Genomic DNA, 57,671 nt, shown 5'->3' on the forward strand with positions numbered 1-57,671 from the left:
CAAAAACAACCCAGTAACACAACTACTCCCGGCCCCCCCCCCACCCCCCACAATAACACAGCCCCCCCCCCCGGGGGGGGGGCGCGCCCCCCCCCCCCCCCCCCCCGCCGCGGGGTGGAAAGGGGGGCAGGCGCGTCACGCCGCCCGGGCCTCGGGGGCCGGGCGGCGCGTCGGGAACGGTCGGCCGCGGACGACCGTCCGTGGACGGACGGCCGCTGCCATCGGCCGCTGCCATCGGCCGGGGCCATCGGCCGGGCGGTCAGCCGCGGTAGAGCTCGGCGACGCGGAAGGCGAGGTCGAGGGACTGGCCGCGGTTGAGGCGCGGGTCGCAGGCCGTCTCGTAGCGGGTGGCGAGGTCGGCCTCGTTGATCTCGTGGCCGCCGCCCACGCACTCGGTCACGTCGTCGCCGGTGAACTCGATGTGGATGCCGCCCGGGTGGGTGCCGAGCGAGCGGTGCACCTCGAAGAAGCCGGCCACCTCGTCGAGCACGTCGTCGACGCGCCGCGTCTTGTGACCGCTCGGCGCCTCGAAGGTGTTGCCGTGCATCGGGTCGCAGATCCACGCCACCCGCGCACCGGACGCGGTGACCTCCTTGACCAGCGCGGGCAGGTGCTCGCGGATCTTGGAGGCGCCCATCCGGGTGATGAACGTCAGCCGCCCCGCCTCGTTGGCCGGGTTGAGCTTGTCGACCAGCGCGAGCGCCTCGTCGGGCGTGGTGGTGGGCCCGAGCTTCACGCCGATCGGGTTGCGGATCTTGGAGAAGAAGTCGACATGGGCGCCGTCGAGCTGGCGGGTGCGCTCGCCGATCCAGACCATGTGGGCCGACACGTCGTACGGCAGCCCCGTACGCGAGTCGATGCGGGTGAGCGCACGGTCGTAGTCGAGGATCAGCGCCTCGTGCGAGGAGTAGAACTCGACGGTGTGGAACTCCTCGGGCTCGGCCCGGCAGGCCCGCATGAAGGCCAGCGCCTGGTCGATCTCGCGGGCGAGCTGCTCGTAGCGGCGCCCGGCCGGCGACTCGGCCACGAAGTCCTGGTTCCAGGCGTGCACCTGGCGCAGGTCGGCGTAGCCGCCCTTGGTGAAGGCGCGGGCGAGGTTGAGCGTCACGGCGGAGGAGTGGTAGGCCTTGAGCAGCCGCCACGGGTCGGGCATGCGGGCCTCGGGCGTGAAGTCGAAGCCGTTGACCATGTCGCCCCGGTAGGCCGGCAGCTCCACGCCGTTGCGGACCTCGGTGGGCTTGGACCGCGGCTTGGCGAACTGCCCCGCGACCCGGCCGATCTTCACCACCGGCACCCGGCCGGCATAGGTCAGCACGATCGCCATCTGCAGCAACGTCTTCAGCTTCTGACGCACGTTGTCGGCGGTCGCGCCGGCGAACGTCTCGGCGCAGTCGCCGCCTTGCAGGACGAACGCCTCACCACGGGCGACGGCCGCCAGCTGCTCCTTGAGCTGGTCGCACTCGCCGGCGAAGACCAACGGGGGCAGGCCGCCGAGTTCGGCGACAACCTTGTCGAGCTCGCCGCGGTCTGGCCAGTCAGGCTGCTGCGCCGCGGGGAGGGCTCGCCAGGAATCGAGATCCACTAGATTGCTGCTCACGAGATACGAGGGTATTCCACTGGCTCGGCACCACCGACCCCCTTGTCCACGTTGTGAGAATGCGGTTATACGGGTGCGAACCCAGAGGAAGTCAAACTTGCTTTGCCATGAGATGCTCGGGCCGTACGCCGAGGCCGATCACCCGGGCCACCAGCGCGTTGAGCACCGGAATCGCCGTCAGGTCGCGCGGCAGCCGCCGTGTCGGGTCGGCGTCGCCGCTGAGCGTGGGGCTGATGAAGCGGTTCTGGATCACCCGCTGCAGCGCCTGGGTGATCCGGGTGGGCGGCATGCGCCGCCGCTGCACCAGGTGCAGCGCCCGCTCCGGGATCGGCCCGCCGTGCCTGAGCGGGCCGGCCAGCAGGTTGGCGGTCGCGACGGCGTCCTGGACGGCCATGTTGATGCCGACGCCGAACACCGGTGACATGGCGTGCGCGGCGTCGCCGATGCACAGCAGCCCGGGCCGGTGCCAGCGGCGCAGCCGGTCGAGGCGGACGGTCAGCACGCTGACGTCGTCGTAGCTCTCGATCTGCTCCGCCCGGCCCGCCAGCCAGGGCAGCAGCTCGGTGATCGGCCGGCGCAGCGCGTCGATGCCCTCGTGCGTCAGCCGCTCGTGGCCGCCCTTGAGTATCACGTACGCGAGCTGCCAGTAGTCGCCCCGGTTGATGGCGACCATCAGGCGGCCGCGCGAGACTCGCAGGAACGGATCCTCGCGGTCGCCCGGGTCGCGCGGCAGCCGGAACCACAGCACGTCCATGGGCGCGCCGAGGTCCTGCGGCGTCAGGTCTGCCTTCGCGCGCAGCGCCGAGGTGCGGCCGTCGGCGGCGACCGTGAGATCGGCCCTGATCTCGTGCTCGCCCGACGGGTCGCGGTAGCGCACCCCGCGGACCGCGCCGCCCTCGCGGATCAGGTCCACCGCCTCGGCGTTCATCAGCAGCCGGAAGTTCGGATAGCGGGCCGCCGCGCGCGTGATGAGCGTGAGGAAGTCCCACTGCGGCACGAACGTGATGTAGTTGTACCTCGTCCGCAGGTTCCGCACGTTCGCCAGGCGGATGTCGCCGGCGTCGGACACGACGGTCAGGCTGTACGCCTTGCGGTGCGGCAGCTTCAGCAGCTCCTCGGCCAGGCCCAGCTCGTCGAGCACCTGCATGGTCGAGGGGTGGATCGTGTCGCCCCTGAAGTCCCGCAGGAAGTCGCCGTGTTTCTCGAGCAGCGTCACCTCGGCGCCGGATCGCGCCAGAAGGAGGGCGAGCATCGCACCGGCGGGGCCGCCCCCCGCGATCACACATCCCATAATTCATCCTCCAATGAGATTGTCGCACCTTCGCCGAAATGCACAAGGGCGGGGGCCATCCGGCGTGCCGGGCGCGCCGAAGTACAGGGGTGAGCCGCCTCTCACGACCTGGGAGTGGACGATGAACGACGAGCTCCACACCCTCTCGGGCGCCTACGCCGTGCACGCGCTGCCGTACGCCGAGTGGGTGCTGTTCGAGGAGCACCTGCACGTGTGCGACGGCTGCGCGGCCGAGGTCCGCCGGCTGCGCGAGACCGCGGCCCGCCTGGCGGAGACGGTCGCCGAACCCCCGCCCGCCCGCCTCCGCCACCGCCTTCTCACCGCCGCCCACCGAACCCGCCCCCCGGGGATCCCCGACGACGCGCCCACGGTGGCGCATCGACTGCCCGTGCCGCCTGTGCCGCCCGGGGACGGCGATGGCGGGCGGGTGGTGCCGTTGCGGCGAAGGCGGCGGCGCGTGGAGGTGGTGGCCGGGGTGTCGGTCGCCGTGTCGGCGGCGGCGGCCGTGGCGCTCGGCGTGCTCGCCTTCGACGCCCGCCGCGACCTCGCCGACCTCACCGCCAGGAACGGCGAGCTGGCCGTTGTGCTGGCCGCGCCCGACGCCGAGACCGTGCGGCGGCCGGTCAGCACCGGCGGCACCGGCACGGTCGTCGTCTCGCGCGAGCGGGGGCGGATGCTGTTCACCTCGTCGGGCCTGGCCGAGCTGCCGCGGGCGAAGGCGTACGCGCTGTGGCTGATGGGCCCGGAGGGCCCGCGCCCGGCCGGCCTGCTCGAGCCGGGTCCCGGCGGGGCGAGCGCCCCGGTGGTGCTGACCCCGCTGCGCCGCGACGACCGCGTGGCGCTCACCGTAGAGCCGGCCGAGGGCTCCCGGCAGCCCACCACCGACCCCGTCATGCTCGCCGACCTCCCCAAGGCGTGACCCCTCCCCGGCCCTGCCCGTGCCTCGTGCGGCCGAGGCGTGATCGAATCGGGATGGACTATCGGGGCCTGTCACCCGATAGTGCGATCATGCGTATCTTCGCGGCCCTGACACTGGCCGCCACTGTGTCATCCACCGTGTTATCCGCTCCGGCGGCGCCCGCGAACGCCGCCGAGCCCGGCTCGGCCACCGTCGTGCCCGTGCAGGTCACCGGAGCACCGGCCAAGCGGTTCAACCTGATCGTCATGGGCGACGGTTACACCGAGGCAGAGCAGGACGAGTTCAGGGCGGACGTGGACCGGCACCTCAACGTGATGTGGTCCATCGAGCCGTTCAAGTCGTACCGGAACTACATCAACGTCTACCGGATCGACATCGTCTCCGGCGAGTCCGGCATCAGCTGCGACCCCGGCCTGGACGCGCCGCGCAGGGCCACCCCGCTCAGCATGGGCTTCTGGGGCCGCTGCAACCCCGCCAGCGTGCAGCGCCTCATCACCATGGACAACTCCGCCGCCACCCGCTACGCCGACCTGGTCACCGGCACGACCTCGGGCAACCGGCAGATCCTCGCGCTGGCCAACAGCGGCACGTACGGCGGCGCCGGCGGCTCGTACGCCACCGCGTCGGGCAGCAACAGCATGTCGGCCCTGATCAGCCCGCACGAGCTGGGCCACTCGCTGGGCGGCCTGCAGGACGAGTACGACTATTACCAGCGCGGCGTCCCCGGCGGCGCCTACACCGGGCCGGAGCCGTCGTCCGCGCACCACACGCTGCTGACCGAGCAGCAGATGCGCGACCAGCGCAGGAAGTGGTGGCGCTGGCTGGGCGAGGAGAGCGAGTCGGGCGGCACGATCGGCCGCTACGAGGGCGGCCTGTACGCCACGACGGGCGTGTGGCGCCCGAGCGCCCACTCCATGATGAAGACCCTCGGCTACGCCTACGACCAGGTCGGCCGCGAGGTCATGGTGCAGCGCATCACCGCGAAGACCGCGGTCGTGCAGGACGCGACGCCGACCGGCGCGCCGGTCGGCGCGGACCGGGTGCTGTGGGTGGAGCCGATGCGGCCGGTCGGCCACTCCCTGGTCACCACCTGGACGGTGGACGGCGAGCAGGTCGCGGGCGACCGCGACGCGCTCGACCTGCGCACGCTTGACCTGTCGCCCGGCAGGCACACGGTCACCGCGACGGTCGCCGACCCGACGGACTTCGTCAGGGACCCGGAGATCAAGGCGGCCATCAGCGCCACCCGCACCTGGACGGTGGACACCGCGCTCACCACCCCGCCGGACGGCGTCGAGCCCGCGTTCGTCTCCGCCACGCCGACCGACCGGCCGGTGGGCCGCGACGACGTCGTGTACGTGGAGACCACCCACCCGGCGGTGACCGCCCCCGAGGTCACCTGGACGCTGAACGGCAGGAGCCACCAGGGCACCGACCTGGATCTGGGCGAGCTGGACCTGCCCGAGGGCACGCACACGCTGACCGCGACCCTCGCGGGCGAGACGCTCACGTGGACGGTGGACGCCACCGCGCCGCGCACGGCGTACGAGCTGTCGGAGCCGCTGGCCAGGTCGGGCGACACCTACGTCTACAACGGCCCGTTCACGATGCGGCTGACCGGCGACGACGACCACGACGGCTACGTGGTCTCGGAGTCGCGGGTGGACGGCGACGGCTGGTTCACCTATTTCGGCTGGCCCACGTCGTCGGAGCTGCCGTGGACGTTCTCCGAGGAGGGCACGGAGATCGACTCGCTGGTCTACGGCAAGCTGCCGCGCGGCCGGCACACGATCGAGTACCGCTCGATGGACGCGGCCGGCAACTACGGCAGGCCGAAGAGCTTCACCGTCACCACGATCGCGCCGCCGCCCGCCTGCACCCGCACGATCAAGGGCGCGCACCGGGGCCCGCTCACCGTCACCGGCGGCGTCACCTGCCTCGACGGCGCCGAGGTCACCGGCACGGTCACGGTCGGGAAGGGCGCGTCGCTGGTGGCGTCGGGCGGCCGGATCACCGGCGCGGTCAGCGCCGACCGGCCCGCCGAGGTGCACCTGCTCGGCACCCGGGTCAGCGGCGCGCTCGCGGTGCACGGCGCGGCGAACCTGGCCGTCGTCGGCGCCGACCTGCGCGGCGCGGCGCTGCTCACCGGGCTCAAGGGCGGCGCCGCCGTCCTGTCGGGCAGCACGGTCAAGGGGGCGCTCGCCTGCTCCGGCGGCACGCCGGCCGACCTCGGCGTGCCGAACACGGTCAAGGGCGGCAGCAGCTGCGGCGACCTACTCGACGGGCCGAGCGGCCGCGCGTACGAGGCGGTCCAGCACGTCCGTCAGTGACGCGGTCGCGCCGGCGCGGATCCTGGCGTACTCGTCCGGCGGGTACTGCCGGGGTCCGTTCTCGATGAGCAGGATCAGGTAGAGGTAGGCGCGGTAGAGGTCGAGCCTGGTGCGGGCGGCCGGGGTGAGCTCCAGCGGCGTCACCTCGCGGTAGCCGGCCAGCAGCGGGTCGTCGTCGGCCAGCTCACCGAAGATCGTCGGCGTGACGAACTCGGCCAGCGGGTCGCCCCAGAAGGCCCGCTCGTGGTCGATGATCGCCTGGATGCGGGGCGGCCCGCTCACGTCGAGGAAGACGTTGCCCGCCCACACGTCGAAGTGCACCAGCCGCGGCGTCGTCACCTCGTCCAGCACCGGCGCCGCGGCCTCGGCGATCGCCATGATCTCCGCGGCGGGCAGCGGCAGCGGCGTCGGGTAACGCTCGGTGTCGCCCAGCAGCGCCGCCACCATCGCGAGGAACGCCGAGCGCCACGTGGGGCCGGTGATGCCCGCGTGCGGATAGCCGAACACCTCGCCGGTCACCGTGTTGAACCTGGCCAGGTGGCGGCCCAGCTCCCTGCGCAGCCCGGCCTCGCCGTCCGGCTTGACGTCGTTCCACGACACGCCGTCGAGCGCGGCCAGCAGCAGGTAGTCGCCGCCCAGCACCGGGTCGTCGAACCCGGCGCGCAGCAGCGCCGCCACCGGCACGCCCGCCTGCGCCGCCAGGCCGATCGCGGCGGCCTCCATGCGCAGCAGGTTGCGCTCGTAGCTGAGCTGGTCGAGGTCGGGCGGCGGGCTCAGCTTGAGCACCGCGTCGCGGCCGTCGGCCAGCCGCAGCCGCCACACGGCGTTGGCGTAGCCGTCGGTCAGCTCGGTGGCGGACTCGACGCCCACGCCCACCGCGCGGCGGGCCAGGGCGTCGAGCTCGGCCGCCGCTAAACGCCGCTTGGTCCTGCTGTCCATGGTCCTCGCATCCTGCTGCTCATGCGGACTCCCGGCGTACGAGGTGGGTGTCCAGGATCACCACGGGCTGGCGCAGCTCCTCGCCGTTGATGCGGGCCACCAGGAGCTGGGCCATCTGCCGCCCCATCGCCTCGGTCGGCTGGTGCACGGTCGTCAGCGGCGGGTCGGCGTGCAGCGCGGCCTTGGAGTCGTCGAACCCGATCACCGCGACGTCGTCGGGGATCGAGCGGCCCTCGGCCTTCAGCACGCGCATCGCGCCGAGCGCCATCGGGTCGGAGGCGGCGAACACCGCGTCGAGCTCGGGGTGGGCGCGCAGCAGCTCGGTCATCGCCGCGGCGCCGCTGTGCTCGGAGAAGTCACCGTAGGCCACGAGCTCGGGAAGACCCGAGGGCAGCAGCGCGTCTCGGTAGCCCGAGAGCCGGTCGACGCCCACGCCCATGTCCTGGGAGCCGGCGATCGTGGCGATCGCGGTGCGGCCGAGGCCCAGCAGGTGTTTGACCGCCTGCCGGGCCCCTGCCCTGTTGTCCATGTCCACATAGCTGTAAGGGTCGAGGCCGACGGGGCGGCCGCCCAGCACGGTCGGCACCCCCATCGCCTCCAGCCTGCCCGGCAGCGGGTCGGCCCCGTGCAGGGACAGCAGCAGCACGCCGTCGACGTGCTGACCCGTCAGGTAGTGCTCGAGCCGCGCGTGCTCCTCCGGGGTGCGCGCCATCGCGAGGATGAGCTGCAACCCGGTCTCGGCCAGCGCCGAGCCGATGCCGCGGATCGTGCCCGCGAAGTACGGCTCGTCGAAGACCCGGAACTGGGACTCGGACACCACCAGCGCCACCGTGTCCGTGCGGCGCGTCACCAAGGCGCGCGCCGCACGGTTGGGCACGTAGCCCAGCTCGCGGATCGCCAGCTCGACGGCCTCGCGGGCCTTCGCGCTGACGTTGGGCGAGCCGTTGATGACTCTCGACACCGTGCCCCGGCCCACCCCGGCCCGAGCAGCGACTGCCTCAAGAGTCGGTCGGTTCATGGCGCCTATTCTGCCGGATGATCTCCGAGTACCAGAGCGCGCTGTCCTTCAGAACGCGCTCCTGGGTCTCGAAGTCCACCCGCACAAGGCCGAATCGCTTGCCGTAACCCCAGGCCCACTCGAAGTTGTCCATCAGCGACCAGGCGAAATAGCCCTCCAGGGGCACGCCCGCGTCGATGGCCTCCTTGCAGGCGCCGAGGTGCGCCTCCACGTACGCCTGCCGCTCGCCGTCGTGGATGCGGCCGTCGTCCAGCACGTCGTCGAAGGCCGCGCCGTTCTCGGAGACCACCATCGGGATCGGCGGGTAGTCCCGCGCCACCCTGGTGAGGATCTCCACCAGGCCGCCCTCGTCGATCTCCCAGCCCATCGCCGTCACCGGGCGGCCGCCGTTGACGAACGAGACGTGCTCGCTGCCGACCCACGGAGACCCCGAGTCCGTGGGGGCCGCGGCGGCCGACTGCTTGCCGCCGGGCGCGCCCGAGACGGTGAAGCGGCTGTAGTAGTTGACCAGCAGCACGTCGAGCGGCGCGTTGATGGTCTTCATGTCGCCCGGCTGGATGAAGTCGGGCTCGACCGGCAGGTCCGCCAGCACGTCCTCCGGGTAGCGGCCGAGCAGCATGGCGTCCAGGAAGAAGCGGTTCTGCAGGCCGTCGATGCGGCGGGCCGCGTCCAGGTCGCGCTCGCTGTCGGTCTCCGGCGTGACCGCGTACAGGTTGACGCAGCCGCCGACCCGGCGGGCGTTCATCGCCTGCACGGACAGACCGTGGGCCAGGTTGAGGTGGTGCGCGCCCCTGATCGCGTTCTCCGGCTCACGACGGCCGGGGGCGTGCTCCCCCGAGGCGTAGCCGAGGAACGCGGCGCACCATGGCTCGTTGACCGTGCTCCACGTGTGGACGTAGTCCTTCAGCGCGTCGTGGACCGCGGCGGCGTACTCGGCGAAGCGGTAGGCGGTGTCGCGGTTGGGCCAGCCGCCCTCGTCCTCCAGCGCCTGGGGCAGGTCCCAGTGGTAGAGGGTCAGCCACGGGTCGATGGCGTGCTCGCGCAGTTCGTCGCAGAGCCGCCGGTAGAAGTCGAGACCCTTCTGGTTGATCCGGCCGGAGCCGTCCGGCTGGATCCGGGGCCAGGAGACCGAGAACCGGTAGGCCGACAGGCCCAGCTCCGCCATGATGGCGACGTCTTCCCGGTAGCGGTGGTAGTGGTCGATGGCCACGTCCGCGTGGTGCCCGTTCAGCACCTTTCCCGGCGTCTTGGTGAAGGTGTCCCAGATGGACGTGCCGCGCCCGTCCTCCGCGACGGCCCCTTCGATCTGGTACGCCGAGGTCGCGGCCCCCCACGCGAAGCCCGCAGGGAAGCGCAGCCCGGAACGCGTCTGTTCCTCTTGTGTCGTCACGCTTTGACCGCACCTTCCATGAGGCCGCCGACGATCTGGCGGCCGAATGCGATGAATACTGCGATGAGCGGAATGATGGACAACGCGGTGCCCGCGAAGATCAACGAGTACTCCGTGGAGTACCTCGCGTTGAGCCCGTTGATCGCGATCTGCACGGTCGGGTTGTCCTGGTTGAGCACGATCAGTGGCCACATGTAGTCGTTCCACATGAGCATGAACGTGTTGATGCCGAGCACGGCCATGCCGGGCCGCACGGCGGGCAGCACGACGTTCCACCAGATGCGCAGCGTGGCGGCGCCGTCCACCCGGGCGGCCTCGACCAGCTCCATCGGCACCGACTGCCGCGTGTACTGCGTCATCAGGAAGACGCCGAACCCGTTGAGCAGGTACGGCAGGATGACCGCCTTGAGGGTGCCCGTCCACTCCAGGCTCACCATGAGCCGGTAGAGCGGCACCACGCCCATCTGCTGCAGCGGCACCGCCATCGTCAGCAGCACCAGCAGCAGCAGCGCGTTACGGCCACGGAAGTTCAGGTTGGCGAACGCGAAGCCGGCCAGCGTCGAGATGAGGATCACCGAGATCGTCACGACGCTCGCCACGATGAACGAGTTCGTCAGGCCGACCACGAACTTCGCCTCGGGGTGCTGGAGCACCGCGATGATGTTCTGCCCCAGGTTGCCGCCCGGCAGGAACTTCGGCGGCGACGAGACCGCGTCGGAGTTCGTGCGCGAGGCGATGACCAGCATCCAGTACAGCGGGAACGCCGACAGGAAGATGGCCAGCCCGAGCAGCACCCGCGTCAGGACGGTCGGTTTCCAGATGGTCATTTCGTGCCCCCGATCCTGCGCACGAACGCGAAGTTGATCGCCGCTCCGATGAGGATCAGCAGGAACAGCAGCCAGGCCGCGGCCGAGGCGTAGCCGTAGTCGAACTCACGGAACGCCTCCTTGTAGACGAACATGGCCACCGTCTGGAACTGGCCCTGCGAGCCGCCGTCGGGGTTGCCGTTGTAGAACGTCATCGGCTCGGAGAACAGCGTCAGGCCGCCGATCGTGGAGTTCAGCACCACGAAGATCATCGTGGGGCGCAGCATCGGCAGCGTGATCTGCCAGAACTGCCGGCGCTGCGAGGCCCCGTCGATCGAGGCGGCCTCGTACAGGTCACGCGGGATCGTCTGCATGCCGGCCAGGAAGATGATCGCGTTGTAGCCGGTCCAGCGCCAGTCGACCATGGTCGCGATCGCGATCCACGACGGCACGCGCTCGGCCCGCCAGTTCGTGTTGTCCACCCCGACCATGCCGAGCAGCCAGTTCACCAGGCCCCAGTCGCGGGCGAACAGCTGAGTGAACACCACCGCCACCGCGACCACCGAGGTGACCAGCGGCAGCAGCACGCTCATGCGCAGCGCCAGCCGGAAGCGCATGCGCTTGTTCAGCGCGTTGGCCAGGAACAGCGCCAGCAGCATCTGGGGGACGGTGGCGATGATGAACATGGCCAGGGTGTTGACCGTGGCCCGCCAGAAGTCGTCGTCGCCCAGCAGCGCGGTGTAGTTGCCCAGACCAGCCCACTCGACGGTGCCGGTCAGGTCGTAGTCGTACAGCGAGTAGTAGAGCGTGAACGCCAGCGGGAAGAGCCCGAAGGCGGCGAACAGCAGGAAGTACGGGGACACCAGGAAGTACGGCATCGCCTTGACGTCCAGGCGGGAACGCCAGCGGCGGCCGGGCGGGCGGGCGCGGTGGTTGCTCCGCGCCGCCCGCGGAAGGGTGTCGAGGCTCATGACAGACCTTTCGGCGGCAACAAGCCCGGCCCTCCGCGAGGCGGGCCGGGCGGGAGATCAGCCCGCGGCCTTCACCGCGTCGTCGACCAGCTGCTGCCAGGCCTTGTCGTACGGCACCGAGCCGTCGTCCATGCCCTGCACGACCGACTCGATCGCGCTCTTGACCTGCGCGTGCTTCACGCCGAGGAAGACCGGCTGGAGGCTGGCGGCGGACTTGGCGAAGATCTCACCGACGGGCGCGTCGTTGAAGTACTCGTTCTTCGCGCCCTGCACCGCCGGGTCCTGCTGCGCTTTCGTGTTGCTCGGCATGTTGCCGAAGTCGGTGAAGATGCTCGCCTGCGTCGTCGCCTGCGTCAGGTAGTCGGCGACCATCGCCGCCTCCTTCGGGTGCTTCGACTGCTTCGGCACGGCCAGCCAGGAGCCGCCCCAGTTGCCGCCGCCGCCGGGCACCGCCGCGACGTCCCACTTGCCCTTGCCCTCGTCACCGGCGTTGCCGCTGATCGCGCCGAGCATCCAGGACGGGCAGCCGAGCGTGGCGAACGCGCCCTTCTGGGTGCCCGTCGCCCACTCGTCGGTGAAGTTGCGCAGCTTGGCGGTAAGGCCCTGCTGGCTCAGCTTCTGGACGAAGTCGAAGGCCGTCTTGACCGCCGGGTTCTTGTCGACGATCAGGTTGTTGTCCTTGTCGAAGTAGGAGACGTTGCCGTTCTTGGCCGCCTCCTGGTACAGCACCACCTGGTACAGCGTGTTCGTGCCGTCGGCCCACTTGGTGTCCTTGACCTTCGACTGGAACTTCTCGCCGGCCTTCAGGAACTCGTCCCAGGTCGGCCACAGCGCCGCGACCTCCTCGCGGTCGGTCGGCAGGCCGGCCTTCTCGAACAGGTCCTTGCGGTAGCACAGGCTCATGCCGCCGATGTCGGTGCCCAGGGCGAACAGCTTGCCGTCGGCGGCGACGCCGTTCTCCCACTTCCAGGCGGGGAAGTCGGCCTTGCGCGACTCGAGGCCGTGCTCCTTCAGGTCCGCCCACCACTCGGTGCGCGCCTTGGCCAGACCCATGCCGCCCTCGTCGATGCCGACGACGTCACCCGCGCCGCTGCCGGCCTGCAGCCACTGGATCATCTGCGGCCAGTACTGCTGCTCGAACTGGTCGGTCAGGTTCTCGTGCTGGATCTGGATGTCCTTGTGCTCGGCGTTCCACTTGTCGACGGCGTTCTTGTAGCCGAAGTTGGTGCCGCCGCCGAACGTCTGCACGCGGATGGTGATCGGCCCCGCCGCGGCGGAGGAGGCCGGGGCGCCGCTCTGCTCCGCGGTGCCACCGGAGCCGCACGACGCGACGGCGAGCGCCGCCGCGGCCAGGGCCGAGGCCGCGGCGAGGGTGCCGCGACGCTTCCTGATCATCATGGTGGAGCCCTTCTGGGGGTGAATGTTGGGAGGGCACCGCGACACGCGCTCTGCCGCGGTGGAATCTTTGGGAGCGCTCCCACAAAGGGTGCACTTACCCGGTTCGCCCGTCAATCCCGCGAAACGCAACCGTTACCAATGGGGCGGTTTAACACTCAAAAACCGGATGTTCGGGTCTATACTTCTCAAAGAGCTGATTGGGAGCGCTCCCATCACAAGAGGCATCTTTCGTGTCGCTTCGGGGCATGTCTCCCCACCTGAACGGGCCTGAGCCTGCGGGTGCCATCATGGGGCGGCACAGCGCAGGATCAGGAAAGCGGGGATCCGCCGGCTGAGCGGCCGATCACTCGGCGGGCGCGCAGGCGGCGGCGCGTTCCTCCAGGAGGGCGCGTTCGCGGGCGTTGCGGGTCATGGCGGCGGCGCGGACGAACTCGGCACGGGCCTCGTCTTTGCGGCCCAGCTTGGCCAGCAGGTCGCCGCGCACGCTCGGCAGCAGGTGATAACCCTTGAGCGCGGGCTGGCCGGCGATCTGATCGAGCAGCGCGAGCCCGGCCGCGGGGCCGTACGCCATCGACAGCGCCACCGCCCTGTTCAGCTCGACGACGGGGGAGCGGGACAGCTTGGCCAGCTCCTCGTACAGGCTCGCGATCCGCGCCCAGTCGGTCTCCTCGGGTGCGAGCGCACGAGCGTGACAGGCGGCGATGGCGGCCTGCAGCGTGTACGACCCCGGCGAGCCGGACAGGGCCTCGGCGCGTTCCAGGGCGGCCAATCCGCGGCGGATGAGCAGGCGGTCCCAGCGGCCGCGGTCCTGCTCCAGCAGCAGGATCGGCTCGCCGGACGGCCCCACCCTGGCCGCCGACCGGGACGCCTGGATCTCCACCAGCGCCACCAGCCCGTGCACCTCGGCCTCCTTGGGCATGAGCCCGGCGAGGACACGGCCGAGGCGGAGCGCGTCGTCGCACAGGGCGGGCCGCATCAAGTCGTCGCCCGCCGTCGCCGAGTAACCCTCGTTGAAGATGAGGTAGACGACCTCCAGCACGGACGCCAGCCGCGCCGCCAGCTCCGCCCCCTGCGGCACCTCGAACGGGATCTTCTTCTCGGCGAGCGTGCGCTTGGCGCGGACGATGCGCTGCGCCGCCGTCGGCTCCGGCACCAGGAACGCCCGCGCGATCTCATCGGTGGTCAGGCCGCCGAGCACGCGCAGCGTCAGTGCCACCCGCGCCTCCGTCGACAGCACCGGATGGCAGGCCGTGAACACCAGCCGCAGCAGGTCGTCCTCGATCTCGTCCGGCTCCGGCGCCTCCTCGGCGAGGTCGATGCGACGGCCCAGCTCGGCGAGGTTGCGCTGGAGGCGTTCGTTCCTGCGGATGAGGTCGATGGCGCGGCGCTTGGACACCGTCATCAGCCACGCGCCCGGGTTTCGCGGCACCCCCGACTCCGGCCACTGCTCCAGCGCCGCCACCAGGGCGTCCTGGGCCAGCTCCTCGGCCAGCCCGACGTCACGGACGAGCCCGGCGAGCCCGGCGATGAGCCGCGCCGCCTCGATCCGCCAGACCGCCTCGATCGTCCGCTGGACGTCAGAACCTGCCACCGGCCCATGAGACCAGTCGGCCCCACGGCCTCGCAACCGAGATCAGGGGCGCGGCTCGTCTCCCAGCAGGCGCTCGCGCAGGGCCTGGTCGTATGCGTGCTGCTCCGGCGACATCGTCCCCTCCGGCGTGTCGGAGCCGTCGAAGACCTGCCACACCTCCAGGCCGACCCCGTCGTTCCCCGGCGGCACCGGGACGCGCAGCGCCCACTCGACGGCCTCCTCACGCGACTTGACCTGGATCAGCCAAAAGCCCGCGATCAGCTCCTTGGCCTCGGTGAACGGCCCGTCGATGACGGTCGCCTTGCCGTCGCTGTAGGAGATCTGGGCGCCGTGCGAGCTGGGATAGAGGCCCTCGGCCGCCAGCAGCACGCCCGCCTTGGCCAGCGATTCGTTGTAGGCGTGCATGGCGTCCACGAGTTCCTGGCTGGGCACCGCCCCCGCCTCGGTCTCGGCGCTCGCCTTACCTACGATCATGAACTTCATCGGTTCTCCTCGGGTCTCTTTCGAACGTTCTCGGCAAGCGTTCTCGGCAAGGCGTCGAACGGCTGCGTCCCGGATCGACACGCCCCGCGACTTTTCTTCGCGGCGCCAGACGTCAGGTCTGTGGCCAGGGCGGTGGGGTGGTGAGGGCGTGGAGGGCTTCTCGGGCATTGCGGCCGGCGCCGGCCGAGACCTCTTTGCCTTCCCGGTCACGGGCGACGGCCAGGACGAGGCCCTCGGCCGGGTTGTGGGCCAGCGTGATCGTGTGGCCGCCGACCAGCAGGGCGTCGGCGGTGGCCGAGCGGTCCTGCTGGGCGTCCTTGCCGAGCAGGACGTGCGCGCCGACCAGGCCGGCGACCGGCTTGCGGTGCCGGCCGAGCAGCACCGGCTCGCCGTACGGGTCGGCGACCTGGCGTACGAGGTCGCCCAGCTTGGACCGCGCGGTCGACAGCCCCACGAGCGGCAGGCCGGTGAGCACTCCGCCCACCCTGGAGAGCGGCACGAGGGCCGCCCACTCCCAGCGCTCGCGGGTGATCATGATGGTCCTGCCGTCCTTGGCCTCCTCCACGAGCTTGCCCCAGCGGGCGCGGGCGTCCTCGACCGCGAAGGGCACTCCCAGCATCGACACCAGCTCGTCGTACGACGGCCGCTCACCGTGGATCATCGCCAAATGGTAAGGCGCCTTACAAATTTCCGCAATTGACCGGCTGGCCGGAACCGGGTTACCGTCCCGGGTGTGGCAAACCGATGTGATTACATTGGATTAACCGGGCTGCTGCGCCTGGCCGGGTCGCGGCGCCTCGGGGCGTACGCGCCGGCCGCCACGGGCGCGGCCGTCCTCGGGCCGGCCGGCACGTTCCCGCTCGACCGGCTGGTCACCCACGGCGGCGCAGGCCCGCTCGTCACCCTGCTGCTGATGCTGCTCGCCCAGGAGCTCTGCACGTCGCTGCTGGAGCCCGCAGGCGCCGCCGTAGCGCGGCGCATCGACGGCGTGCTGCGTCACCGGGTACGCGCCGCCGCCGCGGCCATGCCACTCGCCCGGCTCGAGACCGCCCACGTGCAGGGCGACCTGCGGCTCGCCCTGCACGGCCACCGGGGCGCCACCCCCGGCACGGCGGCGGTGGCCGTGGCCGGCGAGGCGGGCCGGCTCGTCTCGGCCCTGCTCGGGGCCGCCGTCCTGGCCGTGCACATCGGCTGGCCGGCCGCCGCCGTCCTCGCGCTCGCCCTCGCCCAGAACCGGCGCATCGCGGCCATGCTCGTCGGGCCCGGGGGAGTGGAGTCCCTGACGGGCGGCCCCGCGCAGGCGCTCCTGCGGCGCCGCGCCGACTACCTGGCCGACGTCGCGGGCGGGCTCGGCGCGGCCAAGGAGGTGCGCGTGTTCGGGCTGCAGGCGTTCTTCACCGGACGCTACTCGGCCGCCATGCGCGCCTACCTCGCACCGCAGGCTCGGGTGCGGCGGGCCGTCGTCCGCGGCTACGCGTCGGTGCTGGGCCTGCAACTGCTGTCGGCCTCCGGCACGTTCGCCGTCCTCGCCTGGCACACCGCCGCAGGGCGGCTCGAGGCGGGAGCGCCGGCGCAGTGCGTGCTGGCGGCGCTGCTGGTCTTCGCGTACGGGGCGGGCAGCCACCAGATGTTCGCGATCAGCCACGGCACCACGCCCTTCCAGGCCACCCTCCGCCTCCTCGCACCGTCGTCCAGCGACGACCCGGCCGAGGGCGGGGACAAGGCGCTCGCGCTGGACGGCGTCACCTTCGCCTACCCCGACCGCCCGAGCCCGCTCCTGCGGAACCTGACCCTGCACGTCCGCCCGGGGGAGCGGCTGGCGATCGTCGGGCTCAACGGCGCCGGCAAGACCACCCTGGTCAAGCTCCTCACCGGCCTCTACACCCCGTCCTCCGGCACCGTCACCACCGGCCCCGCCGCCGTCGTCTTCCAGGACTTCGCGCGTTACCCGCTGCCGCTGCGCGACAACGTCCGCCTCGGCGACGCCGCCCGCGACGGCACCGATGCCGACGTGCTCGCCGCCCTGGAGGCGGTGGACGCGCTGGACCTCGTGGCCGCGCTCCCCGCCGGCCTCGACACACCCCTGTCGCGCGCCTTCACCGGCGGCCGCGACCTGTCCGGCGGCCAGTGGCAGAAGGTGGCGCTCGCCCGAGCCGTGTACGCCCTGCGCTCGGGACGCCGCGTCCTCATCGTGGACGAGCCCACCGCCCACCTCGACGCCCGCGCCGAACGCGACGTCTTCGACCGGCTCCTCGACCACACCAGGGGCCGCACGCTGGTGCTCGTCTCCCACCGCTTCGCCACCGTCCGCCGCGCCGACCGCATCGTGGTCCTGGACGGAGGCGTCATCGCGGAGGAGGGCGACCACGACCAGCTGATGGCCCTGGGCGGCCGGTACGCCCGCTGGTACACCCTCCAGTCCACCCTCACCACCGGAGGCGCCTCGTGACCGCAGCCGCGTTGGGGGCGTTGGTGCGGGTGGCGTGGCGGATCGATCGGCGCGCGGTGGTCATGCTGGCCGGGTTCCTGCTCGCGGGCGCCGTCAGCCACGGCCTGGTCGGGGTGTTCCTGCGGGAACTGACCGACGCCGCCACGCGGGGCCTTCTCGGGCCGGCCGCCGTCCAGGCCGTGGCGGCGGGGGCGGCGCTGGCGGCAGGGGTGGCGCTGGGGCGGGCCGAGCTGGCGCTGATGCAGGAGCTGGCCGAGCGGATGGGGCTGGCCGTGCAGGAGGAGATCCTCGGGCTCACGGCGAGCCTGCCCACGATCGAGCATCTGGAGCGGCCCGCGTACCTGGACAGGCTGCGCACGCTCCGCGAGGAGAGCAGGGAGCTGTACTTCGCGGTGTGGGCGCTGGCGCTGGTGGCCGAGCAGGTCCTGCAGATCGGGCTCGGTGTGGCGCTGCTCGCCGCCGTGCATCCGCTGCTCCCGCTCCTGCTGGGCGCCACCGTGCTGCCCTCACTCCTGCTGCGCGGCCGCGCCGCCGCCCGCATCGACGCCGCCACGACCCGCACCGCCGAGACCGCCCGCCTGGAGCTGAGCCTGTCGGAGACGGCCACGTCCGCAGGGGACGCCAAGGACCTGCGGCTCGGCGGCGCGGGAGACGTCCTGGACGCGATGGCGGGACGGCACTGGGACGCGGTGTCGGCCGCGCTCGGGCGGGCGCGGCTGCGGGCGGGCCTGCTGACGTTCGCAGGCTCGGCCACGTTCCTCGCGGGATACGTCGCCGCGCTCGCCCACGCCGCCTGGCTGGCCGGCCGGGGTCAGGCGACGGCGGGTGACGTGGTGCTGGTGGCCACGGTCGGCGTGCAGTTCGTCACCCAGGCCGCCCGCCTCGCCTTCCACCTCGGCTCCGCCGCCGCGGGCCGGCACGCCGCCACCCGCCTCGCCTGGCTCCGCGCCTACGCGGCCGCCCGTCATCAGGATCGAGGCGCCGCAGCGCCGCCGCCGGTGCTGCGCAGCGGCATCACGCTGGCCGGGCTCTCCTTCACCTACCCGGGGACGTCCCGCGAGGTGCTCCACGACCTCGACCTGCACCTGCCCGCGGGGGCCACGGTCGCGCTCGTCGGCACGCACGGGTCGGGCAAGACGACGCTGGTGAAGCTGCTGTGCGGGCTGCATCGGCCGTCGCGCGGCACGATCCTGGTGGACGGCCGTCCGCTCGGCGACCTCGCGCAGGACGCGTGGCAGGCCAGGGTCGGCGCGGTCTTCCAGGATCACGCTCGCTTCGAGCTGGCGGCCGGCGAGACGGTCGGCGTGGGGGATCTGCCGAAGCTGCACGACCCCGCGGCCGTGGCGGGGGCGCTGGAACGAGCCGACGCAGGCCAGGTGGTCGCCGGGCTGCCTCAGGGGCTGGAGACAGAGCTGGGGGAGACGTTCGAGCACGGCGTACGGCTCTCCGGCGGGCAGTGGCAGCGGCTGGCCCTGGCCCGCGGGTCGATGCGGACGGAGCCGTTGCTGCTGGTGCTGGACGAGCCGACCGCCGCGCTGGACGCACCGGCCGAGAGCGCGGTCTTCGCCCGCTACGCCGAGGCGGCCAAGAGCCATCCGGGAGCCGTCACGTTGCTGATCACCCACCGCTTCCCCACAGTGCGGATGGCGGATCTGATCGTCGTGCTCGACCGAGGCCGGATCGTGCAGTGCGGCAGCCACGACCAGCTCAGCGAGACACCGGGGCCGTACGCCGACCTCCTGACATGACGAACGCGCGCCCCCGGGAAGGGGCGCGCGTTCCGCTGTCACGAAGAGAGACGCGACGGGGGAGGGTCAGCCGGCGTACTCGGGGTAGCCGTAGCCGACGACCTGCGACTTCGGCCGGACCCGCTCTTCGACCTTGCCGTTGCCGGTGTTGCCCTCGATGGTGGAGATGGTGCCGTCGTGGTTGTCCTTGACGACGAAGCCCACATGCTGGATGTCGCTCAGGGACTTGCCGCCCTTCCAGGAGAAGAACACCACGGCACCCGGCTTGGCCTCGTGGCCGAAGCGCTTGTTGGCGGCGAACCACTTGGCGTGGGCGACGGTCCAGGCGTCCCAGCCGACCTGCGGGCGGGCGCCGGTGTGCTCACCGACCCAGGAGACGAACATCGAGCACCAGGCGGCGTTCAGGTAAGCAGCGCGGCTGCCGCCGTCACGGGCGACGGTCTCGGCGGCACGCTGGGAGTTGGCGTACCACTGCTGGAACTTGGTCCCGCCGCCGCTGGCGTTCTCGGAGACGCCCACCTGCGCTCTGGCGACGGCCAGGACCTGGTCGGCGGTGGCGGTGATCTTGGTTTCGTCACGCTCGCTCGCCTTGTGGGCGGCGAGCGCGGTGGCCGGGTGCTTCGCGGCGGTGGCCGCGGCGACGGCGGTGGAGGTGTCGGCGTGGGCCGCGGCGGGGACGCCGAAGGCCGAGGCCAGGACGCCGGCGCCGAGGACGGCGCGGGCGATGGTGCTCTTCGAGACAGCGGTAAGACGATGCTTGGCCATCGAGGGGGTTACTCCTTGCTTCCATGCCGCTTACCGGGTTAGCTGACGGGTTCGGGCGTGGAAGCTGCCCTACGGCACCGAAGTGCCGATTCACCCCAAAGGACATGGGTCCCCGGTTCCGCACGTGGCGGATTCAGCGGTCACAGGACGATCCTGTGATGTGTCGTGCGATGGTCTGACATAGCCGGACAAACCGGACGTATGCCTCAAGATGCCCCATAAGGTAATACATGAGGCAAGAGGATTACAAATCCATAAAAGTAAAGTCAGCCGAGCTGACTGCGCGCCTTGGCCAGAAGCCCCATCATGGCAAGGGATTCGTCAAGCGGCATGATCGAGGATTCGGTCCTGCCTTCGGCCGTGGCGGCGCGGACTTCGCGGAGCTCTCCGGCGTAACCGTTGTCGGCCGGGTCGAGCACGTGCTCTTCCGGCTCCATCGCCGGCCCGGAGAGGACGATCCGCTGCGGTGCCCAGAACGGCGCCTGGATGTCCGCCCGCATCTGAGTACCTACAACACTGGCCCCGTTCGGGTAATTCCCGAGCAATGAGGTGGCCACGAGAGCGTGCCGCCCGCCGGGGTAACGCAAGACGCCGGCCGCCTCCGCGTCAACGCCGTTCGGGGCCAGGGAGCCGGTGATGTGCAGGTCGGTGGGCATGCCCAGGATGAGCTGGGCCAGCCCGAACGGGTAGATCCCGAGGTCCAGCAGCGCCCCGCCGCCCAGCTCTGGCGCCCACAGGCGGTGCGCCGGGTCGTACGGATGGGCGAAGCCGAAGCTCGCCTGCACCGACCGGATCTCCCCGAAGCGGGGATCCTCCTTGATGCGCCTGATGAGCGGGTTGAACCGCATCCACATGGCCTCCATCAGGAAGACCCCGGCCTCGCGGGCCAGCCGCACCATCTTCTCGGCGTCGTCCACGGTCGCGGCCAGCGGCTTCTCGCACAGCACCGCCTTGCCCGCCGCGATGGCGGCCTCGGCGACCTGAAGGTGCTGGGCGTGCGGGGTGGCCACGTAGATCGCGTCCACCGCCGGGTCGGCGCACAGCTCCTCGTAGGACCCGTACGCCGACTCGGCGCCCAAAGCCGACGCCAGGGCCTGCGCCCTGGCCGGGTTCCTGCTTCCTACGGCGGCCACCCGCATGCCCGGCTCCGCCACGATCGCCGCACCCACGGTACGGGCGATGCCGCCGGTGGCGGCTATTCCCCAAGTGAAATCTCGCACGCCGGCGATCGTATACGGAAGGCAAATATGGGCTTATGTCGGTGGTGCCGGAAATATCAGGAATGTCGTTTTGTCACATCCGTCACTCGAACGAGTCGGGGTCGGGCCCGAGCCGCTGCCCCCGGCTGAGCGCCCCGATGGCCGCGAGGTCCTCGGCGTCGAGGATGAAGTCGAAGACGTCGATGTTCTCGGCGATCCGCGCCGGCGTCACCGACTTCGGGATCACCACGTTCCCGAGCTGCAGGTGCCAGCGCAGCACGATCTGCGCCGGCGTCTTGCAGTGCTTGTCGGCCAGCACCCGCAGCGCCGGGTCGTCGAGCAGCCCCCTGCCCTGCCCCAGCGGGCTCCACGCCTCGGTGAGGATGCCGTTGGCCTCGTGGAACTCGCGCATCTGCCGCTGCTGGAAATAGGGGTGGAGCTCGATCTGGTTGATGGCGGGGACGAGGTCGGCCTCGTCCATGAGCCTGGTGAGCGTCTGGACGGTGAAGTTGGAGACGCCGATGGCCTTGGCCCTGCCGTCCCGGTAGATCTTCTCCATGGCCTTCCACGCCTGCACGTACTTGTCCTGCCCCGGCATCGGCCAGTGGATGAGATAGAGATCGACGTAGTCGAGGCCGAGCCGGGCCAGCGACTCATCGAAGGCGGCCTCGGCGCGGGCGTGCTCGCCGTTGGCCAGCTTGGTCGTGACGAACACCTTCTCCCTGGGCAGCCCGCTGTTGCGCACCGCGCGGCCCACGCCCTCCTCGTTGCCGTAGGCGGCGGCCGTGTCGATGTGCCGGTAGCCGGCCTTGAACGCGGTCGTGACCGCCTGCTCGGCCTCCTCGGCAGGGACCTGCCAGACGCCATAACCGAGCTGCGGGATCTGCACGCCGTCCGTGTTGAGCATGAGCGAGTTCATACCCTCCATTGTTCACGCCGCGTTCCTGGCGGCTTAAGCCGGGCGGGCTAGCTTGAAGCGGTCGTGAACGGCCCATCACCCGGGAGGGCAGGAGTGGTCGAACAGGCGTCGGCCTGGGTGGAGTCACCGCTCCAGATGCTGTGCGCCGTCGAGGCACACCACGCCGGGCTCCTCGGCCCGGCCACGGCCGTCGTGCCGCGCGCCGGCCTGCGCCCGCTCAAGGCCACCCGGCGCGAGCTGCGCTCGATGGCGCTGCCCGGCGGGCTGGAGCTGGCCGAGCCGCGCGAGCGCATGCCGCGCCGCGCGCTGGCGGTGGGTGACGCCTTCTCGGGACGGGTGCAGCTGCGCTGGCTGCTGTCCAGGCCGGGACGCGTCGTCGTGGTGGACGACGGGCTGGCCACGCTGCGGCTGCTCGAACTGCTGGCAGCCGGGCCGTACCGGCCGCTGCTGCGGGCCCGCGCCGAAGGGGGACGGCTGCGTGCCGCCCTGGGCCTGGCCGCCGCGCTGCGGCTGCGCCTGAGCGAGGTGTCGGTCTTCACCGCCCTGCCCGTGGACGACCGGCTTGCCGAAGCCGTACGGGAAGCCGGCGTGCATCTCGTCCGCCACGACTTCGCCTGGCTGCGCGCGCAGCCGCCCAGCTCCGAAGGCCCCGCCGAGCGTACGGTCGTGCTCGGCACCTCGCTCGTCCGCAACGGCCTCGTGCGCCGCGACCACTACCTGCGCTGGCTGACCGACCTGGCCGCGCGCGAGCCGCTCGCCTACTACCCGCACCGCCGCGAGGACCCCGTGGACGTCGCGCTGATCCGGGAGCGTCCCGGCATCACCGTCCACGACGGCGGCGTGCCGGCCGAGCTGACGCTGCGCGGCCTCGACGCGGGCCAGCGCGTGCTCAGCCTGCCCTCGACCGCGATCACGTCGCTGCGCGTGCTGCTCGGCTCGCGCGGCGTCGCCGTCGAGCCCGTGGACGTACCCGATGACTGGTGGACCAGCAGGGCGGCGCCCGCCCTGCGCTCGCATTTGACAGGAGTTCCCGGGTGAGAGTGCTGGCCGTCGCCGACTCCGACTCGTATCTGAAATGGGCGGCCTGCCTGCTCGGCGACCTGCCTTCGGGGTGCGTGACCGACCTGGTCGTGGTGCGCACGCCGATCGCGCCCTCGCCCGAGCAGATCGCCGCCGCCGTGGGGGAGCGGGCCGTGCCACCGGTGCTGTCGGCGCGGTCGCTGCGGCGGCTGGCCGAGCGCACCAGGCCCGACGCGATCCTGGTGGCCTGTACGGGCCCGGTGGTGGACGTGCTGGTCGCCGAGGTGCTCGACGGCCTGCGGCCCCGGCCCGTCTTCGTCTCCGGGCTGCCCGGCATCTCCGTGCCCGCCACGGAGAAGGCGTGGACGTTCCGCAGCGGCTGCGACCTGTTCGTGGTGCACAGCGAGCGCGAGGTGGCCGAGTTCACCGCGATCGCCGGCCGGCTCGGCGGCGGTGGCGCGGTGGGCCTGGCCAGGCTGCCGTTCCTGCGGCCCCAGCGGGGCGCCGGCGGCGGCGACCGGGTGGTGTTCGCCACCCAGGCCAAGGTGCCGCGCGAGCGGCGGCAGCGCGAGCAGATCCTGCTGTCGCTGGCCGCGCTCGCGGCCGACCGGCCTGATCTGGAGGTCGTGGTCAAGCTGCGCGCCCTCGACGGCGAGCGGCAGACGCACAACGAGCGGCTGCCGTACCAGCGGCTCTGGCGCGAGATGGGGGAGCCTGGGCGGCTGACGTTCGTGGCCGGGTCGATGCGGGAGCAGCTGGAGCGGGCGGCCGGGTTCGTCACGGTCAGCTCGACGGCCGCGCTTGAGGCCATCGCGATGGGGGTGCCGTCGCTGGTGCTGCGGGACTTCGGGGTGAGCGCCGAGATGATCAACCTGGTGTTCGAAGGCAGCGACCTGCTGGGCACGCTGGACGAGCTGGCCGAAGGCGGCTTCCGTACGGCCTCGCCCGCGTGGTGCGCGGCCAACTACTTCCACCCCGCCGAGCGCGACGACTGGGCCGGGCGGCTGGCCGCTCTCGTGGAGGCGGGGCCTGGCACGCCCGCGCGGTCGCTGCTCGACGGGCCCGAGCACGCGGCGGCGCGGCGCCGGGCGAGGCTCCGCGTGGAGGTGCCGCCCAAGATGCTGCGGGTGGGATACCGCGCCAAGCGCCGCGTGCGCCGCTACCTCAGAGCGCTGACCTGATCTTCCTGCGGATGCGGGTGAGCGTGCCGGGCCGGGCCGCCGCGGGCGGCGGTTCGGCCAGGCCGAGGGCCTCCAGGCGGCGGCGCTTGAAGTAGCGCGGGTCGAACGCGACGCCCTCCGGACGCAGCCCGGGGTAGGCGTCGGCCTGCATGCAGTAGCCCACCGCACGCACCAGCGCCGGCAGGTCCGTCTCCGGCGGCTGCTCGACGCCGCCGTCCGCCGACAGGCGCGGCAGCAGCGCGTCCACGATGGTGGCGGGCACGCGGTTGCTGTTCTCGTACGGGGTCAGCCGCTCCAGGACCAGCTCCGTGCCGTACGAGGCCACCGGCAGCCCGTAATAGCGCCACGCGGTCACCAGGGCCGTGGAGAAGCAGCCCACGACCAGCTCGGGCCGCAGCGCCGCGAAGCACGCCTCGGCCGGCACGCTCTCCCCGGCCACCTCCAGCCGCACGCCCGCCGGTCCCGCGGCGGCCCGCAGCAGCTGAGCGTGCCGGCGCCCGGCGGCCGGGTGCGGCTTGAAGAGGACGGAGGTGTGGCCGCGGGCGGCCAGCGCCTTCAGCATCGTCTCGTGCAGCGCGGCCTCCTCCTCGGGCGTGACGATCTCCAGGGCCGACAGGTACTGGCCGAGGACGACCGCCCGGCCGGCAGGCGGGGCCGGGGTGGCTGCGGCGACCTCGTCCACGACCGCGAGGAAACGTTCGGCGGGCAGGGTCTCGGGCGCGACGCCGTACTCGCTCAGCAGCAGCGGCGTCAGGCCCGGCACCAGGTCGAGGTGGAGCAGCCGGGTGACGCGGCGGAAGATCTCGGCGGGCAGCGGGTCGCGGGTGGGGCCGTAGCTCATCAGCCCGTCGGAGTAGACGGTGATCGGGCAGTCGCGCACCAGCCCGGCGATCGTCCGCGCGGGCGGCACCGCGATCGACTCCAGCACCAGCTCCGTCACGCCGTCCAGGCCCCAGCGGGCGCGGATGAGGCGCTCCAGCATCGGCACCTCGATGACGCGGGCCCGCCAGTCCGACGGGTGCAGCGGCGCGATCAGCTCGTTCCAGGAGCGCACCTCGTCGAAGCGGGAGCGCAAGGCGGCGAAGCCGGGCGTCTCGTCCAGCGGCGTCGCCACCTCGGGCACGGCCGCGTTCGTGGAGACGATCAGCAGCCTGCGGCCGTCACCGAAGCGGCCGTCGTCGATGGCCGCCGACAGCGACATGGCGCCGAACAGCGTCGAGGCGTAGAAGACCCGCACGTCACAGCTCCTCGTGGTCGCGGCGGACCCGGAAACGCGTCCCGGGCGCCAGATCGGGCAGCAGGGCCCGCAGGGCGGCCTCGCGCTCGGCCGGCATGCCCGCCAGCGCCTCGGACACCTGCTCCTGCGGCAGTGTGCGCAGCATGTCCCTGCCGCGCTCCTCGAAGCGGGCGCGCAGCTCGGGCGTGAACCGGTCGCCGATGTTCAGGTGGTGGGCCAGCAGCGCGCAGAAGTTGCGCACCGCCTTGGGCAGGAACTCCGGCTCCAGGTCCTTCAGCACCAGCTCGAAGGCGTCGAAGAAATGCAGCTGGCGCTCGTCGCCCACCTGAGTGAGCGAGCCGGGCACCAGGCGCCGGTAGAACAGGCCGGCCAGCGGCACCACCGCGAACGAGGCGGCCTCGCGGTGCAGCCGCCAGATCCAGGGCCGGTCCTCCGCGGTGTGCAGCGAGCCGGGGAAGTGCAGCAGGTCGCCCAGCGAGCGCCGGTAGACGCCCGCCCAGGCGTACGGATAGTCGACCATCGTGCGCACCCCCGCGGGCAGGATCGCCTCGCGGGGGTCGAGCACCGCGCCCCGCCGCGCCAGCGGGGCGCGGTGCACGACCCGCTTGCGGCCCTCCGCCTGCACGTGGTCGGTGCGGACGAAGTCGCAGCCGAGCCCGTCGATCGCGGCGACGAGCCGGGCCAGATGGCCCGGGGCCAGCCAGTCGTCGCCGTCCATGAACGTGACGTACCGGCCGGTCGCCGCCGCCAGGCCCGCGTTGCGCGCGTCCGCGAGGCCCAGCGGCTCCGGGTTGCGCAGCACGGTCAGGCCCGGCAGGTCGTCGGCGAAGCCGGCGACGATGTCCGCCGTGGCGTCCACGGAGCCGTCGTCCACGACGATGAACTCGAAGCCGGGTGCGGCGTTGCGGCACAGGGAGGTGAGCGCGTCGGCGATGAAGCGCTCACCGTCCCGCACCGGCACGACGACCGAAAGGGTGATCAAAGCGGCTGGTCTCCTGCTGGGGGGTGGGAGGGGGTGGCCGTCTGTTCGGGGCTCGGACGGCGCCCGTCTCGGACGGCATCCGTCTCGGACGGCGCCCGTCTCGGCGCCGGGTCAGACGGTTACGCGGCGCAGGCGGGACTTGGGGGCCTCCTCGCCGGGGAAGACGCGCTTGACGCCGTCGCCCATGGCCTGCTCGATGATGCGGATGTCGCGGACCAGGTGCTCCAGCCCGGCCGGCTCCAGCGAGGCGGCGTGGTCGGAGCCCCACATCGTCCGGTCGAGCGTGATGTGCCGCTCCACGCAGACCGCGCCCAGCGTGACCGCCGCCAGCGAGATCTGCAGGCCGCGCTCGTGCCCCGAGTAGCCGACCGGCACGCCGTACCGCTCCTTGAGCGTGGTGATCGTGCGCAGGTTCGCCTCCTCGGGCGGCAGCGGGTACGTGGACGTCGCGTGCATCATGATCAGCTTCTCGGTGCCGAGGATCTCCACGGCCGCGTCGATCTCCGCCAGCGTGGACATGCCGGTCGACAGGATGACCGGCTTGCCGGTGGCCGCGAGTGCCCGCAGCAGCTGGTGGTCGGCCACGCTCGCCGAGGCCACCTTGTGCACCGGGACGTCCATCTCCTCGAGGAACTCCACCGAGGGCACGTCCCACGGCGAGGCGAACCAGTGCAGCCCCCGCTCGTCGCAGTATTTGGCGATCTGCGCGTACTCGTCGCGCCCGAACTCGGTGCGCTCCTTGTACTCCAGGTACGTCATCTCGCCCCACGGCGTCTGCCGGATCTGCCCCTTCTGCTCCTCGGGCACGCAGATCGCCGGGGTGCGCTTCTGGAACTTGACCGCCTGGCACCCCGCGTCGGCGGCCACGTCGATGAGCCGCCTGGCCAGGTCGAGGTCGCCGTTGTGGTTGATGCCGATCTCGCCGATCACGTACACCGGCTCGCCGTCGCCGACCAGCACGTCCCCGATCGCGACGGGCCCGAAGTGCGGCCTGACGCGCGCCTCGGCGGCGGGCGGCTCCGGCCGGGCGGCCACCACCCTGTCGCACAGCTCGCGCACCGCGCCCGACCCGCCGGGCCTCGTCAGCACGACGCGGGCGGCGGCACGCACCCTCGGGTGCGCGTCGGGCGTGGCGATCGGCCAGCCGACCTCCGCCATCGGGCCGAGGTCGTTGACGTCGTTGCCGACGTACGCCACCCGCGCCGGGTCGAGGCCCTCGATGCTCAGCCAGTCGCGCAGCACCGTACGCTTGTCGGCCAGCCCCTGCAGCACCGGCACGCCCAGCTTGCGGGCGCGGGCGGCCACCACCGGGTTCTGTTCGGTGGACATGACCAGCACCTTGACCCCCGACCGCTTCAGCAGCGAGACGCCCATCCCGTCGGAGCGGCTGACCAGCACCATCTCGCGGCCGTCGGAGTCGACGTAGGCGCGGTCGTCGGTGTGCACGCCGTCGAAGTCGGTGATGACGCAGTCCACGTCGATCGGCTCGGGCTGGTCGATGAACGGCGCGAGCGCGCGTACCAGCTCCAGGTCCTCGGGGTCGTCGATCTCGATGGCGTGCCGGGCCGGCACCGGCTGCACGGCGACGGTGCCGAAGAAGCGGTGGCCGTGCTCGCGCAGGCCGGCGGTGCGCATGACGTAGAAGGCGCCGTTCTCGCGGAACTGTGGCTCGCGGTCCTGCCGGCGCGGCCGTACGGCCGGGTCGTGGTTGACGCCGGCGCCCGCGGCCGTCCACAGGAACTCGTGCGTGGGCAGCCCGGACACGACCGCGTCGGCCTCGCCGTCCAGCACCCTGCGCACCGCCGCCGACAGGTCGGCGGGGTCGATGAACGCGCTCGTGCACTGCACGAGCACCACCACCTCGGGCTCGGCGCCGAGCGCGTCGAGCGCGTGCAGCACCGCCGACTCGCTGGAGGCGGTGGCGCCGCTCAGCTCTGCGGGCCGCTCAACCACGACCGCCCCCGCCTGGCGGGCGGTCTCGGCGATCACCTCGTGGTCGGTGCTCACCACCACCTGGTCGATCGACTCGGCGCGCAGGCAGGCCCGCACCGCCCTGGTGACCAGCGGAACGCCCCCGACCAGGGCGAGGTTCTTCAGGGGTACGCCCGCCGAACCTCCGCGGGCGGGAACTACGGCCAGGACTCGCAAGGTGACTCCTCAGTGCATCGGATTGCACCCAGAAGCTAGAAGGCCGGATTGAACGGGCGGCGTCACCGTCCTGAACTCTGCGTGGGGATCCGGTAGAGCAACTCTGGCCTGCCCACCCCGCCGTACTGCGGGACGCGGGCCACCACGCCCAGCTCCACCAGGTATTCGAGGTAGCGCCGCGCGGTCACCCTGGACACCCCGATCGCGTCCGCCACGGCCTGCGCGCCCACCCCGCCCGCCTGGGCGCGCAGCTGCGTGACGACCGCGTCGAGGGTGTCCTGCGCCATGCCCTTGGGCAGCTCGGCCGACGAGCCGCGCAGCGTGCCCAGCACCCGGTCCACGTCGCCCTGCCCGACCGCCAGCCCGGCCTCCTCCTTGAAGCGGGCGTAGCGGGTCAGCCTCTCCGCGAGCGCGGCGAACGTGAACGGCTTGAGCAGATACTGCACGATGCCGAGCGACACCGCCGAGCGGACCATGGTGAGGTCGCGCGCGGACGTCACCGCGATGACGTCGCACAGCAGGCCGCCCGCCCGCACCGCCCGGCACACCTCGAGGCCGTGCATGTCGGGCAGGTAGAGGTCGAGCAGGATCAGATCGACCGGCCTGCGGCGCAGGAAACGCAGCGCCTCGCCGCCCGACCTGACCACCCCGGCCACCTCGAAGCCGGGCACCCGCTCGACGTAGATGCGGTTGGCCTCGGCGGTGATCTCCTCGTCCTCGACCACCAGCACCGAGATGAGCCCGGATTCCGGCGTCGTCACGGCACCGGCTCCCGCCTCGGCGCCGGCAGCCGTACGGTGAAGACCGAGCCGGCCACGTCGATCGTGCCGCCGAGGCGGCGCACCGCCTGGCCCACCAGCGCCAGGCCGAGCCCGTGGCCGTCGCCCTTGGTGGTCCACCCCTTCTCGAACGCGGCCGGGCCGGTCAGCCCTGGACCGTCGTCGGCCACCCTGATGAGCACGCCCCGCTCGTCGCCGCTGAGATGCACCTCCACCCGGCTCGCCGCGTCCACGGCGTTGTCGATGAGGTTGCCGACGATCGTGACCAGGTCGCGCGGGTCGAGGCCCAGGTCGTCCAGCTCGCTGTCCGCGCTGATCACCAGCTCGGCGCCGCGCTCGGCCGCCTCCGCGCTCTTGCCCAGCAGCAGCGCCGCCAGCACGGGCTCGCGCACCGCGCCCACCACCCGGTCGGTCAGCTCCTGCGCGGCCCGCAGCTCGGCCGTGCCCAGGGCCACCGCCTGCTCGGTGCGGCCCAGCTCCACCAGCGTGATCACGGTGTGCAGCCGGTTGGCCGCCTCGTGCGCGGCCGAGCGCAGCGAGTCAGCGAAGCCGCGCTCGGCGTCGAGCTGGCCGGTCAGCGCCTGCAGCTCGGTGTGGTCGCGTACGGTGACGACCGTGCCGAGCCTGCTGGCCGCGCTGTTGACGGCGAGCACCCGGTCACCGGCCAGGTGCACGCGCTCTTCGTCGTCCGTCAGCAGCTCCGCCAGGCCCAGCTCGGCGACGTGCCGCCCCTCGGCGTCGGCGGGCAGGCCGAGCAGCTGCCTGGCCGCGTCGTTGCACAGCGTCAGCGTGCCGTCCCTGCCGACCAGCAGCAGGCCCTCCCTGACCGCGTGCAGCACGGCGTCGTGGTGCTCGTGGATGCGGCCCAGCTCGACCGGGCCGAGCCCGTGCGTCTGGCGGCGCAGCCGCGCGGTCACCAGCCACGTGCCCGCCGCGCCCAGCCCGAGCGCGAGCGCCACGATGAGGCCGCCCCAGGCGAGCTGGTCGCGCAGCCTGGCGTCGATGCGGTCGATGGTGATGCCGGCGCTGACCAGGGCCCGCACCCGGCCGCCGGCCATCACCGGCGTCACCGCCCGCTTCGAGGGGCCCAGCGTGCCGGTGTAGGTCTCGGTGAACGTCTCTCCGCGCAGCGCGGGCTCGATGTGGCCGAGGAAGCGCCCGCCGATCTCCGCCGGGTTGGGATGGGTGTGGCGGGTGCCGTCAGGGCGCATGATCGTGATGAAGTCGACCCCCGTCGCCGCGCGGACGCGCTCGGCGTACGGCTGCAGCCGCTTCGTCGGGTCGCGCTCGTCGAGCGCGGCCAGCACGTCGGGGGAGGCCGCCACGCTCACCGCGACCGCCTTCGCCGTGCTGCCCGCCTCATCGGTGAGCAGCCGGTGGGCCTGCACGAGGGCGAGCGTCGCGCCGCCCGCCGCCGTGACGGTCACCACGAGCAGCTGCAGCACCAGCATCTGCCCGGCCAGGCTCCAGCGCCGCATGTCCCACCCTCCTCGTGAACGAAACTTACGCAATGGTGACCTGCATCACGTGTGCAGCGCATAGTCGCACGGACAGAAGCTCGTTCCAAAACCGCCGGAGAACCCCCCTATGCGCGATCGCACCCGTTACCTCTACCTGGCCGTCATCGTGGCGGTCCTGCTCGGGATCCTCGTCGGCTTCATCTGGCCCGACCTCGCCGTCCAGCTGAAACCCATCGGCACGGGGTTCGTCTCGCTCATCCAGATGGTGATCGGGCCCGTCATCTTCTGCACGATCGTGCTGGGCATCGGCTCGGTACGCCAGGCCGCCCAGGTCGGCAAGGTCGGCGGGCTCGCGCTCGGCTACTTCATCGCCATGTCCACGGTCGCGCTGATCATCGGCCTGGCCGTCGGCAACGTCATCGACCCCGGCTCCGGCCTGCAGCTCACCGACGCGGCCAGGGAGCGGGCCGAGGCGGAGGCGGCCAAGGGCGCCGACGCGAGCATGGTGGACTTCCTGCTCGGCATCATCCCCAAGACGCTGGTGTCGGCGCTCACCGAGGGCTCGGTGCTCCAGGCGCTGCTGGTGGCGCTGCTCGCCGGGTTCGCGCTGCAGGCCATGGGCCGCAAGGGCGAGCCGATCCTGCGCGGCATCGAGCACTTCCAGCGGCTGGTCTTCCGCATCCTCGCCATGATCATGTGGGCGGCGCCGGTGGGCGCGTTCGGCGCGATCGCGGCCGTCGTCGGCGACACCGGCCTCGAGGCGCTGAAGAGCCTGGCCATCATCATGATCGCCTTCTACGTGACCTGCGCGCTGTTCGTCGGCGTCGTGCTCGGCTCGATCCTGTGGCTGGTCGCCAGGATCAACCTGTGGTCGCTGCTGCGTTACCTCGGCAGGGAGTTCCTGCTGATCCTGTCCACCTCGTCGTCGGAGACGGCGCTGCCCCGGCTCATCGCCAAGATGGAGCACCTCGGGGTCAGCAAGACCGTGGCCGGCATCACCGTGCCGACCGGCTACTCCTTCAACCTCGACGGCACGGCGATCTACCTCACCATGGCCACCCTGTTCATCGCCACGGCCACCGGGTCGCCGCTCGGGTTCGGCGAGCAGGTCACGCTGCTGCTGTTCATGATGATCGCGTCCAAGGGCGCGGCGGGCGTCACCGGCGCGGGCCTCGCCACGCTGGCCGGCGGCCTGCAGGCGCACCGGCCCGAGCTGGTGGACGGCGTCGGCCTCATCGTCGGCATCGACCGGTTCATGTCGGAGGCCAGGGCGCTGACGAACTTCGCCGGCAACGCCGTGGCCGCCGTGCTCGTCGGCACGTGGACCGGCGAGTTCGACAGGGAACGCGCGGGACAGGTGCTGGCCGGGCAGGCACCGTTCGACGAGAACACGCTCCTGGACGACGGCGGTTCCGAGGGCGGCTCTGAGGGCGGTTCCGAGGGCGGCTCGGATGGCCACGAGCCCGCCAAGGAACTCTCGACCGCCTGACGACCCGCCATCAGCGCCTCCCGCCCGCGCGGCCGGGAGGCGCCGGCGTGACGTCCCCGCCTCGGTCATGCGGAGGGGAGACGCCGGTGTGACGTCCCCGCCTGCCGGCCCGGTCATGCCGACGGCAGGCGCAGCACGAAGCGGGCGCCGCCCGGGCGGTCCTCGACGCAGATCGTGCCGCCGTGCGCCAGGGCCACGTCGCGCGCGATGGCCAGCCCCAGCCCGGGGCCGCCCGTGTCGCGGCTGCGGGCGGTGTCGAGGCGGGTGAAGCGCTCGAAGATGCGCTCGCGGTCGTGCAGGGGGATCTCGATGCCGTCGTTCTCCACGCTCAGCACCACCAGGGCGGGGTGGTCGGAGCCGTTGGCCGTCCTGTCCGGCTCCGCGTGCACGGTGACCAGGACGGTCTGCTCGGCGTAGCGCTGGGCGTTGTCCAGCAGGTTGGTCAGCGCCCTGGCGAGCTGCGTCCGCACGCCCTCCACGTACGTGCCCTCCGCCAGGTCCACCTGCACGGGGATCTTGTCGTTGCGGGTGGCCAGCTCCTGCCGCACCAGGCAGGCCAGGTCGAGGCGTTCCTTGACGATGTCCACCCGGGAGCCGATCCTGGCCAGCAGCAGCAGGTCGGTGATGATGGTCTCCAGCCGGTCGGTGTCGCGCAGCGCGCTCTCGACCAGCGCCTCCATGTCGGTGTCGTCCGGATAGAGCTGGGCGCTCTCCAGCTGGGCGCGCAGCCCGGCGATCGGGGTGCGCAGCTCGTGGGAGGCGTCGGAGGCGAACTGGCGCTGCTGCTCGGCCGAGCGTTCCAGCCGGGCCAGAGTGCCGTTGACGGAGCGGGCGAGCAGGGCCACCTCGTCGTCGCCCGGCGGCTGGGTGACGCGGCGGCTCAGGTCGCCGGCGTGCACGGCGTCCAGCTCGGCGCGCATGGTGCCGACGGGCCGCAGCGCCCGCCCGGTGACCAGCCACGTGGACCAGCCCGCCAGGGCGATGAGCATGGCGACCTCGATGAACACGACGATCTCCAGCGTGTGGGTCTGCAGCACGTCGGGCGAGCTGCGTCCGGCATAGACGATGGGGGAGTCGGGGAACATCGACACCCGCACCGCCGACACGTGGACGCATTCGGTGGGCAGGCAGGTCGTGGTGTTGATGACCTGGCCGGCGCCGGTGGGCCTGACGTCGTCGAGCAGCGGCAGCGCCCTGGCCCCGTCGCTGGCCCCCAGCAGCCGCCCGTCGGCGCTGACCACCTGGATCAGGTCGACGGACGGGTCGGGCACCGGGATGGCGGCGCCCAGCGGGAGAACACCGCCGCGCATCTCGGAGGCGATGCGTTCGGCGGTGTTCCTCGTGTCGTTGAAGACGCTCGCGCTCGCGAGGGTCCTCGCGACCATGATCCCCGCGACGGCCACAGGGATCAGCACGAGGGCGGCTACGGCCGTCGCGATGAGAGTGACGCGTCCGCGCAGGGACCTGGCCCACCAGGGTGCCATCCCCCGAGGCTACCGAGCGTAATTGCAGTGTTTTGTCGCTTATATACCGGGTAAGGGAAAAGTTTAGGCAAGTCTCAGCGCTGCAGCCACACCGTGGTGTCCGGCGGGACGGCGCCGTCGTCCGCCAGGGGACCGCTGGACAGCAGCACCTCGCCCGCGATGCCGGGGCGTACCGGCTCGTCGCCGGTGTTGAGCACCACGACCAGGCCGGGCTCGCGCTCGATGACCAGCACGTCCTCGGGCGAGTCGAGCCAGGTCAGCGTGCCGCCGCCGAGCGCCGGGTGCCGCCTGCGCAGCCGCAGCGCGGCGCGGTAGAGGTTGAGCGTCGAGGCGGGGTCGTCGTGCTGCGCCTCGACCGACAGCGCCGCCCACTCGGCCGGGATCGGCAGCCAAGGATCGCGCCACCCGAGCCCCTCCGACGACGTCCACGGCAGCGGCACCCGGCAGCCGTCGCGGCTCTCGCCGCGCCGCAGGAACGCCGGGTCCTGGCGCAGCTCGTCAGGCAGGTCGAGCACCTCGGGCAGGCCCAGCTCCTCGCCGTTGTAGAGGTAGGCGGAGCCGGGCAGCGCCAGCATGAGCAGGGTGGCCGCGCGGGCGCGGGCCGGCGAGCCGTGCCGGGTGACGTGGCGCGGCTTGTCGTGGTTGGACAGCACCCACGTGGTGGGCGCGCCGACCAGCTCGGCCTCGGCGAGCGACTTCTCGATGACGGAACGGAACGACTTGGCGTGGAAGTCGGCCATCATGAACTCGAAGTTGAACGCCTGGTGCAGCTCGTCGGGCCCGACGTAACGGGCCAGCCGCTCGGGGGAGGACACCCACGCCTCGGCCACCGCCATGCGCCCGCCGGGGTAGGAGTCGAGGATCGGCCGCCACTCGCGGTAGATGTCGTGCACGCCGTCCTGGTCGAAGTACGGCACCTGCTCATCGCCCAGCATCTCGGCCTGCGGGCCGTCCTTCTTGCCCACGTCGGGCAGGCCGGCGGCCTTGATCATGCCGTGCGCCACGTCGATGCGGAAGCCGTCCACGCCCCGGTCGAGCCAGAAGCGCAGGATGTCGCGGAACTCGGCGCGTACCTCGGGGTTCTCCCAGTTGAGGTCGGGCTGCTCAGGCGCGAACAGGTGGAGGTACCACGAGCCGTCCTCGACCTGCGTCCATGCGGGCCCGCCGAAAATCGACTCCCAGTCGTTGGGCGCGTCGCGGAAGATGTAGCGGTCGCGCAGCCCGGCCTTGAACCAGGGGTGCTGGTCGGAGGAGTGGTTGGGGACCAGGTCCACGATGACCCTGATGCCCTTGGCGTGCGCGTCGGCCGTCAGCGCGTCGAAGTCGGCGAGCGTGCCGAACATCGGGTCCACGTCGCGGTAGTCGGCGACGTCGTAGCCGCCGTCGGCCATCGGGGAGGTGTAGAACGGGCTCAGCCAGATGGCGTCCACGCCCAGCTCCGCCAGGTAGTCGAGGCGCTCGCGGACGCCCGCGAGGTCCCCGACGCCGTCACCGTTGGCATCGGCGAAGCTTCGGGGGTAGACCTGGTACACGACGGCGTCCCGCCACCAGTCGTCGTTGCCGAGCATGTGCGTCCTTCCCGGATGATCCGGATATCGGTGTGGTTCTGGTGAAGGATGTCCGATTCGTCGGATGAGGTCAAGTGCAAGTTGCGGAAAGTTGCAGATCCATCCTGCAGCGTTGTGGCCGGGTGTCGAGCAGGTCAGGACCGATGGCGTGGGTGTTGATCAGGTAACGCTCTTGCGCAAGATCTTCCACTTTTTGCAAAGAGCGGCTAACGTCCCGGAAAAGTCGAGCCAATCTCGGCGGCGGTGCGACGACGCATCGCCGTTCCTCCGTGACCTCAGGAGGTCCCCCCATGCGAATCCGGGCTCTGGGTGTGGCAGCTCTCGCGACTCTCGCGTTCGCGGCGACCGCGTGCGGCGGATCGTCGCCGCAGACCCCCGCCGACGGTACGGCGGCGCCGTCGTCCGCGCCTTCCTCGGCCCCCGCGGGTGCGGGCGGCACGCTCGTGATCTGGGCCGACCCCAGCAGGGTCGAGCCGCTCAAGCCGTTCGCCGAGCAGTTCGGCGCCGAGAACGGCGTGACCGTCGAGGTCAAGGAGATCAGCAAGGACAACCAGACGACCTTCCTGACCGCCTCGCAGCAGGGCAGCGGCCCGGACATCATGATCGGCGCGCACGACTGGATCGGCAACCTGGTGCAGAACGGCGCCATCGACCCGGTCACGCTCACCGAGGAGCAGAAGGCCGCCTTCTCCCCGAAGGCGATCCAGGCGGTCACCTTCGACGGGCAGATCTACGGAGCCCCGTACGCGGTGGAGAACATCGCCCTGATCCGCAACACCGACCTCGCCCCCGACGCCCCCGCGACGATCGAGGACATGATCGCCAAGGGCAAGGCGCTCAAGAAGGACGGCAAGGTCAAGGAGGTGCTCTGCCTGCCGGTCGGCCAGAAGGGCGACGCCTTCCACGTCTACCCGATCTTCGCCTCGGGCGGCGGCGCGCTGTTCGGCACGACCGCCTCCGGCGACCCCGACCCCAAGCAGGTGCTGCTCGGCTCGGAGGGTTCGGTCAAGGCGTTCGGCAAGCTGAAGGACCTCGGTGAGAAGGGCGAGGGCGCGCTGCGCACGTCCCTGACCAACGAGAACTACATCCCCACCTTCGCCTCCGGCGAGTGCGCCTTCCTCGTCTCCGGCCCGTGGGCCATCAGCGAGATCAAGAAGGGCGGCGTCACGTACGACATCAGCGCCGTCCCGCCGTTCGAGGGCGGCCGGCCCGCCACCCCGTTCGTGGGCGTGCAGAGCTTCTTCGTCGCGTCGAAGGGCAAGAGCAAGGCGCTGGCGCAGGAGTTCGTCGCCAACTACGTGACCAGCAAGGACGTCGCCAAGGCGCTGTACGAGGCCGACCCCAGGCCCCCGGCGCTGACCGCCGCCCTGGAGGAGGTCCAGGCGAGCGACCCCGACGCCGCCAAGTTCATGGAGGCCGGCAAGGACGGCCTGCCGATGCCCGCCATCCCCGCGATGGCCGCCATCTGGGAGCCGTTCGGCATCGCCGAGACGGCCGTCGTCAAAGGCGGCGACGCGGCCAAGGCCGCCGCGTCGGCGCAGAAGGCCATCGACGGCGCGCTCAAGAACTGACCGCTCATGCCTTCGCACGCGCGCGCGGCGGCACGGCCGCGCGGGGAGCGGAGCACGGCGTTCGTGGTGAGCAGGATCGCGGTGCTGGCCGTGGCCGGCGCGATCCTGCTCTACGCCGTGCCGCCGCTGGTGGCCGCCAGGTCGTGGGTGTCACTGACGCTGCTCGGCGCCGCCACCGCGGTCATCGCCTACCTCTATCTGACCCGGCGCTTCATCCCGGCCAAGTACCTCATCCCCGGCACCGTCTTCCTCCTCGCCTTCCAGGTGTTCCCCGTGCTCTACACGGTGACCACGGCGTTCACGAACTTCGGTGACGGGCACCGCGGCGACAAGGGCGCCGCCATCGAGGCCATCCAGACCGGCTCGGTCCGCCAGGCGCCCGGCTCGCCGGAGTACATGCTCACCGTCGCCCTGCGCGGCGAGGAGCTGGTGTTCCTGCTCGTGGACCCGGACACCAAGCAGGTCTCGCTCGGCACGCAGGCCGGCGTGGAACCGCTGGCCGGCGCCCGGCTCGGCGTGACCGGCAAGGTGCTCGCCGCGCCAGGGCTCACCGTGCTCAAGGCGCCCGAGGCCGCCGCGCGCGGGCCCGAGATCACGGCGCTGGCCGTGCCCACCGGCGACGGCCTCATCAAGGCGAACGGGCTCAGCCGCGCCGTCGAGGGCAAGGCCGCCCTGGTGTACGACGCCGCCTGCGACTGCGTACGCGGCGAGGGCGGCCCCTGGACGGCCGACGAGTCGCAGGGCTACTTCGTCAACGCCGAGGGCGAGCACCTGGCCCAGGGCTGGCAGGTCAACGTCGGCCTGGACAACTTCCTGCGGGTGCTCACCAACCCCACCATCTCCGGCTATTTCGCCGGAGTGCTGGGCTGGAACCTCGTCTTCGCCCTCGCCTCGGTGCTCGGCACGTTCGCGCTCGGCATGTCGGTCGCCCTGGCCCTGCACCACCCGCGCATGCGCGGCACCAAGATCTACCGGATCGTGCTGATCCTGCCGTACGCGATGCCCGCCTTCGCGATGCTCATGGTCTGGCGCGACATGTTCAACCGCGACTTCGGCCTGATCAACCAGCTGCTCGGGGCCGAGATCGACTGGCTGGGCCAGACGGGGACCGCCCGGCTCGGCGTCGTGCTGGTCAACCTGTGGCTCGGCTTCCCGTACATGTTCCTCGTCACCACCGGCGCGCTGCAGGCCATCCCGCGCGAGCTGACCGAGGCCGCCGCCATCGACGGCGCGACCCCGTGGAAGGCGTTCCGCCGGGTCACGCTGCCGCTGCTGCTCGTCGCGCTCACGCCGCTGCTGATCTCGTCGTTCGCCTTCAACTTCAACAACTTCAACGTCATCGCCCTGACCACCGACGGCGGGCCGTTCCCCGCGGAGAACCCGCAGGTCGGCGGCACCGACCTGCTCATCACCTACACCTTCAGGCTGGCGTTCGGGCCGAGCGGCGCGCAGTTCGGCTTCGCCGCGGCGATCTCGGTGTTCATCTTCGCCATCGTGGCCGTCATCTCGGCCGTGGCCTTCCGGCGTACCCGCAAGCAGGAGGAGGTCTACGCGTGAAGCTCGCCCTGCGGCACGTCTTCGTGCTGGCCGTGTGCGCGTTCGCGGTGTTCCCGATCCTGTTCGTGGTCTCGGCCGCGATCAACCCGCTGGGCACGCTGGCCTCGGCCGAGCTGCTCCCCACCGGGGCAAGCCTGGACAACTTCGGCGACCTGCTGACCTCCGACGCCTATCCCTTCAAGCGCTGGTTCTTCAACTCGGTGTTCATCGCGCTCGCCTCGTCGTTCGCCAGCCTGGTGCTGTCGATGATGGCCGCGTACGCCTTCAGCCGCATGCGCTTCGCCGGCCGCAGGACCGGGCTGCTGGCGCTGCTGCTCATCCAGATGTTCCCGCAGTTCCTGGCCATCGTGACGATCTTCATGATCTTCACCAGGGTGACCGAGCTGTACCCGGCCCTCGGCTTCGACACCGTCTGGGGCCTGCTGCTGCTCTACCTCGGCGGCGCGCTCGGCGTGAACACCTGGCTGATAAAGGGCTTCCTCGACACCGTCCCCAAGGAGCTGGACGAGGCCGCCACCATGGACGGCGCCACCCACGCCCAGATCTTCTGGCGCATCATCATGCCGCTGGTCACGCCGATCCTCGCGGTCACCGCGCTGCTGGCGTTCATCGGCACGATGAGCGAGTTCCTGATGGCGAGCGTGTTCCTGCGCGATCCGGAGAGCAAGACGCTCGCGGTCGGCATGTACGGCATGATCGCGGGGGATCACCGGAACACGAACTTCGGCATGTTCGCCGCGGCCACGCTGATCACCGCCGTGCCCACGGTCGGCGTGTTCCTGTGGTTGCAGAAGTACATCGTCTCCGGCCTGACCGCCGGCGCCGTCAAGGGATAGATGAGCACAGTGCGTCACCTCGGGGAGCCTCACCACGACGGGTCCGCCCTCTACGTCTCCGACCAGCGACCCGAGCCCGGCGCGCGGGTCACGCTCTGGCTGCGCGCGCCGCTGGCCGCCGGGGTCGCCGGCGTGCACGTCCGCGCCGTGCACGACGGCGAGCCCCGCTACGCCGAGGCCCGCGTGGACCCGGCGCGCCGGGGCGCGGGCGGCTACGGCCGCACCGACGTGTGGTGGCGGGCCGAGATCACCGCGGTCAACCCGGTCACCCCGTACCGCTTCCTGCTGCACACCCGTACCGGCCAGAAGTGGCTGACGGCGGCCGGGCTCGCCGCGCACGACCTCACCGACGCGGGCGACTTCCGGCTCGTCTGCCATGAGCCGCCGCCGTCGTGGCTGGCCGGCGCGATCGTCTACCAGATCTTCCCCGACCGCTTCGACCGCTCCGGCGCCAGGGCGGAGCCGCCCGGATGGGCGCTGCCCCGCGACTGGGACCGCGACCCGGTCATCCCCAGCGGCCCCGGCACCTCCACCCAGTTCTACGGCGGCGACCTCGACGGCGTCACCCGGCGCCTCGACCACATCAGCGGACTCGGCGCCGACACCGTCTACCTCACGCCGTTCTTCCCCGCCCGCTCCAACCACCGCTACGACGCCTCGACCTTCGAGCACGTGGACCCGCTGCTCGGCGGCGACGCCGCGCTGCACCGCCTGTCGGGCGCGCTGCACGCGCGCGGCATGCGGCTCGTCGGCGACATCACCACCAACCACTGCGGCGACGCCCACGAGTGGTTCACCACGGCCGTCTCCGACGTGCGCGCCCCAGAGCGCGAGATGTTCTACTTCGACCCCGCCACCGGCGACTACGAGTCCTGGTGGGGCGTCAAGACGCTGCCCAAGCTCAACTGGGGCAGCGAGCTGGTACGGGAACGGATGACGGCGGTGCTGAAGCGGTGGCTCGGCCCGCTCGACGGCTGGCGGGTCGACGTCGCCAACATGACCGGGCGCCGCGCGGCCGACGACCACCTGCACGAGGTCGCCGCCCTGCTGCGGGCCGAGCTCGGCCCCGGCGCCGCGCTCATCGCCGAGCACAACCACGACGCCTCGCCCGACCTCGACCGCGACGGCTGGCACGGCACCATGAACTACGGCGGCTTCACCCGCCCGGTCTGGGCCTGGCTGCGCGGCCCCGAGACGGATCTCGAGCACTTCCTCGGCGTGCCGGGCGGCATCCCCGAGCGCGACGGCCAGGCCACGCTGGCCACGTTCCGGTCGTTCGCCGCGCACATGTCGTGGCGCTCGTATGTGCACTCCTGGCAGCTGCTCGACTCCCACGACTCGCCCCGCGTGCGCACGGTCACCGGCTCGCGCGAGCGCCACCTGCTGGCCGCCGGCCTGCAGGCCACGCTGCCGGGCACGCCGATGATCTTCGCGGGCAGCGAGTTCGGCCTGACCGGCGTCAACGGCGAGCACTCCCGCACCCCCATGCCGTGGAACCGCCCCGGCGACCGGGACCAGGCGACGCTGGCCGCCTACCGCGAGCTGTTCGGGCTGCGCAGGGCCGAGCCCGCCCTGCGGCACGGCGGCCTGCGCTGGCTGCACGCCGACGCCGACTGCCTGGTGTTCGCGCGGGAGACGTACGGGGAGTCGATCGTGGTGTGCGTACGGCGGGCGCCGGGCGAGCCGCTCACGCTCGGCGAGCACCTCACCGGCCTCTACCACGCGCCCGACGGCGACGTGATGCCGGGTGACGGACCTTCGCTGAGCGTATGGCGAACCAGCGGCTGATCACGCTACGGTGGCCTCTGCTGATTTTCCGTACCTCCCAGCTCGTTAGTGGTGTGCCCCGTATGAGGTTGCTGTCCGTAGCCGTCATGGCTTCGCTCCTGCCCGCCGTACCGGCCGCCGCGGCGGCGGAGACCCGGAGCGCGGAGAGCGGAGCGCGGGCGGGCACCACCTACTACGTCGACTCCAAGGCGGGCGACGACGCGGCCGACGGCACCAGCGAGCGCACCGCGTGGAAGTCGCTGGAGAAGGTCGGCGCCGCCGAGCTCAAGCCGGGCGACACGGTCGCCGTCAAGCGCGGCAGCGGCTTCACCGGCCCGCTCACCCTCGAGGCCGACGGCACCGCCGCCCGGCCCATCGTGGTCCGCGCCTACGGCAAGGGCCCGCTCGCGAAGATCAGCGGCACCGACGACGACTGCGTGATCGTCAAGGGCGACCACTGGCGCATCAGCGGGCTGCGCGCCTCCGGCTGCCGCTGGGCCGGCTTCCAGCTCGCCGGCCGCCGCATCGAGCTGTCGGACGTGCAGGCCGACCGCAACATCGCCGGCGTGCTGGTCACGCCGTCCGGCTCGCACAACACCATCCGCGACAGCGTGCTGAGCGACAACAACCGGATGAGCGTCAACGACTCGGGCGGCGACAACGACTCCGGCGCCTTCGGCGTGCTGCTCAACGGCGACGACAACCTCGTCACCGGCAACACCATCACCGGAAGCTACGCCAAGAGCAGCGACTACGGCACCGACGGCGCCGCGGTCGAGATCTTCGGCGGCGACCGCAACCGCGTCACCCACAACGTCGCCCGCGACAACGACACCTTCACCGAGCTCGGCGCGAAGAAGGGCACGACCGCGACCGGCAACGTGTTCGCCTTCAACGTCGTCACCTCCAAGCGCAGCCGCGGCTCGTTCCTCATCACCCGCGGCCCGCGCCACATCGTCGGCCCGGTCAAGGGCACGATCGCGGTGCACAACTCCGTCTACCTGCCGGCCAGGAACACCGTCGGCTGGTCCTGCCACGACGGGTGCTCGCCGTCGATACTCAAGCTGCGCAACAACGCCGTCCACGTCGGCGGCGACGCCGGCTTCGAGGACGGCAAGGGCGCCGACGAGGCGGGCGGCGTCTACAAGGGGCGCAGGGCCCGCTTCAAGCCGGGGCCGAAGACGGTCATGGCCGACCCGAAGTTCGTCTCCCGCACCGACCTGCGGCTGCGTCCCGGCTCTCCGGCTGTCGGGCGCGGGGTGCGGCTGAGCTCCCAGTGGTACGGCGGCAAGGCGATCTTCAAGGACGCCGCGGGCAAGGTCCTGACGTCCGCGCCCACCGCTGGCGCCTACCAGCACTGACGCCGTGAGCATCGACTCCGCCCACCTCGAAGCGCGCCGCGAGCTGGTGAAGAGGCTCGCCGAGTCCGAGGCCCCCAGGCACTACTGGCACCTGGGGGACGAGGACGGGCGGGCCTGGCTGTTCGAGAGCGTCGAGGGCGACGGCGAGCACTGGGCGGTCCGCCAGGTCGAGGTGGGCGCCGACGGTGCCGACGGTGCGGGCCGTGCCGCCCGCCGCTACTGGTGGCGTCACCTCCAGGACGGCCAGGGCTTCCTCTCCGACCAGCCGCTGGAGATCTGGGAGCTGACCGAGATAACCCCGGAGGCGTTCGAGGCGGTCTGGGCCGCAGCCGGGTGACCTACTTGCCGGCCAGCGCCGGATAGAGCAGCTCCAGGCCGCCGGACAGCCCCGACCTGGCCTGCCTGCTGACGTCGTCGGCCAGCACCTCGTACGCCCCCGACTCCAGCCCGTCGAGTGTGGCCGCGACCACGTCCTCGGGGGCGATCTTGGGGCCGGTGATGTTCGCGGCCATGTCGGTGTCGATGTAACCGGCGTGCACGCCCACGACCTGCGTGCCCTGCTCCAGCAGCTCCAGCCGCAGCGCGTTGGTCAGCGACCAGGCCGCCGCCTTCGACGCCGCGTACGTGGTGACGCGCGGGAACGTGAGGTACGACAGCACCGACAGGACGTTGACCAGCGCGCCGCCGCCGTTGCGGGCCAGCACGGGCGCGAAGGCGCCGCTCATGGCCAGCGTGCCGAAGTAGTTGACCTCCATCTCGGCCCTGGCCGCCGCCGGGCCCGGGTCGTGGCTGTAGGAGACGCCCGCGTTGTTGACGAGCAGGCTCACGTCGCCGCAGAGCTCGGCGGCGGCGGCCACGGCGGCCTGGTCGGTCACGTCGAGCGCGATGGGCGTCAGGTCCGGGTCGGTGATCGAGGCGGGGTTCCTGGCGGCGGCGTACACCTTGCGCGCGCCGCGCTCCAGCAGGGCGCGGGCGAACGTGGCGCCCAGGCCGCGGTTGGCGCCGGTGACGAGGGCGACGCTGTCGGTGATCTTCATGAGGTTCGCTCCAGGGTGAGTGGCTCGGTGCCCGGGTTACGCCGGTGAGGACGGGGGTGCGTACGGCCCGCACGATGACGGCGTCACGCATCGCGGCCCCTTCCTCGTAGGTTGGATTTTCCAACCCACCATAAGTGAGTTGGAAAATCCAACGCAACCCCTACCAGGAAAATCCGGCCAGCCCGTGGATGATCACCCGGATCGCGGTGTCGAAGCCGCGCTCGGCCTCCTCCGGATCGTCGGGGAGGAGCCCCTGCGCCTCGGCGATGACGAAACCGGAGACGAACGCGTTCAGCACGTCGCTGGTCCGCCGCAGCTCCGGCTCCGGCACGCCGGCCAGGCGCAGGATGCGGTAGAGCGCCTGCCAGAGCGCGAGCTTGCGGTCGGCGACGAGCTCCGGATGGTGGTGCAGGTAGGTGAACATGGCAGGATGGGCGCGCACCCGCCGGTAGTAGGCCACGGCGAGCTGCCTGAGCTGGTCCTGCCAGGGTGAGCCGTCGTCGGCGGGCAGATCCATGCGCGCGTCGGCGGTGTCGCAGAGCAGCCTGATCAGCGCCTCCTTGCTCTCCACGTGGTGGTAGAGCGACATCGGGTTGACCCGCAGCTCGGCCGCCAGCTTGCGCATGGACAGCCCTTCCACGCCGCCCTCGTCCACCATGCGCAGTGCCGTGGCGCTGATCTCTTCGATGGTCAGGGGTGTGCCCCTGCGCGCGCTCGCAGCCATACACCGTATGGTAGCGTCAGCCATACGGTGTATGGCTATGAAGGGAGCACCCCATGGCGCGGATTCCGGCCCCGAAGGGCCTGCCGTTCGTCGGCAACACGCTGCAGATCCCCTCGCACGCCCCGGTCGAGCACTTCATGAAGGTGGCCGCCGAGTACGACGAGGGCATCGTCCAGTTCGAGATCGCCGGCCGCCGGGTCGTCCTCGTCCACGACCCCGACCTGGTCAGCGAGGTGTGCGACGAGAGCCGCTTCGTCAAGCGCATCAAGCCGCCGCTGACGATCGTGCGCGACTTCGCCGGCGACGGGCTGTTCACCGCCGACGCCGGCGAGCCCGTGTGGGGGCACGCCCACCGCATCCTGATGCCCGCCTTCAGCCAGCGCTCGATGAAGGCGTACTACCCGCAGATGCTGGAGATCGCCGAGCAGCTCGTCGGCTCGTGGGCCGCCCGCCAGGGCCAGGACCTGCCCGTCTCCGACGACATGACCAGGCTCACCCTCGACACGATCTCGCTCACCGGCTTCGGCTACCGCTTCCGCTCCTTCGACTCGCCCGAGCTGCACCCCTTCCTGACGGCCATGGGCGGCGCGCTGACCCATGCCATGCTGCGCAACCAGCGGCTGCCCGTCGTGACCAGGCTCAGGAAGGCGGACGAGCGCTCCTACCGGCGCGACATCGCCACCATGCAGTCGCTGGTGGACGACGTGATCAAGCGGCGCAGGGCCGAGGGCTCCAGGGAGGCGAAAGACCTGCTGGGGCTCATGATGGAGGCCGCCGACCCGCGCACCGGCGCCCGGCTGCCGGATGAGAACATCCGCGACCAGGTGCTCACCTTCCTCATCGCCGGCCACGAGACCACCAGCGGGCTGCTCTCCTTCGCCCTGTACAACCTGCTGCGCGAGCCGCACACCCTGGCCCGCGCGTACGACGAGGTGGACCGGCTGCTGCCCGGCGACGAGCCGCCCGCATACGAGACGATCATGAAGCTGGACGTCATCCCGCGCGTCCTGGACGAGACGCTGCGGATCTGGTCGCCCATTCCGCTCTTCAACGTCAGCGCCGTCCGCGACACCAGGATCGGCGGCTACCCGATTCCCGCGGACCAGGGTGTCGGCGTGCTGCTGCCGCTGCTGCACCGCAGCCCCAAGGCGTGGGAGCGGCCCGACGAGTTCGACATCGACCGCTGGCTGCCCGAGAACAGGAAGCACCACCACCCCGCCGCGTACAAGCCGTTCGGCAACGGCGAGCGGGCCTGCATCGGCCGCCAGTTCGCGCTCACCGAGGCCAGGCTCGCCCTCGCCATGATCCTGCGCCGCTTTGCGCTGTCCGATCCTGCCGCGTACCGGATGCGGATCAAGCAGACGCTCACCCTCAAGCCCGACGGCTTCACGCTGCGGGTCCGCGAGCGCCGCGCGCACGAGCGGGCCACCGTGACCTCCGAGCCCGCCGAGCGGAGCGAGCAGCAGGACGTCACGGTGACCGGGGTGCCGCTCACCGTCGCCTACGGCTCCAACCTCGGCACCAGCGCCGACCTCGCCGAGCGGCTGGCCGAGCGGGCCGGCCGGGCCGGCTTCGCCACCACGCTCACCACGCTCGACGAGCTGACCCCGCCCAGCGAGGGCCTGCTGATCGTGGTCGCCTCCTCCTACAACGGCAAGGCGCCCGACAACGCCCAGCGCTTCGACGCCCTGGAGGCCCTGCCCGACCTGTCGGGGGTGCGGCTGGCCGTGCTGGGCTGCGGGAACACGCAGTGGCCGACGTACCAGGACTTCCCGCGGCGCGCGTACGAGAAGCTGACCGCCGCGGGAGCCGTGCCCATCGTCGAGCGGGGCGAGGCCGACACCGACGGCGACTTCGACGGCGACGTCACGGCCTGGACCACCCGCCTGTGGGCGGCGCTGGCCGCGGAGTACAGCGCCGCCGCCGGGGGCGCCGGGCCCCGCTACGAGATGGAGGTGCTCACCGAGGCCGAGGTCCGGCCGTCGGTGGTGTCGGAGCGGGCCGCGCCGTTCACCGTGGTCGCCACCGAGGAGCTGACCGGCGACCCGGCCGGGCTCTGGGACTTCTCCACCGAGCCGCCGCGCCCCGGCGTGCGCTCGATCCTGGCCAGGCTGCCCGAGGGCGTCACGTACGAGGCGGGCGACCACGTGGCCGTCTTCGCCAAGAACGACCCCGAGCTGGTGGAGTGGGCGCTGCGCTGCCTGCGGGTGCCGCGCGAGCAGGTCGTCAGGCTGCGCGCCGAGAGCGCCACCCACCTGCCCGTCGGCACGCCGGTCACCGCCGGGCTGCTGCTCACCGAGTTCGCCGAGCTGCAGGAGGTCGCCACCAGGTCGGACCTGGAGCTGCTCGCCGCGCACACCGCCTGCCCGTGGACCACGCGGCAGCTCGCCGAGCTGACCGCCTCCTACGCCGACGAGATCCTCGCCAAGCGGGTCTCGCCGCTCGCGCTGCTCGAACGCTTCCCCGCCATCGAGCTGCCGCTTCCCGTCTTCCTGGAGATGGCCGGGCCCATCAGGCCGCGCTACTACTCGGTCTCCTCCTCGCCGCTGGCCGACCCCCGCCTGGTCCGGCTCACCGTCGGCCTGGTCGAGGGTCCCGCCCTGTCGGGCAGCGGGACGTACCAGGGCATGTGCTCGGCGTACCTGGCCGGGCTGAAGGAGGGGGACGTCTTCTACGGGTACGTCCGGGTGCCCGCGCCGCCGTTCCGGCTGCCCGCCGATCCCGCAACGCCGGTGATCCTCGTCGGGCCCGGCACCGGGTTCGCGCCGCTGCGCGGCTTCCTGGAGGAGCGGGCGCTGGGCGGGGCGAGCGGGCCTGCCCTGGTGTTCACCGGTTGCCGGCATCCCGAGCACGACCTGCTCTACGGGGGCGAGCTGGCCGCCTGGGAGCAGGGCGGCGGGGTGCGCGTGCATCGGGCGTACTCGGCGGTGGCGGGGCATCCGTACCGGTTCGTGCAGGACGCCGTGGCGGCGCACGCCGAGGAGGTGTGGGAGCTGCTGGAGCAGGGCGCGCACGTGTACGTCTGCGGCGACGGCCTCCGGATGGCGCCGGCCGTCCGCCAGGTCCTGCTCGGCATTCACCGGGACAGGACCGGTGAGGACGGGGCCGCGTGGCTGGCGGAGCTGGAGGAGCGGGGCCGCTACCAGCAGGACGTGTTCGCCTGAGCGTTTCGAGCGGCGCTTTGTCCGGGGATGCGCTGGGGCGGACAGTCCCTTTATCGACAATCCGGACTTAAAACTGCAATGTTGGATATAACCGCAGCGTGCACGACATATCCGTGGAACATGCTCGAAACTTGTCCACGGCACTGTGAAAGCCTCTGCGGAAAGGGGGCGGACATGCTGCTGCGTCTGAGGGTGTCACTGCCCGACAGGCCCGGCGGACTCGGCCAGGTGGCCAAGGCCCTGGGCGCTTTGGGCGCCGACATCCTGCAGGTCACCGTGCTCGAACGCGAGGCAGGACGGGCGGTGGACGACTTCACCGTCTCCTGGCCCGCGCCGGTGACCACAGAAGAGGCGCGCGAGCGGCTCTCCGCCCTGCCGGGGGTCCGGGTCGAAGGGGTGTGGCCCACCAAGGAGGTGCCCGGCTCCGCCCTCGACTACGACCTGCTCATGCACGTCGCCAGCGAGCCCGCCCGGGGCTTCGCCACGCTCGTGGACGCGCTGCCGGGCCTGTGCGGGGCCGAGTGGTCGCTGGCGGTGGCCGACGGCGTCGTCCGGCACGCCTCGCACGCCGCGCCCGCCTCGTTCGACCTGCCGGAGCCGCCCCCGAGGGCGGTCGCCAGGGACGCCGAGAAGCTGCGCCTCATGCTGCTGCCCGTCGTCACCGCCGGGCTGCACGTGGTGGTGGCGCGGGCCGACGGGCCCGACTTCCACCGCGCCGAGGTGGAGCGCGCCGCCCGCATCGTGGACGTGGTGTCCAAGCTGGCGGCCCGCGCGTAACCGTTGACCGAATAATGATCTGGTCACTAACGTGGGCGGTCACGACGGTGTGAACAGGAGCCGCCCTTGACCGTCCACGAGCCCGCCATCGGCCGCTACTACGAGGACTTCACCGTCGGGGACGTCTACCAGCACCCCATGGGCCGCACCGTCAGCGAGGCCGACAACACCTGGTTCACGCTCCTGACGATGAACACGAACCAGAACCACTTCAACGCCCACTTCGCCGCCAAGGCCCCCACCGGGAAGATCATCGTGAACTCGGGGCTGACCGTGGCCATCGTGCTCGGCCTGTCCGTCATCGACGTCAGCCAGACCGCGATCATGAACCTGGGCTGGACCGACATCAAGCTCACCCACCCCGTCTTCGTCGGCGACACCCTCTACGCCGAGTCGAAGGTGACCGCCAAGCGGGAGTCGAAGTCGCGGCCGTACGCCGGGATCGTCACCGCGTACACGCGCGGCCTCAACCAGGACGGCGACGAGATCATGTCCTGGACCCGCACCGTCATGGTCTACAAGCGCGACGCCCCCCACGACAAGGGCTACTTCCCCCAGGCCAGGACCGGCCCGCTCTGAGGAGTTGAGTCACATGGACTTCGAGCTGACCGACGAGCAGAAGGCGTTCCGCGAGACCCTGCGCGCGTTCGTGGACAAGGAGATCGTGCCGGTCGCCACCGAATGGGAGCACTCCGGGCGCTACCCGGCCGAGATCATCGACAAGATGAAGCAGATGGGGCTGTTCGGGCTGTCCGTCCCCGAGGAGTACGGGGGCCTCGCCGCCGACATGGTCTCCTTCGCGCTCGTCTTCGAGGAGATCGCGCGCGGCTGGATGGGCGTCGCCGGCACGATCGGCTCCCACTCGCTGGCCTGCTGGATGATCGCCCGCCACGGCACCGACGAGCAGAAACGCCGCCACCTGCCCGACCTCGCCACCGGCGCGCGGCGCACCGCCATCGCCCTGACCGAGCCAGGCGCCGGCACCGACCTGCAGGGCATCCAGACCCGCGCGGTCCGCGACGGCGACCACTACGTCGTCACCGGCACCAAGACCTGGATCACCAACGCCCGCCACGCCGACCCGCTGCCCGTCCTGGCCAAGACCTCCATCGAGGAGCCCGCCCACAAGGGCATGTCGGTGCTGCTCGTCGACCCCGATCTGCCCGGCTTCTCCGTCAGCCGCGACCTGCCCAAGCTCGGCTACAAGGGCACCGAGACCTGCGAGGTCGTGCTCGACGAGGTGCGGGTGCCGGTCTCGTGCCTGCTCGGCGGCGTCGAGGGGCGCGGCATGCAGCAGGTGCTGGGCGGGCTGGAGATGGGCCGCATCAACATCGCCGCCCGCGCCGTCGGGGTCGCCCAGGCCGCGTACGACGCCGCGCTCGCCTACTCCCGCGACCGCACCGCCTTCGGGCAGCCCATCGCCGATTTCCAGGCCATCCAGCTCAAGCTGGCCGACATGGCGACCGAGATCCAGGCGGCCCGGCTGCTCACGTACTGGGCGGCCTCCCAGGCAGACGGAGGCCGGCGGGTGGACATGGAGGCCGGCATGGCCAAGTACTTCGCCTCCGAGGTGGCGCTGAAGGCGTCCCTGGAGGCGATGCGCATCCACGGCGGGTACGGGTACTCGCAGGAGTACGTGGTCGAGCGGCTCTACCGCGACGCGCCGCTCATGGCGATCGGCGAGGGCACCAACGACGTGCAGCGCATGGTCATCGCGCGCTCGCTCATCTCGGGAAAGGGCAAGGTCGGCTGGTGACTCCGCCGTTCCCTGGACCGCTGCTTATCCTGGGCGCGGAGGGACTGCGGGAGCGAGGAACGCCATGTCCGACGACGAGGACACCGCCCACGGGCACGGGCACGGGCATGGGCATCGGCGTTCGGACCGGTGGCGGGGGATCCGAGGTGCGGTGAAGCGGATCACGCACGCCGTCACCCCGCACAGCCACGACACCGCCGGCAAGACCGACACCGCCCTGGAGACCAGCAGCAGGGGCATGCGCGTGCTGGCCGTCTCGTTCGCCGTCCTCATGGTCACCGCCGCCGTCCAGGCCGTCATCGTGGCGGCGTCCGGCTCGGTCGCGCTGCTCGGCGACACGCTGCACAACCTGGCCGACGCCCTCACCGCCGTCCCGCTGGCCATCGCGTTCTCGCTCGGCCGCCGCGCCGCCACCCGCCGCTACACCTACGGCTATGGCAGGGCCGAGGACCTCGCGGGCATCGTCATCGTCGCGCTCATCGCCGTCTCCGCGGCCCTCGCCGGGTACGAGGCCGTCACCCGCCTCCTCGACCCCCAGGAGATCAGGGCGGTCGGCTGGGTGGCCGGGGCGGCACTGATCGGGTTCGCGGGGAACGAGTGGGTCGCCCGCTACCGCATCAAAGTCGGCAAGGAGATCGGCTCGGCCGCCCTCGTCGCCGACGGCCTGCACGCCAGGACCGACGGCTTCACCTCCCTGGCCGTCCTCCTGGGCGCCGGGGGCGCCGCACTCGGCCTGCCGCCGGCCGACCCCGTCGTGGGCCTGCTGATCACCGTCGCCATCTGCTTCGTGCTGCGCGACGCGGCCCGCGAGATCTACCACCGCCTCATGGACGCCGTCGACCCCGCCCTCGTGGACGCCGCGGAAGGCATCCTCACCTCGGTGAACGGCGTCCGCCGCGTGGGCTCCGTACGTCTGCGCTGGATCGGCCACGCCCTGCACGCCGAGGTCGACATCCTCGTCCCCCACGACATGTCCGTCATCACCGCTCATGGGGTCGCGGTCGAAGCCGAACACCGCCTCATCCACGAACTCCCACGCCTGCGAGCCGCCACCGTCCACACCGACCCCGACGGCCCCGCCGACGCCGACCACCACGCCACCCTCACCACCCACCGCCACCACTGACCCCGCCCTTACAGCCGGTCGCACGGGTGTGGTTTCGCTGAGCCTGGCGCATCGGCCGGGGCGTTACGGGTAGTTTGTTGCGGGTGTCCGCAGCCGCTTCATCCCCCGCGTCCCCGGCCGCCCTCACCTCATCCTCCAGGCTCGCCTGGCTCGACGCTCTGCGGGGGATCGGTGCGCTCGCGGTGGTGGCCGAGCACATGCTGCCGTGGTTCGTGCCCAGTCTGAGGCCCTACTGGTTCAGTCTCGGCGTGTACGGGATTTTCGTGTTCTTCCTGGTCAGCGGCTACATCATCCCGGCGTCGCTGGAGCGGCACGGTGATGTGCGGGCTTTTTGGATCAGCCGGTTCTTCCGGCTCTACCCGCTCTACCTCGCGATCATCGTGCTCGTGCTGGCGCTCGCCTGGTGGGTGCCGGTGCGGGAGGCGGTGGTGCGGGACGGCAGCGCGGTGGCGGCGCACGCGACGATGCTGCTCGACGTCGTGGGCATCGGCGGGGTGGCCGACACGATGTGGACCCTGTCGTACGAGATGGTGTTCTACCTGGTGGTCACGGCGCTGTTCCTGACGCGCGGGCATGAGCGCAGCGGGACGTGGGCGATCGTGTTCGCGGTGGCGGCGGTGCTGGTGGGGCTGGTGGCGTCGGGGGCGGTGTTCGGGGGCGGGTGGCCGGCGTACATGTCGTGCGCGGTGTTCGTCCTCGGCCTGACGGGCGTGGTGCTGGGCCGCCTGCGTACGGTCTCGGCGTGCCTGCTGGGCGTGATGGCGGTGGCCTGCCTGCTGCTGAGCAGCCGGGTGCCGTGGCTGGGGGCGGCGGTGCTGGCGGTGATGTTCGCGGGGACGGCGATCTACCGGTGGGAGCGCGGCACCGGGCCGCTGTGGCCGGTGGCGGTGACGGCGGCGCTGGTGGTGATCGCGCCCGTCTGGGCCATCGAGAGCGGCTGGTGGTGGGTGCGGGCCGACGTCTGGCTGACGACGATCGCGCTGGCGGCGGCCACGTTCGCGGGCGGGATGGCGTTGCGGGGGCGGCGGCTGCCGCGGGTGCTGGTGTGGTTCGGGCTGATCAGTTACTCGCTCTACCTGGTGCACCATCCGCTGCTGAAATATTTCGTGCAGGTCAGTGGGGATCTGCGGCAGGCGGCGCTGCCGTACCAGCTGCTGATGACCGCCGTGGCGCTGGCGGTGATCATCGGGGCGAGCGCGCTGACGTACCGGTTCGTGGAGAAGCCGATGCAGGACCTCGGCCGGCGGGTCTCACGCCGGTGCCGCGGCGGGCTCCAGGGCGGCGGCGAGGCGCGGGTGCCGCGCGAGGACGCGGGCGACGACCGGGTCCTCGGCCATCAGGAACGCCAGGTGCCGCACGGCGTGGGCGACCACGTTGGCCAGGGCGACGCGGTCGGGTGACGGCGCCGCGGGAGCCCGGCCGCGGGCGATCTCCAGCACCGGCACCTCGACGGCGGGCAGCCACGGCTCGGGGTCGGGGCAGATCGCGTAGGTGAGGACGACTCTCCCGTCGGGCTCGTAGCGCCAGCTCGTGGAGTGGACGACGGTGACCGAGTCGCCGGCGGCCACGCCGGCCAGCCGCCGGGCCGCCGCGTCGGGGCTCTCGCCGGGTCGTGGGCTGGTCAAGGCCGACCGGTACGACCAGCGGCGCCGCGCGTCCACCCGTAGCATGAGCGTCTCGACCGAGACCACGTGTCCTGCCGTCACCGTCACCAACTTACTGCCAATCATGTGCAGGTGCGTTCCACGGGCATGTCCCTTTTCGCTCTTGAAACGGCAGGGCGGCCGGGTTGTGATCGAGGGCGTGCGAGAGAGAGGCCGACAGCCATGCCCGGTTTGCTGGTGTTGATGGGGTCGGGCGAGACGAGCCCGACCATGGTCGAGGTCCACCGCGCCGCGGCGCGGACGCTGCGCGCGGGGGCGCGGGCCGTGCTGCTCGACACTCCCTACGCCTTCCAGGAGAACTGCGCCGACATCTCCGCCCGCGCCCGCCGCTACTTCGCCCGCAGTGTCGGGCTCGAGGTCGAGGTCTCGCCGGCGATCACCGGCGCCGACTGGGTGTTCTCGGGGCCCGGCAGTCCCACGTACGCGCTCGACCGCTGGGCCGGCTCGGGTGTCGCGGGTGATCTGCGGGCCCGCGTACGCGCCCGCTCGGGTGTGACCGTGCTGGCGTCGGCGGCGGCCTGCACGGCGGGCCTGGCCACCGTGCCGGTCTACGAGATCTACAAGGTGGGCGCGGAGCCGCACTGGCGCGAGGGGCTCGACCTGCTGGAGCCGCTGGGGCTGCGGGCGGTGCTGATCCCGCACTTCGACAACGCCGAGGGCGGCACCCACGACACCCGCTTCTGCTACCTGGGGGAGCGGCGGCTGTCCCGCATGGAACGCGAGCTGCCGCCCGGCACCGCCGTGCTCGGCGTCGACGAGCACACCGCGCTGGTCATCGACCTGCACAGCGAGGAGGTGCGGGTGGCGGGGCGCGGTGGGCTGACCGTGCGGCTGCCCGGGTCGGTGACGGTGCTGCCGGCCGGCACCCGTACGGACCTGGCCGAGCTGCGCCGCCTGGCCGAGGGGAGGACAGCGGGCGCCGCACCCGCCCCTGCCGCACCTGAGCCGCGGGCCGTGCCCGCCGAGGTGACGCTGGAGGAGTCGATCCGGTCGTGCGAGGAGGCGTTCAACGCGGCCGTGGGCAGGCACGATCCGGTGGTGGCCGCCGGGGCGGTGCTCGACCTGGAGGCGGAGATGGTCAAGTGGGCGGCCGACACCGAGGAGGACTCGGGCGGCGTGGAGCAGGCCAGGGAGCTGGTGCGGCTGCTGATCGCCCGGCTCGGTGAGCTGGCCGCCGCGTCCGGCCGGCGCTCGGATGGCCTGAGCGCCCTGGTGGAGCCGCTGCTCGAGCTGCGGGCCTCGCTGCGGGAGAGCGGCCGGTACGACGTCGCCGACGCCCTGCGCGCGGCCCTGGTCCAAGGCGGCGTCGCCGTCGAGGACACTCCCGAGGGCTCCCGCTGGAGTCTCGCCTAGAACACCGATGACGACGGCCGACGCGCGTGGCCGTGAACCCGCCGTCGGCACGCGGGCTCGGCAAAGGCGGGGTATCCGCCTGCGGGGGCGTCGCGGGTCAGCGGCGGGGTGGGTCGATGCGGGCGCCGTCCGAGGTGAAGATCATGATGCGCGAGAGGTCGACGGCCACCTTGGCGGCGTCCCCCTGGCGCCAGATCGGCCGGTTGCCCAGGCGGACGATCAGGTCGGAGCGGCGGTGGATGCCGCTGCCGTTGGGGTGCTGCCCGACCTGCTCCTGCTCCTGCCACTCCTCTTCCTCGCGGGAGAACAGCCGCCGCACCAGCCCGGTCAGCTTGCCCGTGCCGTTCGCGCCCCCGCCGGAGCGCCGCCGCTGCCGCGGGTCGGGCGGCTCAGGCACCGGTACGGCCGGCATCCCGCACTCCAGGTACGCCAGCCACTCGTGCCCGTGGTACTCCAGCGCCCGCACCCGCCCGTAGAAGGCCGGCCCCTCGTACGACTCGGGCACCGGCGCGAGCCCGTCCGGCCGCAGCCCGACGAGTACCTGCCCGCCGGTGTGCTGCGAGATCGCGTACGCCCTGGGATCGCTCCACGGCATCGTCAGCCGGTGCGGCCCGAAGTCGAGCATGACGTACTGGTTCTGCGGCGTCCTGACACCGGCCGCTAACAGGTTCAACTGCTGGGAGTTGAGGAACGCGGCCACGAACGCGGTCGCTGGATCGTTGTAAATCTGGGCCGGGGTGCCGACGTCCTGGAGGACCCCGCGATTCAGGATCGCGATGCGGTCGGCCAGGGTGAGCGCCTCGACCTGGTCGTGGGTGACGTAGATGGTGGTGACGCCGAGCGATCTGACCAGCGCCGAGATCTCCATGCGCAGCTCGGTGCGCATGCCGGCGTCGAGGTTCGACAGCGGCTCGTCCATGAGGAACAGCTTGGGCTGGCGGACGATGGCCCGCCCCATGGCCACCCGCTGCCGCTGGCCGCCGGACAGGGTGCCGGGCCGGCGTTCGAGCGTCTCGTCGATGTGCAGCGCCTTGGACAGCTCGGTGACGCGCTCGCGGACCATCGCGGGGTCGGCCTTGGCGATCTCCAAGGGGAAGGCGATGTTCCCTCTGACCGTTCTGTGGGGGTAGAGGGCGCCGTTCTGGAAGACCATCGCCACGTCGCGGTCGCGCGGCGCGAGGTGGTTGGCCAGTTCGCCGTCCAGCCACAGGTCGCCCTCGGTGATGTCCTCCAGTCCCGCGATCATGCGGAGGAGGGTGGACTTGCCGCAGCCCGATGGGCCGAGCAGCACGAGGAACTCACCGTCTTGCGCTTGAAGGCTCAGCCGGTCGACCGCGAGATAGTCGCCCGGATACACCTTTGACACTTTGTCGAGAACGACCGAGCTCATGGGCCCACACCTTGCGCGCGTGTCACCTGTGACGGGGCTGATTGAAGAGGTAGTACATCGCGCCTTAACGCTACATGTCCACCCTTGACATAAAGAATCTCATTCGGCAGGCGTTTCGGACGGGAGTTTTGGGCATCCGAACGCACAGATTTCCGGATCTGATAGGCGTGGAAGGAGTTGCGTAAACTTGCGGAAAGGGATTTCATAGTCCGAACGTGCCGGAGACCGCGGGGGAGACCGATGACCGACTGGTGGCGAAATGCCGTGATTTACCAGGTCTACGTGCGCAGCTTCGCCGACGGCAACGGTGACGGCGTGGGCGACCTGATCGGCGTTCGCGATCGCCTGCCGTACCTCGCCGGTCTCGGCGTCGACGCCCTCTGGCTGACGCCCTTCTACCCCTCGCCGATGGCCGACTTCGGCTACGACGTGGCCGACCACCGCGACGTCGACCCGCTGTTCGGCACCCTCGCCGACGCCAAGGCGCTCATCGACGAGGCGCACGGCCACGGGCTGCGGATCATCGTCGACATCGTTCCCAACCACACCTCCGCCGCCCACCCCTGGTTCCAGCAGGCGCTGCGCGGCGAGCGCCGCGAGCGCTACATCTTCCGCGACACGCCCAACGACTGGGAGTCGATCTTCGGCGGTTCCGCCTGGACGCAGGTCGAGGACGGCCAGTGGTACCTCCACCTGTTCGACCCCTCCCAGCCCGACCTCAACTGGGACGACCAGGAGGTGCGCGGCGAGTTCGAGTCGATCCTGCGCTTCTGGCTCGACCTGGGCGTGGACGGCTTCCGGGTGGACGTCGCGCACGGCATGGTCAAGCCGCGCGGCCTGCCCGACATCGGGCGCGGCGAGCAGGCCACGATGGTCGGCAGGGAGCCGGTGCCGTTCTTCGACAACGACGAGGTGCACGAGATCCACCGCTCCTGGCGGCGGGTGCTCGACTCGTACCCGGGAGAGCGCATCGGGGTGGCGGAGGCGTGGGCGCCCACGCCCGAGCGGCTGGCGAACTACGTGCGCTCCGACGAGCTGCACCAGGCGTTCAACTTCCACTACCTGTTCGCCCCCTGGGACGCCGCCGAGCTGCGCGAGGTGATCGACGCCTCGCTCGCGACGTCCGCCACGGCCGGCGCCCCCACCACCTGGGTGCTGTCGAACCACGACGTCAAGCGGCACGTCACCCGCTACGGCAGCCTGGCGAGAGCGCGCGCCGCCGCGCTGCTCACGCTCGCGCTGCCCGGCTCGGCCTACGTCTACAACGGCGAGGAGCTGGGCCTGCCCGAGGTGCTCGACCTGCCGCCCGAGCTGTGCCAGGACCCGCAGCGGCTGCGCGACCCCGACAGCGGCCGCGACGGCTGCCGCGTCCCGCTGCCCTGGACGCGCGACGGCGGCTGGCGCGACCCCTGGCTGCCCATCCCCGCCGGCTGGGCGGAGCTCAGCGTGCAGGCCCAGGAGGGCGTGCCCGGCTCGACCTTGGAGCTGTACCGTGCGGCGCTGCGGCTGCGCCGCGACCTCGGCGGCGACCTGGTCTGGCACGACTCTCCCGAGGGCACGCTGATGTTCTCCAGGGGGCCGGTCGTGTGCGCCGTCAACCTCACCGCCGAGCCCGTCGGCTTCGGCGTGGACGGCACGCTGCTCATCGCCTCGGATGTCCCTGGAGCAGGGGATTCCGCGGCCTGGTGGAAAGTAAAGTGTCAGCCATGAACGGTCACGCTCGCCTCGCCGACATCGCCGCCCAGGCCGGGGTGAGCGAGGCCACCGTCAGCAGGGTGCTCAACGGCAAGCCGGGCGTCTCGGCGAGCACCCGGCAGGCGGTGATGGCCGCACTCGACCTCATGGGCTACGAACGCCCGCCCCGCCTGCGGCAGCGCAGCAACGGGCTGGTCGGCCTGGTGACCCCCGAGCTGGACAACCCGATCTTCCCCGCCTTCGCCCAGGCCATCGAGAAGGCGCTGACGCAACACGGCTACACCCCCGTCCTCTGCACCCAGCTGCCCGGCGGCGCGCCGGAGGACGAGTTCACCGAGCTGCTCGTCGACCGCGGCGTGAGCGGCATCGTGTTCGTCTCAGGGCTGCACGCCGACACCACCGCCCGCATGGACCGCTACACCCGGCTGACCGACCGCGGCCTGCCGATCGTGCTGGTCGACGGCTACAGCGAGCACATCGACGCGCCCTTCATCTCCCCCGACGACCGCATGGCCGCCAGGCTCGCCGTGCAGCACCTCGTCGACCTCGGCCACGAGCGCATCGGCCTCGCGCTCGGGCCGCGCAGGTTCGTCCCCGTGATCAGGAAGATCGAGGGCTACCGGCAGGCCATGGCGCAGCTGCTCGGCTCGGCCGACGTCGAAGAGCTGATCGCCCACTCGCTGTTCTCCGTCGAGGGCGGCCAGGCCGCCGCCGCGCAACTGCTCAGCCGGG

Annotated in this window: 46 protein-coding genes and 1 riboswitch (1 of these 47 running past the window's edge); of the genes, 22 read left to right on the plus strand and 24 right to left on the minus strand. The window is 71.7% G+C overall.

Annotated elements, in window-relative coordinates; genetic code table 11:
• Nucleotides 1-259 precede the first annotated feature (259 nt).
• Nucleotides 260-1,597 (minus strand): class II 3-deoxy-7-phosphoheptulonate synthase, encoded by a 1,338-nt coding sequence (locus AB0K12_RS40350; RefSeq protein WP_364573100.1) that lies wholly within the window; start codon nucleotides 1,595-1,597, stop codon nucleotides 260-262.
• 91 nt (nucleotides 1,598-1,688) lie between these two features.
• Entirely contained in the window at nucleotides 1,689-2,888 is a 1,200-nt protein-coding gene (locus tag AB0K12_RS40355; protein ID WP_364573102.1) for an FAD-dependent oxidoreductase, read from the minus strand.
• Nucleotides 2,889-3,009: 121 nt separating this feature from the next.
• On the opposite strand from AB0K12_RS40355, the gene AB0K12_RS40360 reads away from it, so the two are divergent.
• Both AB0K12_RS40360 and AB0K12_RS40365 read left to right on the plus strand, forming a co-directional pair.
• Entirely contained in the window at nucleotides 3,010-3,807 is a 798-nt protein-coding gene (locus tag AB0K12_RS40360) for an anti-sigma factor (protein ID WP_364573104.1), read from the plus strand.
• A gap of 89 nt (nucleotides 3,808-3,896) precedes the next feature.
• Nucleotides 3,897-6,137 (plus strand): M64 family metallopeptidase, encoded by a 2,241-nt coding sequence (locus AB0K12_RS40365; protein ID WP_364573106.1) that lies wholly within the window; start codon nucleotides 3,897-3,899, stop codon nucleotides 6,135-6,137.
• On the opposite strand, the gene AB0K12_RS40370 is transcribed toward AB0K12_RS40365, so the two are convergent.
• From AB0K12_RS40370 to AB0K12_RS40410, 9 genes are all read right to left on the minus strand, one after another.
• Nucleotides 6,081-7,076 (minus strand): aminoglycoside phosphotransferase family protein, encoded by a 996-nt coding sequence (locus AB0K12_RS40370; protein ID WP_364573108.1) that lies wholly within the window; start codon nucleotides 7,074-7,076, stop codon nucleotides 6,081-6,083. The genes AB0K12_RS40365 and AB0K12_RS40370 overlap by 57 nt on opposite strands.
• A gap of 19 nt (nucleotides 7,077-7,095) precedes the next feature.
• The gene (locus AB0K12_RS40375; RefSeq protein WP_355428876.1) at nucleotides 7,096-8,094 is read right to left on the minus strand and encodes a LacI family DNA-binding transcriptional regulator; all 999 of its coding nucleotides are present in this window, start codon (nucleotides 8,092-8,094) and stop codon (nucleotides 7,096-7,098) included.
• Entirely contained in the window at nucleotides 8,075-9,484 is a 1,410-nt protein-coding gene (locus AB0K12_RS40380; RefSeq protein ID WP_364573110.1) for a GH1 family beta-glucosidase, read from the minus strand. Before AB0K12_RS40380 ends, AB0K12_RS40375 begins: the two co-directional genes overlap by 20 nt.
• Nucleotides 9,481-10,311: a carbohydrate ABC transporter permease gene (locus AB0K12_RS40385; RefSeq protein ID WP_364573112.1), complete on the minus strand. Its 831-nt coding sequence runs from the start codon at nucleotides 10,309-10,311 to the stop codon at nucleotides 9,481-9,483. The genes AB0K12_RS40380 and AB0K12_RS40385 overlap by 4 nt, the downstream gene beginning before the upstream one ends.
• Nucleotides 10,308-11,261: a sugar ABC transporter permease gene (locus AB0K12_RS40390; RefSeq protein ID WP_364573114.1), complete on the minus strand. Its 954-nt coding sequence runs from the start codon at nucleotides 11,259-11,261 to the stop codon at nucleotides 10,308-10,310. The genes AB0K12_RS40385 and AB0K12_RS40390 overlap by 4 nt, the downstream gene beginning before the upstream one ends.
• A 57-nt stretch (nucleotides 11,262-11,318) precedes the next feature.
• Entirely contained in the window at nucleotides 11,319-12,659 is a 1,341-nt protein-coding gene (locus tag AB0K12_RS40395) for an extracellular solute-binding protein (protein WP_364573116.1), read from the minus strand.
• 343 nt (nucleotides 12,660-13,002) lie between these two features.
• Entirely contained in the window at nucleotides 13,003-14,250 is a 1,248-nt protein-coding gene (locus AB0K12_RS40400) for an RNA polymerase sigma factor (RefSeq protein WP_364573118.1), read from the minus strand.
• Nucleotides 14,251-14,292: 42 nt separating this feature from the next.
• The gene (locus AB0K12_RS40405; RefSeq protein ID WP_364573120.1) at nucleotides 14,293-14,733 is read right to left on the minus strand and encodes a YciI family protein; all 441 of its coding nucleotides are present in this window, start codon (nucleotides 14,731-14,733) and stop codon (nucleotides 14,293-14,295) included.
• Between the two features lie 112 nt (nucleotides 14,734-14,845).
• The gene (locus AB0K12_RS40410) at nucleotides 14,846-15,394 is read right to left on the minus strand and encodes a hypothetical protein (RefSeq protein ID WP_364573122.1); all 549 of its coding nucleotides are present in this window, start codon (nucleotides 15,392-15,394) and stop codon (nucleotides 14,846-14,848) included.
• A 72-nt stretch (nucleotides 15,395-15,466) separates the two neighbouring features.
• On the opposite strand from AB0K12_RS40410, the gene AB0K12_RS40415 reads away from it, so the two are divergent.
• Nucleotides 15,467-17,182 (plus strand): ABC transporter ATP-binding protein, encoded by a 1,716-nt coding sequence (locus AB0K12_RS40415; RefSeq protein ID WP_364573124.1) that lies wholly within the window; start codon nucleotides 15,467-15,469, stop codon nucleotides 17,180-17,182.
• Complete coding sequence (locus tag AB0K12_RS40420) at nucleotides 17,179-18,930, plus strand: ABC transporter ATP-binding protein (RefSeq protein ID WP_364573126.1); 1,752 nt, start codon at nucleotides 17,179-17,181, stop codon at nucleotides 18,928-18,930. Before AB0K12_RS40415 ends, AB0K12_RS40420 begins: the two co-directional genes overlap by 4 nt.
• 66 nt (nucleotides 18,931-18,996) lie before the next feature.
• On the opposite strand, the gene AB0K12_RS40425 is transcribed toward AB0K12_RS40420, so the two are convergent.
• The 3 genes from AB0K12_RS40425 to AB0K12_RS40435 form a co-directional block, all read right to left on the minus strand.
• On the minus strand, nucleotides 18,997-19,695 hold the full coding sequence (locus AB0K12_RS40425) for a CHAP domain-containing protein (protein WP_364573128.1): 699 nt from the start codon (nucleotides 19,693-19,695) through the stop codon (nucleotides 18,997-18,999).
• Between the two features lie 12 nt (nucleotides 19,696-19,707).
• A riboswitch (cyclic di-AMP (ydaO/yuaA leader) is annotated at nucleotides 19,708-19,844 on the minus strand.
• Nucleotides 19,845-19,961: 117 nt separating this feature from the next.
• Nucleotides 19,962-20,915, minus strand: a complete 954-nt coding sequence (locus AB0K12_RS40430) for a Gfo/Idh/MocA family oxidoreductase (protein WP_364573130.1) — start codon at nucleotides 20,913-20,915, stop codon at nucleotides 19,962-19,964.
• 82 nt (nucleotides 20,916-20,997) lie between these two features.
• Nucleotides 20,998-21,813 carry an aldo/keto reductase gene (locus AB0K12_RS40435; protein ID WP_364573132.1) on the minus strand — a complete coding sequence of 272 codons (816 nt, stop codon included), beginning with the start codon at nucleotides 21,811-21,813 and terminating at the stop codon, nucleotides 20,998-21,000.
• A 93-nt stretch (nucleotides 21,814-21,906) separates the two neighbouring features.
• Between AB0K12_RS40435 and AB0K12_RS40440 the strand changes: the two genes are divergently transcribed.
• The gene (locus tag AB0K12_RS40440; RefSeq protein ID WP_364573134.1) at nucleotides 21,907-22,851 is read left to right on the plus strand and encodes a hypothetical protein; all 945 of its coding nucleotides are present in this window, start codon (nucleotides 21,907-21,909) and stop codon (nucleotides 22,849-22,851) included.
• On the plus strand, nucleotides 22,848-24,014 hold the full coding sequence (locus AB0K12_RS40445; RefSeq protein WP_364573136.1) for a DUF6716 putative glycosyltransferase: 1,167 nt from the start codon (nucleotides 22,848-22,850) through the stop codon (nucleotides 24,012-24,014). The genes AB0K12_RS40440 and AB0K12_RS40445 overlap by 4 nt, the downstream gene beginning before the upstream one ends.
• On the opposite strand, the gene AB0K12_RS40450 is transcribed toward AB0K12_RS40445, so the two are convergent.
• The 5 genes from AB0K12_RS40450 to AB0K12_RS40470 all read right to left on the minus strand — a co-directional run bounded on the left by AB0K12_RS40450 (nucleotide 23,998) and on the right by AB0K12_RS40470 (nucleotide 30,638).
• On the minus strand, nucleotides 23,998-25,251 hold the full coding sequence (locus AB0K12_RS40450; RefSeq protein WP_364573138.1) for a polysialyltransferase family glycosyltransferase: 1,254 nt from the start codon (nucleotides 25,249-25,251) through the stop codon (nucleotides 23,998-24,000). The two genes, AB0K12_RS40445 and AB0K12_RS40450, sit on opposite strands and share 17 nt — an antisense overlap.
• A 1-nt stretch (nucleotide 25,252) precedes the next feature.
• Entirely contained in the window at nucleotides 25,253-26,233 is a 981-nt protein-coding gene (locus AB0K12_RS40455; RefSeq protein ID WP_364573140.1) for a glycosyltransferase family 2 protein, read from the minus strand.
• A 111-nt stretch (nucleotides 26,234-26,344) separates the two neighbouring features.
• Nucleotides 26,345-28,381, minus strand: a complete 2,037-nt coding sequence (locus AB0K12_RS40460) for an N-acetylneuraminate synthase family protein (protein WP_364573142.1) — start codon at nucleotides 28,379-28,381, stop codon at nucleotides 26,345-26,347.
• 62 nt (nucleotides 28,382-28,443) lie between these two features.
• Nucleotides 28,444-29,142 carry a response regulator gene (locus tag AB0K12_RS40465; protein WP_364573144.1) on the minus strand — a complete coding sequence of 233 codons (699 nt, stop codon included), beginning with the start codon at nucleotides 29,140-29,142 and terminating at the stop codon, nucleotides 28,444-28,446.
• Nucleotides 29,139-30,638: a sensor histidine kinase gene (locus AB0K12_RS40470; RefSeq protein WP_364573146.1), complete on the minus strand. Its 1,500-nt coding sequence runs from the start codon at nucleotides 30,636-30,638 to the stop codon at nucleotides 29,139-29,141. The genes AB0K12_RS40465 and AB0K12_RS40470 overlap by 4 nt, the downstream gene beginning before the upstream one ends.
• A gap of 109 nt (nucleotides 30,639-30,747) precedes the next feature.
• On the opposite strand from AB0K12_RS40470, the gene AB0K12_RS40475 reads away from it, so the two are divergent.
• A complete protein-coding gene (locus AB0K12_RS40475; protein WP_364573148.1) occupies nucleotides 30,748-32,109 on the plus strand; it encodes a cation:dicarboxylase symporter family transporter in 1,362 nt (453 codons plus the stop codon).
• A 113-nt stretch (nucleotides 32,110-32,222) separates the two neighbouring features.
• On the opposite strand, the gene AB0K12_RS40480 is transcribed toward AB0K12_RS40475, so the two are convergent.
• Together AB0K12_RS40480 and AB0K12_RS40485 are read right to left on the minus strand one after the other, a co-directional pair.
• Complete coding sequence (locus AB0K12_RS40480; protein WP_364573150.1) at nucleotides 32,223-33,593, minus strand: HAMP domain-containing sensor histidine kinase; 1,371 nt, start codon at nucleotides 33,591-33,593, stop codon at nucleotides 32,223-32,225.
• A gap of 74 nt (nucleotides 33,594-33,667) precedes the next feature.
• A complete protein-coding gene (locus AB0K12_RS40485) occupies nucleotides 33,668-35,161 on the minus strand; it encodes a glycoside hydrolase family 13 protein (protein WP_364573152.1) in 1,494 nt (497 codons plus the stop codon).
• Between the two features lie 290 nt (nucleotides 35,162-35,451).
• On the opposite strand from AB0K12_RS40485, the gene AB0K12_RS40490 reads away from it, so the two are divergent.
• From AB0K12_RS40490 to AB0K12_RS40515, 6 genes are all read left to right on the plus strand, one after another.
• A complete protein-coding gene (locus AB0K12_RS40490) occupies nucleotides 35,452-36,732 on the plus strand; it encodes a maltose ABC transporter substrate-binding protein (protein ID WP_364573153.1) in 1,281 nt (426 codons plus the stop codon).
• Nucleotides 36,733-36,738: 6 nt separating this feature from the next.
• A complete protein-coding gene (locus AB0K12_RS40495; protein ID WP_364573155.1) occupies nucleotides 36,739-38,289 on the plus strand; it encodes an ABC transporter permease subunit in 1,551 nt (516 codons plus the stop codon).
• Nucleotides 38,286-39,125, plus strand: coding sequence for a sugar ABC transporter permease (locus AB0K12_RS40500; RefSeq protein WP_364573157.1), 840 nt, complete (start codon nucleotides 38,286-38,288; stop codon nucleotides 39,123-39,125). Before AB0K12_RS40495 ends, AB0K12_RS40500 begins: the two co-directional genes overlap by 4 nt.
• Complete coding sequence (locus AB0K12_RS40505; RefSeq protein ID WP_364573159.1) at nucleotides 39,126-40,913, plus strand: glycoside hydrolase family 13 protein; 1,788 nt, start codon at nucleotides 39,126-39,128, stop codon at nucleotides 40,911-40,913.
• Nucleotides 40,914-40,999: 86 nt separating this feature from the next.
• Nucleotides 41,000-42,253, plus strand: coding sequence for a NosD domain-containing protein (locus AB0K12_RS40510; protein WP_364573161.1), 1,254 nt, complete (start codon nucleotides 41,000-41,002; stop codon nucleotides 42,251-42,253).
• A gap of 4 nt (nucleotides 42,254-42,257) precedes the next feature.
• The gene (locus AB0K12_RS40515; protein WP_364573163.1) at nucleotides 42,258-42,590 is read left to right on the plus strand and encodes a hypothetical protein; all 333 of its coding nucleotides are present in this window, start codon (nucleotides 42,258-42,260) and stop codon (nucleotides 42,588-42,590) included.
• Between the two features lies 1 nt (nucleotide 42,591).
• Here AB0K12_RS40515 and AB0K12_RS40520 read toward each other — a convergent pair whose 3' ends face one another.
• Both AB0K12_RS40520 and AB0K12_RS40525 read right to left on the minus strand, forming a co-directional pair.
• On the minus strand, nucleotides 42,592-43,290 hold the full coding sequence (locus AB0K12_RS40520) for an SDR family oxidoreductase (RefSeq protein WP_364573165.1): 699 nt from the start codon (nucleotides 43,288-43,290) through the stop codon (nucleotides 42,592-42,594).
• Between the two features lie 160 nt (nucleotides 43,291-43,450).
• Nucleotides 43,451-44,014, minus strand: a complete 564-nt coding sequence (locus tag AB0K12_RS40525; protein ID WP_364573167.1) for a TetR/AcrR family transcriptional regulator C-terminal domain-containing protein — start codon at nucleotides 44,012-44,014, stop codon at nucleotides 43,451-43,453.
• Nucleotides 44,015-44,067: 53 nt separating this feature from the next.
• Here AB0K12_RS40525 and AB0K12_RS40530 point away from each other — a divergent pair, with 53 nt between their 5' ends.
• The 7 genes from AB0K12_RS40530 to AB0K12_RS40560 all read left to right on the plus strand — a co-directional run bounded on the left by AB0K12_RS40530 (nucleotide 44,068) and on the right by AB0K12_RS40560 (nucleotide 53,854).
• The gene (locus tag AB0K12_RS40530) at nucleotides 44,068-47,178 is read left to right on the plus strand and encodes a cytochrome P450 (RefSeq protein ID WP_364573169.1); all 3,111 of its coding nucleotides are present in this window, start codon (nucleotides 44,068-44,070) and stop codon (nucleotides 47,176-47,178) included.
• Between the two features lie 174 nt (nucleotides 47,179-47,352).
• The gene (locus AB0K12_RS40535) at nucleotides 47,353-47,955 is read left to right on the plus strand and encodes an ACT domain-containing protein (protein WP_364573171.1); all 603 of its coding nucleotides are present in this window, start codon (nucleotides 47,353-47,355) and stop codon (nucleotides 47,953-47,955) included.
• Between the two features lie 66 nt (nucleotides 47,956-48,021).
• A complete protein-coding gene (locus tag AB0K12_RS40540; protein WP_364573173.1) occupies nucleotides 48,022-48,534 on the plus strand; it encodes a MaoC family dehydratase in 513 nt (170 codons plus the stop codon).
• Nucleotides 48,535-48,547: 13 nt separating this feature from the next.
• The gene (locus tag AB0K12_RS40545; protein WP_364573175.1) at nucleotides 48,548-49,711 is read left to right on the plus strand and encodes an acyl-CoA dehydrogenase family protein; all 1,164 of its coding nucleotides are present in this window, start codon (nucleotides 48,548-48,550) and stop codon (nucleotides 49,709-49,711) included.
• A 151-nt stretch (nucleotides 49,712-49,862) separates the two neighbouring features.
• Nucleotides 49,863-50,837: a cation diffusion facilitator family transporter gene (locus AB0K12_RS40550; protein WP_364573177.1), complete on the plus strand. Its 975-nt coding sequence runs from the start codon at nucleotides 49,863-49,865 to the stop codon at nucleotides 50,835-50,837.
• 83 nt (nucleotides 50,838-50,920) lie between these two features.
• Nucleotides 50,921-52,237: an acyltransferase gene (locus tag AB0K12_RS40555; RefSeq protein ID WP_364573179.1), complete on the plus strand. Its 1,317-nt coding sequence runs from the start codon at nucleotides 50,921-50,923 to the stop codon at nucleotides 52,235-52,237.
• A 426-nt stretch (nucleotides 52,238-52,663) separates the two neighbouring features.
• A complete protein-coding gene (locus AB0K12_RS40560) occupies nucleotides 52,664-53,854 on the plus strand; it encodes a hypothetical protein (protein WP_364573181.1) in 1,191 nt (396 codons plus the stop codon).
• Between the two features lie 97 nt (nucleotides 53,855-53,951).
• Here the strand turns inward: AB0K12_RS40560 and AB0K12_RS40565 are convergent, their stop codons facing one another.
• Nucleotides 53,952-55,244 carry an ATP-binding cassette domain-containing protein gene (locus tag AB0K12_RS40565; RefSeq protein ID WP_364573183.1) on the minus strand — a complete coding sequence of 431 codons (1,293 nt, stop codon included), beginning with the start codon at nucleotides 55,242-55,244 and terminating at the stop codon, nucleotides 53,952-53,954.
• A 240-nt stretch (nucleotides 55,245-55,484) separates the two neighbouring features.
• On the opposite strand from AB0K12_RS40565, the gene AB0K12_RS40570 reads away from it, so the two are divergent.
• Together AB0K12_RS40570 and AB0K12_RS40575 are read left to right on the plus strand one after the other, a co-directional pair.
• The gene (locus AB0K12_RS40570) at nucleotides 55,485-56,954 is read left to right on the plus strand and encodes a glycoside hydrolase family 13 protein (protein WP_364573185.1); all 1,470 of its coding nucleotides are present in this window, start codon (nucleotides 55,485-55,487) and stop codon (nucleotides 56,952-56,954) included.
• Nucleotides 56,951-57,671: the 5' portion of a LacI family DNA-binding transcriptional regulator gene (locus AB0K12_RS40575; protein WP_364573187.1), read on the plus strand. Its footprint extends 305 nt past the window's final position; 721 of the gene's 1,026 nt are visible here — the first part of the coding sequence; it begins with the start codon at nucleotides 56,951-56,953; its stop codon lies off the right edge, out of view. Before AB0K12_RS40570 ends, AB0K12_RS40575 begins: the two co-directional genes overlap by 4 nt.

Origin of the sequence: Nonomuraea sp. NPDC049419, assembly GCF_040676995.1 — a bacterium.
Lineage (GTDB): Bacteria > Actinomycetota > Actinomycetes > Streptosporangiales > Streptosporangiaceae > Nonomuraea > Nonomuraea salmonea.

Coding starts and splice junctions, on each gene's coding strand:
- AB0K12_RS40355 (WP_364573102.1), bottom strand. CDS start 2,888: ATGGGATGTGTGATCGCGGGGGGCGGCCCCGCCGGTGCGATGCTCGCC.
- AB0K12_RS40480 (WP_364573150.1), bottom strand. CDS start 33,593: ATGGCACCCTGGTGGGCCAGGTCCCTGCGCGGACGCGTCACTCTCATC.
- AB0K12_RS40560 (WP_364573181.1), top strand. CDS start 52,664: ATGCCCGGTTTGCTGGTGTTGATGGGGTCGGGCGAGACGAGCCCGACC.
- AB0K12_RS40390 (WP_364573114.1), bottom strand. CDS start 11,261: ATGAGCCTCGACACCCTTCCGCGGGCGGCGCGGAGCAACCACCGCGCC.
- AB0K12_RS40475 (WP_364573148.1), top strand. CDS start 30,748: ATGCGCGATCGCACCCGTTACCTCTACCTGGCCGTCATCGTGGCGGTC.
- AB0K12_RS40570 (WP_364573185.1), top strand. CDS start 55,485: ATGACCGACTGGTGGCGAAATGCCGTGATTTACCAGGTCTACGTGCGC.
- AB0K12_RS40525 (WP_364573167.1), bottom strand. CDS start 44,014: ATGGCTGCGAGCGCGCGCAGGGGCACACCCCTGACCATCGAAGAGATC.
- AB0K12_RS40520 (WP_364573165.1), bottom strand. CDS start 43,290: ATGAAGATCACCGACAGCGTCGCCCTCGTCACCGGCGCCAACCGCGGC.
- AB0K12_RS40435 (WP_364573132.1), bottom strand. CDS start 21,813: ATGAACTCGCTCATGCTCAACACGGACGGCGTGCAGATCCCGCAGCTC.
- AB0K12_RS40505 (WP_364573159.1), top strand. CDS start 39,126: ATGAGCACAGTGCGTCACCTCGGGGAGCCTCACCACGACGGGTCCGCC.
- AB0K12_RS40385 (WP_364573112.1), bottom strand. CDS start 10,311: ATGACCATCTGGAAACCGACCGTCCTGACGCGGGTGCTGCTCGGGCTG.
- AB0K12_RS40470 (WP_364573146.1), bottom strand. CDS start 30,638: ATGCGGCGCTGGAGCCTGGCCGGGCAGATGCTGGTGCTGCAGCTGCTC.
- AB0K12_RS40395 (WP_364573116.1), bottom strand. CDS start 12,659: ATGATGATCAGGAAGCGTCGCGGCACCCTCGCCGCGGCCTCGGCCCTG.
- AB0K12_RS40410 (WP_364573122.1), bottom strand. CDS start 15,394: ATGATCCACGGTGAGCGGCCGTCGTACGACGAGCTGGTGTCGATGCTG.
- AB0K12_RS40495 (WP_364573155.1), top strand. CDS start 36,739: ATGCCTTCGCACGCGCGCGCGGCGGCACGGCCGCGCGGGGAGCGGAGC.
- AB0K12_RS40565 (WP_364573183.1), bottom strand. CDS start 55,244: ATGAGCTCGGTCGTTCTCGACAAAGTGTCAAAGGTGTATCCGGGCGAC.
- AB0K12_RS40365 (WP_364573106.1), top strand. CDS start 3,897: ATGCGTATCTTCGCGGCCCTGACACTGGCCGCCACTGTGTCATCCACC.
- AB0K12_RS40360 (WP_364573104.1), top strand. CDS start 3,010: ATGAACGACGAGCTCCACACCCTCTCGGGCGCCTACGCCGTGCACGCG.
- AB0K12_RS40405 (WP_364573120.1), bottom strand. CDS start 14,733: ATGAAGTTCATGATCGTAGGTAAGGCGAGCGCCGAGACCGAGGCGGGG.
- AB0K12_RS40510 (WP_364573161.1), top strand. CDS start 41,000: ATGGCTTCGCTCCTGCCCGCCGTACCGGCCGCCGCGGCGGCGGAGACC.
- AB0K12_RS40545 (WP_364573175.1), top strand. CDS start 48,548: ATGGACTTCGAGCTGACCGACGAGCAGAAGGCGTTCCGCGAGACCCTG.
- AB0K12_RS40530 (WP_364573169.1), top strand. CDS start 44,068: ATGGCGCGGATTCCGGCCCCGAAGGGCCTGCCGTTCGTCGGCAACACG.
- AB0K12_RS40425 (WP_364573128.1), bottom strand. CDS start 19,695: ATGGCCAAGCATCGTCTTACCGCTGTCTCGAAGAGCACCATCGCCCGC.
- AB0K12_RS40535 (WP_364573171.1), top strand. CDS start 47,353: ATGCTGCTGCGTCTGAGGGTGTCACTGCCCGACAGGCCCGGCGGACTC.
- AB0K12_RS40375 (WP_355428876.1), bottom strand. CDS start 8,094: ATGAACCGACCGACTCTTGAGGCAGTCGCTGCTCGGGCCGGGGTGGGC.
- AB0K12_RS40485 (WP_364573152.1), bottom strand. CDS start 35,161: ATGCTCGGCAACGACGACTGGTGGCGGGACGCCGTCGTGTACCAGGTC.
- AB0K12_RS40490 (WP_364573153.1), top strand. CDS start 35,452: ATGCGAATCCGGGCTCTGGGTGTGGCAGCTCTCGCGACTCTCGCGTTC.
- AB0K12_RS40370 (WP_364573108.1), bottom strand. CDS start 7,076: ATGGACAGCAGGACCAAGCGGCGTTTAGCGGCGGCCGAGCTCGACGCC.